A 57,241-nucleotide genomic window follows, 5' to 3' on the forward strand; every position below is an offset into this window, starting at 1 on the left:
GCAGCGGGCAGACGGGGTAGTGGCCGGGCTCGTAGGGGTCCACGCTCCCCACGTAGGCGAAGGCCCCGGCGACGGCCGCGAGCACGCCCGCCGGGGCGGCCAGGCGGAGGACCGCACCGCGCGGCTGGATGGTGCCGGCCCGGCCGCGTTTCCCGCTCTCGACGTCCACGCCCGCATTCTGCCCCTGGCGGCCCCCGCCCGCACGCGAGGGGCGGCCCAGGCACCCGTGTGCCGGTCCGCCCCTCAGGAGGTCCGTGTCCCGCCGCGCCCGGTCAGCCCTTGGCGCCGGCCTCGGCGCGCTCGCCCGCGACCTGGTGCACGGGGTGGTTCTGCTTCGGCTGGCCGAGGCCCATCATGCGCATGATGTAGCCGACGACACCACCGAGGAGCACGACCGCCATGCCGGCCCAGAAGCCCCACGGCTGGGCGGCCACCATGAACATGCCCGCGATGCAGAAACCGATGAAGGAGATGATGACACCGGTCCAGGCGGCCGGGGTGTGACCGTGGCTGCTGCCCGCCATTGCTTGCTCCTCGTTGCTGTGTGCCATGTCTGAGCAGGACGCTCGCACCCATTGTCCCGCACGGGGGCACGCGCCGTGAGCGGGGGTGCTCCGGCGGGTGAACGCGGGTCCTGACGCGGGTCAGGCGCCGGTGGGGTCCTCGCCTCGGTCGATGGCCTTCCACAGGTCCTCGGGGCGGTTCGGGTCCACGGTCTGCGGCCTGCGGCGCGGGCGCGGGGTGCCGTCGCGCTCGTAGCGTCCGGACATCGCGGGCCACTGGCGGCCGTAGCGCAGCGCGAGCAGCCCGGCGAGCAGGAGCAGCGCGCCGCCGACGGCGGCGACGTACGGCCACGCGGTGTGGGTGAGCGCGTCGACCGTGGCGGAGGTGTCGCCGGCCGCCTTCGCGGCCTGGTCGTCCAGCGCCGAGCTGTCGGTGGCGCCCACCAGGGCGGCGGCGACGGTGCCCGCACCGCTCAGCGCGAGCACCGCGGCGACGGCGAAGCGGCCGGCGCGGCGAACGGCGAAGACGGCGACGAGCGCGGCGAGGCCGACTATGGCGAGCGCCGCGGGTACACCCGTGACGTCGCTGCCCTTGGCGGTCAGCGAGAAGGCGCCGCCGGCCACCGTCGCGGTGCCCTCCGCCCACTCCTGCCGGGTGGCGAGCAGGGCGACGGCGGCGCCGAGCGCGCCGCACATCAGGGCGACGGCGAGGCTCCGGCGGCCGGCCCGGGCGGGTCCTGCGGCTGGGGTGCGGGGGTGAGGAACGGCTGTCACGTACTCCACTATCACCCGAACCCCGGGCGAACCGTCACCCGGGGTTCGGATTGGGAGGCGTGAGAATCGCCCCACCGGTCCGGCCGGCCGCCCCTATTGCGCCAGCCGGTTGGCCGTGTGCACGGCCCGCAGCACGGCCGCCGCCTTGTTGCGGCACTCGGTGTCCTCGGCGACCGGGTCGGAGTCGGCGACGACTCCGGCGCCCGCCTGGACGTAGGCGGTGCCGTCGCGCAGCAGCGCCGTGCGGATGGCGATGGCTGTGTCGGAGTCGCCCGCGAAGTCGAGGTAGCCGACGCAGCCGCCGTACAGGCCGCGCCGGGAGGGTTCGAGTTCGTCGATGATCTGCAGGGCGCGCGGCTTGGGCGCGCCGGAGAGGGTGCCGGCCGGGAAGCAGGCGGTGAGGACGTCGAAGGCGGTGCGGTCCGGGGCGACCCTGCCGGTGACCGTCGAGACGATGTGCATGACGTGCGAGTACCGCTCGACGGACATGAAGTCGACGACCTCGACGGAGCCGGGCTCGCAGACGCGTCCCAGGTCGTTTCGGCCGAGGTCGACGAGCATCAGGTGCTCGGCGCGCTCCTTGGGGTCGGCGAGCAGTTCCTCGGCGAGGGCCTGGTCCTCCTGCGGGGTGGCGCCGCGCGGGCGGGTGCCGGCGATGGGGTGCACCATAGCGCGCCCGTCCTCGACCTTGACCAGTGCCTCCGGGGACGAGCCGACGACGTCGAAGCCGTCCAGGCGGAGCAGGTACATGTACGGGGACGGGTTGGTGGCCCGCAGCACCCGGTACACGTCCAGGGCGCTCGCCGTGCAGGGCGTCTCGAACCGCTGCGAGGGGACGACCTGGAAGGCCTCGCCCGCGCGGATGCGCTCCTTGATGTCCTCGACGGCGTCCTGGAAGTCGGGGCCGCCCCACAGCGCGGTGTACTCGGGCAGCTCGGAGGGCGGCAGCGCGGCCGGGGGCTGGGCGACGGCGCGCGTGAGGTCGGCCTCCATGACGTCCAGGCGGGCGATCGCGTCGGCGTAGGCCTCGTCGACGCCGGTCTCCAGGTCGTTGTGGTTGATCGCGTTGGCGATCAGCAGGACCGAGCCCTCCCAGTGGTCCATGACGGCGAGGTCGCTGGTGAGCAGCATGGTCAGCTCGGGGAGCTTCAGGTCGTCGCGCTCCCCGGGGCCGACCTTCTCCAGACGGCGCACGATGTCGTAGCCGAGGTAGCCGACCATCCCGCCGGTGAAGGGCGGCAGGCCCAGGCCCTCGGCGAGGTCGCGCGGGGTGTGCAGGGCCTGGACGGTGGCGCGCAGGGCGGCGAGCGGGTCGCCGTCGGTGGGGACGCCGACGGGCGGGGTGCCCCGCCAGTGCGCCTGACCGTCCTTCTCGGTGAGGGTGGCGGCACTGCGGACGCCGACGAAGGAGTAACGGGACCAGGAACGTCCGTTCTCCGCGGACTCCAGCAGGAAGGTGCCGGGGCGCTCGGCGGCGAGCTTGCGGTACAGCGCGACCGGGGTGTCGCCGTCGGCCAGGAGCTTGCGGCTCACCGGGATCACCCGGCGGTCGGCGGCCAGCTTGCGGAAGGTCTCGAGGTCCATGTCATCCATGGCGGCAGACCCTACTGATCCGCGCCGGGCCTGTCGGCCCCCGCGCCGTCGTCGAGGAGCACATCGGCGTCGAAGCAGGTGCGCGTGCCGGTGTGGCAGGCGGCGCCCACCTGGTCGACCTTGACGAGCACGGTGTCGGCGTCGCAGTCCAGGGCGACCGACTTCACCCACTGGAAGTGGCCGGAAGTGTCTCCCTTGACCCAGTACTCCCGGCGGCTGCGCGACCAGTAGGTGCAACGCCCGGTCGTCAGCGTGCGGTGCAGTGCCTCGTCGTCCATCCAGCCGAGCATCAGCACCTCTCCGGTGTCGTACTGCTGGGCGATGGCGGGCAGCAGGCCGTCGGCGCTGCGCCTGAGGCGGTCGGCGATCTCCGGGGCGAGCGGACTGGGCCGTCTCGGGGAACTGCTGGCGGGTGAGCTGCTGGTCATGCGCCCATTGTGCCGCGCGGGACGGACACACCCGCGGGACGTCCATTGGGCGGACCCGGCCGACCGCCGTAGGCTGAGGCCATGTCGACTTTCGCCAAGCGTGAACGACTTCTGCTCGCGGACCTGTTGGAGACGGCGGGCCCGGACGCCCCGACCCTGTGCGAGGGCTGGCGGACCCGTGACCTGGCCGCGCACGTGGTGGTGCGCGAGCGGCGTCCGGACGCCGCCGGGGGCACCCTGATCAAGCCGCTGGCGTCCCGCCTCGACCGGGTGATGGAGGAGTACGGCGCGAAGCCGTACGAGGAGCTGCTCCAGCTGATCCGCACGGGTCCGCCGCGCTTCTCACCGTTCCAGCTCAAGCAGGTCGACGAGGCGGCGAACACGGTGGAGTTCTACGTCCACACCGAGGACGTCCGCCGCGCCCGGCCCGACTGGTCGCCGCGCGAGCTGGACCCGGTCTTCCAGGACGCCCTGTGGTCCCGCCTGGAGCGTGCGGCCCGTCTGATGGGCCGCGGCATCCCGACCGGTCTGGTGCTGCGCCGTCCCAACGGTCAGACGACGGTCGCCCACCGGGGTACGCCGGTGGTGACGGCGACGGGCGAGCCGTCCGAACTGCTGCTGTTCGCCTACGGCCGGCAGGGCGCCGCCAAGGTGGAGCTGGAGGGCGAGCAGGACGCGATCGCCAAGCTGCGCGAGACCAGGCAGCTCGGGATCTGACCACCCGGTCTCCGGGCCGGCCCTCACCTCGGCAGCTCGGCCCGCCGTACACCCGGTGCGCACAGGGCGACGACCCCGCCGAGGCCGCAGACCACGGCACTGACGGCGAAGACCGGGCCGGTGCCCCAGACGCCGATGGCGGCGGCCGACAGGGGCATGCTCAGCGGCGCGATCCCCAGGCTGACGATGCCGCCGACGGCGGTGACGCGGCCCAGGTACGCGGGGTCGGACTGGGTCTGCAGCAGGGCCCCGCACATGGCGCCGCTGAGCCCCGTGAGCAGCCCGACGAGCAGCGCCGTGCCGACGGCCGCGGGGAGGCCGGGCGCGTGGGCCAGGGCGGCGATCGCGGCCGAGCCGGGGATGATGGCGCCGGCGGCGACGCACCCGGCACGCGGCAGGCGTCCCCGTACGGTCAGCAGCAGGGCGGCGGCCCCGGCGCCCGCCCCGAACCCCGCGAGCACCCAGCCCATCCCCGAGGCGCCCCAGCCCCGCTCGTCCGCGAGCAGGGTGAGGCCCACGTTGAGGGGGCCGACGAAGCCGAGGTCGCCGAGGGCGATGGTCACCATGAGCGGACCGAGGACGCGGTGCCGGCGGACGTAGCGCAGTCCACCCACCAGGTCCCGCCAGGCGGTGGTCTCCCGGCGGGTGGTCGCGTCGTGGGGCGGCAGTTCACGCATCCGTACGGAGACCAGAAGCGGCACGGACACGGCGATCAGCAGCCCGGCGAACGCGAAGGCCGTGGCCGCGCCGCCGAGCGCCACGCCGAGTCCGCCGAGCGGTGCGCCCACGACGGCGGCGAAGCGCACGGCGAGACCGCGCATGCCCTGGACGCGGGCCAGCTGGTCCTTGGCGGTGATCCGCGCCGGCAGGGCCCCCACGGCGGGCATGAACACGGCGTCGACGGTGCCGAAGACGACGGCGAGCAGGGCGAGGAGCCACAGTCCGGGGTCGGTCGCGAAGAGCACGGCGGCGACCGCCAGGACGGTGACGCACCGCACGGTGTCACTGCCGATGACGACCCGGCGGGGCCCGAGCCGGTCGGCGACCACTCCCCCGCCGAGCATGAGCAGCGCCCGGGGCACCGCGCTGACGGCGGTGACGACACCGGCCTGCGCGGGGGTGCCGTTCTGCACGGCGGCCCAGGACAACGCGAGGAAGAACACCATGTCGCCGACCATGGACGCGGTGTAGGCGGCGACCCAGCGCAGGACGTTGGGGTCGCGGTGGGCGTGGACGGTGGCGCCGGCGGGTGTCCGTACGTCCGTCACGGACGTGGTCGCCTCAGACACGGAACGGGAATCCGTAGACGTGCAGCGCGACGTTCTCGCGCCCCTCGCTGTCGCCGGCGGCCTCCGCGGCCCGGCCCCGCTCGTCGTACTTCCTCGCCAGGGCGAGCAGTTCCTCGCCGAGTTCCTTCAGGTCGGCGGGGGTCAGTCGCAGCAGCGACTCGTTGTCGGGGGCGGCGGAGTTCCACTCGGGGCCCCAGGTGGGGCGTTCGTCGAGGTAGCGGCGGTACATGGCGGCGCGCTGCTCGTGGAAGAGCCGGGTGGCCGCGAGGTGGGCGGCGGCGCGCTCGGGCGCGTCGCGGAAGTTCTCGTCGCGCAGGCTCACACCGGCCGAGGAAGGCTGCCACCAGCGCTCCCGGCCGTCCGCGCTCTGCGGGTCGGCCTGCTCGACCAGCCCGTGCTCGGCCAGCTTGCGCAGGTGGTAGCTGACGAGGGAGACGGCCTCGTCTACCTGGTCGGCGAGCTGCGAGGCGGTCGCGGTGCGCGCGACGCAGAGGCCGCGGTAGAGCTGCATGCGCAGCGGGTGGGCGAGGGCTTTGAGGGTGCCCAGGTCGGTGATGGCGTGGTTCTCCTGGCTCGGCATGCACCCAGGCTAGATTGCGAAAGGAAAATTGCGCAATAGATGTTGCGCAACTTTCCTTTCGCATCTCGGTTCTTCTACCGGACGGGGTGCCCCGCCGCGCGCAGGGTGTCCTTCACCTCGCCGATCCGCAGGTCGCCGAAGTGGAAGACCGACGCCGCCAGCACCGCGTCCGCGCCCGCCTCGACCGCCGGGGCGAAGTGCGCGAGACTGCCCGCGCCGCCCGATGCGATGACCGGGACGCTCACGTGCTTGCGTACCGCCGCCAGCATCTCCAGGTCGTAGCCGTCCTTCGTGCCGTCCGCGTCCATCGAGTTCAGCAGGATCTCGCCCGCGCCCAGCTCGGCGGCCCGGTGCGCCCACTCGACCGCGTCGATGCCGGTGCCGCGCCGGCCGCCGTGGGTGGTCACCTCGAAGGTGCCGGCCTCGGTGCGGCGGGCGTCGACCGACAGCACGAGGACCTGGCGGCCGAAGCGCTCGGCGATCTCGCGGATCAGATCGGGACGGGCGATGGCGGCCGTGTTCACGCCCACCTTGTCCGCGCCGGCCCGCAGCAGCTTGTCCACGTCCTCGGTGGTGCGCACCCCGCCGCCGACGGTCAGCGGGATGAACACCTGCTCGGCGGTGCGGCGCACCACGTCATAGGTCGTCTCACGGTCGCCCGACGAGGCGGTGATGTCCAGGAACGTCAGCTCGTCGGCGCCCTCGGCGTCGTACACCTTGGCCATCTCGACGGGGTCGCCCGCGTCGCGCAGGTTCTGGAAGTTGACGCCCTTGACGACCCGGCCGTTGTCCACGTCCAGGCAGGGGATGACTCGGACCGCCAGGGTCATGAATCCACGGCTCCTCTATACGCTTCCACTTCGACCGACACCAGCACCCGCGAGTCGATGAAGCCCTGCACGACCAGCAGGGTCGTGACCGGGCGCACGGAGTCGAACAGCTCCTTGTGCGCGCGGCCCACCGCGTCGACGTCGCGGGAATGTGCCAGGCACACCCGGGTCCGGATCACGGACTCGATGCCGAGCCCGAACTCGGCGAGGGCCTCGACGGCGGTGCCGAAGGCCACCTTCGTCTGTTCGTACGGGTCGCCCTCGCCGTAGAGCATGTCGCCCTTGAAGGCGGTGGTGCCCGCCACGATGACACGATCACCCGCCGCCACGGCCCGTGCGAAACCGAAGGACTCTTCCCATGGACTTCCGCTCTGCACGCGCCGTACGGCTTCGGATGTCATGTCGACACAGCCTCCAGGGCCTCTTCCAGGGTGAACGACTTCGCGTAGAGGGCCTTCCCGACGATGGCCCCCTCGACACCGTCCGGGACGAGCCCGGCGATCGCGCGCAGGTCGTCCAGGGACGACACGCCGCCCGACGCCACGACCGGACGGTCGGTGGCGGCGCAGACGTTCTTCAGGAGCTCCAGGTTCGGGCCCTGGAGGGTGCCGTCCTTGGCGATGTCGGTGACCACGTACCGGGCGCAGCCCTCCTTGTTCAGGCGGTCCAGCGTCTCGTAGAGGTCGCCGCCGTCGCGGGTCCAGCCCCGGCCGCGGAGCGTGGTGCCCCGTACGTCCAGGCCCACCGCGATCCTGTCGCCGTGCTCGGCGATGACCTTGGCGACCCACTCGGGGGTCTCCAGGGCGGCCGTGCCGAGGTTGACGCGGGTGCAGCCGGTGGCGAGGGCGGCGGCGAGGGTGTCGTCGTCGCGGATGCCGCCGGACAGCTCGACCTTGATGTCCATGGCCCCCGCGACCTCGGCGATCAGCGCACGGTTGTCCCCGGTGCCGAACGCGGCGTCCAGGTCGACCAGGTGCAGCCACTCGGCGCCGGAGCGCTGCCAGGCGAGGGCTGCCTCCAGCGGGGAGCCGTAGGAGGTCTCGGTGCCGGACTCGCCGTGCACCAGGCGGACGGCCTGGCCGTCGCGGACGTCGACGGCGGGGAGGAGTTCGAGCTTGCTCATCTCTACCGGGCTCATCTCTAGAGGGTCTCGATCCAGTTGGTGAGGAGCTGGGCTCCGGCGTCGCCGGACTTCTCGGGGTGGAACTGGGTGGCCCACAGCGCGCCGTTCTCCACGGCGGCCACGAAGGGCTTGCCGTGCGTGGACCAGGTGACCCTGGGCTCGGCGATCAGCGGGTTGTGTGTCTCCTGGGTCCACTCGTGGACGGCGTAGGAGTGCACGAAGTAGAAGCGGGCGTCGGCGTCCAGGCCGGCGAAGAGCTGGGAGTCGGCCGGTGCCTCGACCGTGTTCCAGCCCATGTGGGGCACGACGTCGGCCTGGAGCGGTCCGACCGTGCCGGGCCACTCGTCGAGGCCCTCGGCCTCCACGTCGTGCTCGATGCCGCGCGAGAAGAGGATCTGCATGCCGACGCAGATGCCCATGACCGGGCGTCCGCCCGACAGCCGCCGGTCGACGATCCAGTCGCCGCGGGCGGCCTTGAGGCCGTCCATGCAGGCGGCGAAGGCGCCGACGCCGGGGACCAGCAGCCCGTCGGCGTTCATGGCCTTGTCGTAGTCGCGGGTGATCTCGACGTCGGCTCCCGCGCGCGCGAGGGCGCGCTCGGCGGAACGGACGTTGCCGAAGCCGTAGTCGAAGACGACGACCTTCTTGGCGGCGGCGGTCAACTCCACACCTCCAGCCTCAGGACGCCCGCGAGCAGGCACATGCCGGCGCCGATGGAGAGCAGCACGATCAGCCCCTTGGGCATCTGCTGCTTGGCGAAGGAGTAGATGCCGCCGAGGAGGAAGAGTCCGACGACGATCAGTGCGGTGGACGTACCGTTCATCGGTTACAGCGCGCCCTTCGTGGAAGGCAGGATGCCGGCCGCGCGGGGGTCGCGCTCCGAGGCGTAGCGCAGGGCCCTGGCCAGCGCCTTGAACTGGCACTCCACGATGTGGTGCGCGTTGCGCCCGTAGGGCACGTGCACGTGCAGGGCGATCTGGGCCTGGGCGACGAAGGACTCCAGGATGTGCCGGGTCATCGTCACGTCGTACTCGCCGATCATGGGCGCCATGTTCTCGGGCTCGGTGTGCACGAGGTAGGGGCGGCCGGAGAGGTCGACGGTGACCTGGGCGAGGGATTCGTCCAGCGGGACCGTGCAGTTGCCGAAGCGGTAGATGCCCACCTTGTCGCCGAGGGCCTGCTTGAAGGCGGCGCCCAGCGCGAGGGCGGTGTCCTCGATGGTGTGGTGGGAGTCGATGTGCAGGTCGCCGTCGGTCTTCACGGTCAGGTCGAACAGACCGTGCCGGCCGAGCTGGTCGAGCATGTGGTCGTAGAAGCCGACGCCGGTGGCGATGTCGGTCTTGCCGGTGCCGTCGAGGTCGATCTCGACGAGGACCGAGGTCTCCTTGGTCGTGCGCTCCACGCGTCCCACGCGGCTCATGTGTTCTGCTCCTTCTTGACTTCACGTACCGCGTCGAGGAACGCGTCGTTCTCCTCCGGGGTGCCGGCGGTGACCCGCAGCCATCCCGGCACGCCGTTGTCCCGGACCAGGACGCCCCGGTCGAGGATCTTCCGCCAGGTCGCGTGGGAGTCCGTGAACCGCCCGAACTGGACGAAGTTGGCGTCGGACTCGGTCACCTCGTAGCCGATGGCCCGCAGTTCGGCGACCAGCCGGTCCCGCTCGGTCTTCAGCTGCTCGACGTACTTCAGCAGCGTGTCCGTGTGCTCCAGGGCGGCCAGCGCGGTCGCCTGGGTGACGGCCGAGAGGTGGTACGGCAGCCGTACGAGCTGGACGGCGTCGACGACGGCCGGGTGCGCGGCGAGGTAGCCGAGGCGCAGGCCGGCCGCGCCGAACGCCTTCGACATGGTGCGCGAGACGACCAGGTTCGGCCGGCCCTCCAGCAGCGGCAGCAGCGAGGCGCCGTGGCTGAACTCGATGTACGCCTCGTCCACCACGACCATGGACGGCTTCGCCGCCTGGGCCGCCTCGTACAGGGCGAGGACCGTCTCGGCCGGGACCGCGTTGCCGGTGGGGTTGTTGGGGGTGGTGACGAAGACGACGTCCGGGCGGTGCTCGGCGATCGCCCGCTCGGCGGCGGGCAGGTCGATGGTGAAGTCCTCGTGGCGCGGCCCGGAGATCCAGCCGGTACCGGTGCCGCGCGCGATGAGGCCGTGCATCGAGTACGACGGCTCGAAGCCGATCGCGGTGCGGCCCGGGCCGCCGAAGGTCTGGAGCAGCTGCTGGATGACCTCGTTGGAGCCGTTGGCCGCCCAGACGTTGCTCACGTCCAGGGGGTGCCCCGAGGTCTTCGTCAGGTACTCGGCGAGCCTCGTGCGCAGCTCGACCGCGTCCCGGTCGGGGTAGCGGTTGAGGTCGCGGGCGGCCTCGCGGACCCGTTCGGCGATCCGCTCGACCAGCGCGTCGGGCAGCGGGTAGGGATTCTCGTTGGTGTTCAGCCGTACCGGCACGTCCAGCTGGGGCGCGCCGTAGGGGGACTTGCCGCGCAGCTCGTCCCGTACGGGGAGATCGTCGATGCCGAACGTCACTTGCTCTCCGGGACCTTCCACTCGCTGTGCCCGTCCGGTTCGCCTCCGGCAAAACGCGCCTTGACAGCCGCGCCGTGCGCGGGCAGGTCCTCCGCCTCCGCCAGCGTCACCACGTGCCGCGCGACCTCGGCGAGCGCGTCGCGCGTGTAGTCGACGATGTGGATGCCGCGCAGGAAGGACTGCACGGACAGGCCCGAGGAGTGGCAGGCGCAGCCGCCGGTGGGCAGGACATGGTTGGACCCGGCCGCGTAGTCACCGAGCGAGACGGGCGCCCAGGGGCCGACGAAGATCGCGCCGGCGTTCTTGACCCGGTCGGCGACGGCGGCGGCGTCGGCGGTCTGGATCTCCAGGTGCTCGGCGCCGTAGGCGTCGACCACGCGCAGTCCCTCGTCCAGGCCGTCGACGAGGACGATCGCGGACTGGCGGCCGGCCAGGGCCGGAAGGATCCGGTCCTCGATGTGCTTGGTCGCCTCGACCTGCGGCCGCAGTTCCTTCTCCACCGCGTCCGCCAGCTCCACCGAGTCGGTGACCAGGACGGCGGCGGCCAGCGGGTCGTGCTCGGCCTGGCTGATCAGGTCGGCGGCGACGTGCACCGGGTCGGCCGTGGAGTCCGCCAGGACGGCGATCTCGGTCGGACCCGCCTCGGCGTCGATGCCGATCTTCCCGGTGAAGAAGCGCTTGGCGGCGGCGACCCAGATGTTGCCGGGGCCGGTGACCATGTTGGCGGGCGGGCAGGACTCGGTGCCGTAGGCGAACATCGCGACGGCGGTGGCGCCGCCGGCCGCGTACACCTCGTCCACGCCGAGCAGGGCGCAGGCGGCCAGGATGGTGGGGTGCGGGATCCCGCCGAACTCGGCCTGCGCGGGCGAGGCGAGCGCGATCGAGCCGACGCCTGCCTCCTGCGCCGGCACCACGTTCATGACCACGGACGACGGGTAGACCGACCGACCGCCGGGCACGTAGAGCCCGACCCGCTCGACCGGCACCCACTTCTCGGTGACCGACCCGCCGGGCACCACCTGCGTGGTGTGGGTGCCGCGGCGCTGCTCGCGGTGGACGAGACGGGCGCGGCGGATGGACTCCTCGAGCGCGGCGCGCACGTCCGGGTCGAGACCCTCCAGCGCGCGGGTCAGCTCCTCGGCCGGGACGCGCACCCGCTCCAGCCGGACACCGTCGAACTGCTCGGTGAAGTCGATCAGCGCCGCGTCACCGCGATGATGCACGGCCTCGCAGATCGGACGCACCTTCTCCAGGGCGACCGAGACGTCGAAGTCGGCTCGGGGCAGCAGGTCGCGCAGGGCGGGGCCCTCGGGGAGGGCGTCGCCGCGCAGATCGATTCGGGAGATCACGGAACCAATTCTCTCAGACCCGCGTCCGGCACGGTCCGCGCGTATCAATGGCTGATACAGAACGCGACGGACCTCACGGCCCACGGTGAACTCACGCGATCCGTGCTCACTTTGAGTATTCGGATGGTAACGCAGTGGGCATGAACGGTTGTACGAAGGGTGAGCGACCGACGAGTAGGTGGGGAGGGAGTGAAGCACCATGACGGAGGGGGCAGGCCATCGTGACGGAGAGCTGCCGGACGACCTGACCATGGCCGAGGCCGGCATGTGGCAGGCGTTCCGCAACGGCACCGTGTACGACCTGAGCAGCGGCGACCCGCTCGTCGACGACCCGCACGGCGGGCGTCCGTGGGGGCCGGAGCGGACGGTGCGGGCCCGCGTCGTGTGCTGGCTGCTTCTCGACGGTCCGCCGGCGCTCGCGGGCCGGGTGTCCTCGCTGCAGCTGGTGGGCGTGCGGATCAGCGACACGATGGACCTGGCGGGCGGCACGGTGGTGCCCTACGTCGAGCTGCGGCGCTGCCGCTTCGAGCGGGAGGTGCTGCTGCCGGAGACCCGGTTCACGACGGTGCGGCTGGTGGACTGCGCGGTGCCGCGCCTGGAGGCGGCCCGGCTGCACACCGAGGGCGACCTGCATCTGCCGCGCTCCCGCTTCCCGGGCGGCATCCGGCTCACCGACGCGCAGATAGGCACCGACCTGCTGCTCAACCAGGCGATCGTGCACCGGGACCGCAGCGGGCGTTCCATCGCCGCGGACGGCATGACGGTCGGGCAGGACCTCCAGGCCGAGATGCTGGAGTCGCACGGCGAGGTGAGTCTGCGCAGCGCCCAGGTGGGCGTCTCGCTCAGCCTGCGCGGCGCCCGGCTCCTCAACCCGTACACGCGGCACGCGCTGAACGCTCCGCAGCTGACGGTGGAACGCACGCTGTACCTGACCCCGGCGGGCCTGGGCAGCCCGCTGCTGCGCGGCACCACCCCCGCGCAGGGCACCCGCATCCAGCGCTTCGAGTGCGAGGGCGGGGTGCGGCTCGACGACGGGCGGTTCGGCGACGCGCTGGACCTGGAGCACGCCCGGTTCACCTTCACCGACGACCAGGAGCTGTCGCTGCGCCGGGTGCAGACGCCCGAGCTGCGCTTCCTGGGCGAGCGTCCGGCGCGCGGGCGGGTGGTGCTGTCGGGGGCGCGGGTGGTCAACCTGATGGACCGGGCGGACAGCTGGCCGGGCCCCGGCCGGCTGCACATGGGCGGCTTCGCCTACGAGAACCTGGTGCCGCGCGGGCCGTTCCCGCTGGAGAAGCGGCTGCGCTGGGTGGGCGCCGCGACCGCCGAGTACCACCCGGAGCCGTACGAGCGCCTCGCCGCCGTGCTGCGGGCGGGCGGCGAGGACGAGGACGCCCGCGAGGTGCTGCTCGCCAAGCACCGCAGGCGTCGCGAGAGCCTGCCGGTCGCCGCGAAGCTGGTGGGCTACGCGCAGGACTGGACGGTCGCCTACGGCTACCGGCCGGGCCGGGCCGCGGTCTGGATGGCGGTGCTGTGGGCGGCAGGCTCCCTCGCCTTCGCCCGAGCGGAGCCGCCTCCGCTCAAGAGCGGCGAACACCCGGACTGGAATCCCGCCCTCTTCGCCCTCGACCTCCTCCTCCCGGTGATCGACCTGGGCCAGGCGGGCTTCTGGCAGCTCCACGACGGCTGGCAGTGGCTGTCGACGGCCCTGGTCCTGCTGGGCTGGGTCCTGGCGACCACAGTGGCAGCGGGCGCCACCCGCCTGCTCCGCCGCAACTGACCCGGCCGGGCGGACCCCCGGCTCGCCCCCATCGCAGGCCGGGCTCCCGGCTCCCGGCTCCCGGCTCCCGGCTCCCGGCTCCCGGCTCCCGGCTCCCGGCTCCCGGCTCCCGGGGAGACTCGCCCGCTCCGCCCGGGGCCGCCCCACCGACGGTGCGAGCCCCGGAGCCCGGTACGGCTCGGCGCCCGGCCGGAACGGCCCGAAACCCACACCGGACAGGCCCGGACTCCGGGCGGGAACGCCTGCCTGCGCCCCGCCAGGCTCGGGACCCCAGCCTTGAAGGCCCGTCCCACGCCCGCCAGGCTCACTCCCCGGTCCCCGAAGACCCGTCCCACGCCCTTACCGGCCCGGAGACCGCCACCGGAAGACCGGACCCGGGCTCCAGGAGGGCGACCCGACTCCGTACCCCCCGCCCCGCTCCGGGGCCACCCGGAGGCTCGTCCCCGGCCCCGCCGCGGCGCCGGGCCACCATGCACGGAGTGCTCGGCACAGTTCTCGGGCGCCCCCTCAGCCCGCCGCCGGAAAGCCGCCGACGGCGGGAGGTCCCGCGACGGCCGCCCGCACCCGGCGACGCGGGCCGCGCGGAGCGGTCCGGGCCGGAATCCACGATCGGCCGAAGGCGGAGCCGGGGCCGCACAACCATCCCGAACCCTCGGCCGTCGTACTGGCATGCTGCGCGCGTTCCTGCGGACCGCGGCTGCCCGGGCCCGGTCCCGGTCACCGCGACCTGCCCCCGACGACGACGTGCTCCTCGACGCCCCCGACGACCGCCTCGCCCCCGCCCTAGTCGCCGCGGCCCGGGGCGAGCACGGCCCCGCGGCCGGCCTCCTCGCCGGTACCCGCGAGAACGCCGAATGGGACCACCGCGACCGTTACGCGACCCGGCTCGCCGCCTTCGCCCGCTCCCGCTCCGGTTGGCTCGACACCTGGCGCGCCGCCGCCCCGGACGACCCCGACGCCCTGCTGGTCGCGGCCCGTCTGACGGTCCACCGTCACTACGACTCGCCGGCCCGCGCCGAACTGCTGCGCCAGGTGCTCCCCACGGTCGTCGCCGCCGCCGACGCCGCCGGTCCCGACGACCCGGTGCCGTGGCGGACCGCGCTGGACGCCGCGCGGGGCGCGCGTGCCGGGCACGCCGAGTTCGAGCGCCTGTGGGAGCAGGCGGTCCGGCGCTCCCCGCACCACTACGGCAGCCATGTCGCCGCCCTGGAGTACCTGGCCGCCGCCTCGCCGGACGCCCAGGGCGAGTGCCTGGACTTCGCGGAGACGGCCGCTCAGGACGCCCCCAAGGACGCGCTCGTACGGGCCCTGCCGCTGCACGCGGCCCTGACCTGCCCGACGCCCACCGCCGTACGCGCCCACCGCCCTCGCCTGGACGCGGCCGCGGACCGCGCGATCGCCCTCTCCGCCGCCCACCCCGCGGCCGATCCCTGGGCGGCGGAGCTGCGGAACCTGCTCGCCCACACCCTCGTACGCCTGGACCGCCACCGGGACGCGGCCGAGCAGCTGCGGCTGACCGGCCCGTACGTCACGTCCTTCCCGTGGGACCGGGACTCGGACGACCCGCTCGGCGGCTTCCTGCGGGTGCGCGCGGAGGTCCGTGCCCGCCTGGGCGGAGCGGCCGCCACGCCCGGTACGGCGGGCCCGGGACAGCCGCGAAGTGGGCACGGCGGTCGCGTCCGCCCCGGCGACCATTAGGCTTCTGCGTCGTGACCACCGTCCGGCTCCCCCTCTTCCCCCTGAACTCGGTCCTGTTCCCGGGGCTGGTGCTCCCGCTCAACATCTTCGAGGAGCGCTATCGCGCCATGATGCGCGAGTTGCTGAAGACTTCCGAGGACGAACCACGCCGGTTCGCCGTCGTGGCGATCCGCGACGGCCACGAGGTGGCCCAGACCGCCCCCGGCCTGCCCGACCCCACGGCCACCCTCGAACGCGGGCCGGCGGCCGGCTTCGGGACCGACCCGCTCAAGGCGTTCCACAAGGTGGGCTGCGTCGCCGACGCGGCGACGATCCGCGAGCGGGCCGACGGCACCTTCGAGGTGCTGGCGACCGGCACGACCCGGATGCGGCTGCTCTCGGTGGAGGCCTCGGGGCCGTTCCTGACGGCCGAGCTGGATCCGCTGCCCGAGGAGCCCGGCGACGAGGCGGGCGCCCTGGCGGAGGGGGTGCTGCGCTCCTTCCGGCAGTACCAGAAGCGGCTGGCCGGGGCGCGCGAGCGGTCGCTGGCGACCGGCGCCGACCTGCCGGACGAACCGGGTGTGGTCTCCTACCTGGTCGCCGCCGCGATGATGCTGGACACGCCCACGAAGCAGCGCCTGCTCCAGGCCCCGGACACCGCGTCGCGGCTGCGGGACGAGCTGAAACTCCTTCGCTCGGAGACCTCCATCATCCGTACGCTGCCGTCCCTGCCGGCGTCGGAACTGACGCGCTCCCCGACGAGTCTCAACTGAGGTACTGGCCCGCATGGCGAAGAACAAGCCGAGCAAGGCGAAGAAGCAGCAGCCGGGCGGCACGCCCGCGACGGTGGCGCTCACGGCGGCCGGAGTGACGTACACGGTCCACGCCTACGAGCACGACCCCGCCCACCCGTCGTACGGCGAGGAGGCGGCCGAGGCGATGGGCGTCTCGCCGGAGCGGGTGTTCAAGACACTGGTGGCGGACGTCGACGGCGCCCTGACGGTCGCGGTGGTGCCGGTGGCGGGCCAGCTGGACCTCAAGGCGCTGGCGGCCGCGGTGGGCGGCAAGCGCGCGGTGATGGCCGACCCGGCGCTGGCCGAGCGGACCACGGGGTATGTGCGCGGCGGCATCTCCCCGCTGGGCCAGCGCAAGCGGCTGGCGACGGTCCTGGACGCGTCGGCCGCGGAGCACGCCACGATCTGTGTCTCGGCGGGCCGCCGCGGCCTGGAGGTCGAGCTGTCCCCCGGCGACCTGGCCAGGCTCACGGACGCGGTCCTGGCCCCGGTCGGCCGCGCCTGACCTCTCGACAGGCCCCCTGTCATCGGCCGGCCGGACAGGCCCTAGGCCGACTTGTCCCCGTGCGGCGCCGACGGGTACTGCCCCGGCGCCGGCCAGGGGGCGGGCTCCGGGTCACGGGGCCCGAACAGGCCGGTCAGCCCCAGGTGGACCACCAGCGCCGCGAGCGACCAGGCCAGCAGCGCCCCCTTGGCGCCCAGCTTGAGCGGGGCGGAGAACGTCACCCCTTTGCCCACGTCCTTGGCGTGCGCGATCACGTCCTGCGTCGGCCCGAGCCAGACCCCGAGCCGCCAGGCCAGCAGCGAGCCGAGCAGCCCGCCGACGCCGAGGGCCACCACCAGCGGCACGCCCCCGCGCCGCCGCAGCAGGAAGACCACGACCGCGCTGAGCGCCCCGAACGCCAGCGCGAGCAGCGTGAACGTTCCGTCGACGCCGATCGCCTGCTCGCCCTCGGAGTCCTTGAGGTAGACGACCCAGCTGTCGTTGACCACCTCTCCCACCAGCGGCACGCTCGGTGCCAGCTTCCACCACAGCACGCCCAGCAGCGCACCGGAGAGCGCGACCGCCACCGCGGTCACGGCGGCCTGTCGCACTTCGGTCAGCATCCCGGGGCCGTCCTGTTCGCCGTGCGGGCCGTAAGGGTCGTGGGAACCGCCGGGCGCGGCTCCCACCGCGTGTGCGCCGACGGGCTGCGGCACCGGCCCGCCCTGGTACGACGGGCGTTCGTTCGGCGGCGGTGGCGGAGTCAAGGGTGCGGTCACCGTGCCATCGTGCCAAACCCGCCTGTGCGGCGCGTCACCGGACGGCGGCCCGGCGGTACGCCCAGGTCGCCACCGCCAGCGAGATCACCCCGACCGCGGCGCACACCGCGAGGTCGCCGAGGACGAAGCCCCAGTCGGGCCGCTCGCCGAAGGTGCGCGCGAAGGCCTCCACGCCGTAGGTGGAGGGCAGCAGGTCCCGGGCCAGGCGGACCACCTGCGGCATCCGCTCGGGCGGCAGCACGCCGAGGAGCAGGGCCGCCGACATGCCGAGCTGGCCGAGGAGCGTGGCGAACTCGGGCCGGGGGGCGAGCAGGCCCAGCGCCGCGCCCAGTCCGGCGAGGGCGGCGCCCGCGAGCGGGATCACGGCCACCAGCACCCACAGGTGGGTCATGGGCAGCCCGAACAGCAGGCACCCGAACACCGCCGTCACCACGGTCCCCGGCACGGTGAAGGACGCGTAGGCGCCCGCCGCGCCCAGCACCACCGCGGCGGGCGGCACCGGCAGGGTCGCGTAGTGGTCGAGGCCGCCGCTGGCGCGCAGCTGGCCGAAGTACTGGGCGAGGAGGTTCAGCGCGACGAAGGCCACGACGAGCACCGCGGACCCGGCGACCACGGCCCGTGCCTCGCCGCCGCCGTCCACGACGCCGCGCATCAGGATCATGATGCCGACCGACTGGAAGGTCGCCACGAACAGCAGCGGGATGCGCGCGACCCGTGCCCGGGACAGCTGCGCCCGGTACACGGCCACCAAGGAGGGCCACAGCCGTGCCCTGGGCCCCAGCTCGGCCGGGCCGGCCACACGCCGCCCCTCGGCTGCCGGGGCGGCACCCCGCAGGGCATCGGCGGGTACGACACTCACGTCGCGCAGCTCCCCTTCGCTCGGGTCGTTCGAAGCGGTCGCCCCGGCCGGGACGGTCGCCCCGACGGGTACGGATGCGGCGGCCGGTGTTCTCACCGCTCGCGTGCTCACGCCCTCACCAGCCCCTGTCGCGCGGCGCCACCCAGCGCCAGGTACACGTCCTCCAGGCTGGGCGTGGCCAGGGTGAAGTCGTCCAGGGCGGCGAAGGCGGCGCCGCCGGTGACGGTGGCGACGACCGCGCGGGCCTCCTCGGGGGCGAGCCGCAGGGTCCAGCGGCGCCCCGACTCGACGACGCGGTCGCGCAGGGCGGCGACCTCCGGGACGTTCAGCGGCGCGCTCTCGCGCCACACCAGGTCGACGCGGACCTCTCCGGCGACCTTCTCCTTGAGCCCCGAGGGCGTGTCGCAGGCGATGACGCGTCCCCGGTCGAGGACGGCGACCCGGTCCAGCACGGTCTCGGCCTCGATGACGTTGTGGGTGACGAGCAGCACGGTGGCGCCGTGTTCGGCGCGCCGCCGGTCGACGGCCGACCACACCGCGCGCCGGGCCACCGGGTCCATGCCGGTGGTGGGCTCGTCCAGCACGAGCAGTGGCCGCTCCCCCACCAGTGCGGCGGCGAAGCAGGCCAGGCGGCGCTGACCGCCGGAGAGCTTCTTGATCGGGCGGGCGGCGAGGCCGGTCAGGCCCAGCTCCTCGAGCACGGCGTCCCGCTCGGCGCGCGCCCGGCGCACCTCCAGGCCGCGCAGCCGCCCGGTGGTCTCGGCGGCGAGCGACACGGTCAGCTCGTCCAGGGCGCTGGACTCCTGTCCCAGGTAGGCGAGGATCCGGGCGGCCCGCTCGGGGTGGCGCACGATGTCGTGGCCGAGGATCTCCACGCTGCCGCTGTCGGGCCGCATCAGCCCGGTGAGCTGGCGCACCAGGGTGGACTTGCCGGCGCCGTTGGGTCCGAGCAGGCCGAAGATCTCACCGCGGCGGATGTCCAGGGTGACGTCGTCGGTGGCCCGCACCTCGGGAGTGGCGGGTACGCCGCGCCTGCCCCGCAGGGCCGGATAGGTCTTGGTCAGTGCGCGCACCACGCACACGGCATCGCCACCGGGTCCAGGTGCCTGTGCCGCGCGCGTACTCACAAGGGAGGAGACTACGGGGTCGGTCCCCCCGACCCGCTCCCGGGTCCGCCCATAAGTGTCGATTCAGCAGGTGTCGGTCCGGCCGGGGAGCACCCGGTCTCGCCGGGGAGCGCCGGGGCGTCTCACTCGGCGGCGGGAGTGCGTTCGGTCGCCGTGCGCACGTCGATCTCGCGCCAGAAACCGGCCCGGATGGCGTACCGGTCGTGCTCGTCGATCTGGTCGTCCTTGTGGGCGAGCAGCCCGAAGCGGGCCGCGTAGCGCAGCAGCTCCCCGTCGACGCGGTGCGGGATGCGCGGGTACATACCGGACAGTTTCTGCAGGTGGCCGTGGTCGCCGAGGCGTTCGAGCCAGCGCCGGGCGAAGACCTGTCCCACCTCGTACGGGTCGCCGCCGACCGTGGTGATGTCCTCCTCGCGGTCGGCCCAGCGCTGCTCGGCCGTGGTGAGCTGGGCCAGCGTCGGCAGCGAGGCGGCCTCGGACGGCTCGGCCGCGGGCCGGTCGACCCAGCCCTTGTCGGAGGACCAGCGCAGGGTGGCGTTGGCCGGCTGCGGGGCGGGGTGGGGGCCGGGGGCGCGCAGGGCGGCGAGGTCCTTGGGGGTGGGGACGCCCTTGGCGGGCGGCACCCGCTCGTCGGTGGTGCCGCCCTGCCCCGCGGCGGACGTGGTGGGGTGCTCGGGCGTCTCGGCGGGCCGCTGGGCGGCGGAGAGGGCGGACTCGGGCAGCGGCGCGGAGAGGATCGCGGCGATCTCGGGGCGGGGCACGGGCGGCGGCGCGCAGATGCCGCCCAGCTCCTTGGCGCGTACGGCCTTCGTGATCCACGTACGGTCCAGGACGCGGCGTTCGTCGGCCTCGGCGACCAGGTCCTCGGACTGGTTGTAGTCGCCGTCGGCGGCCTGAACGGCCCACAGGTGGACGGCGACGCCGTGCTCCTTGGCGGCCATCATGCCGGGCAGCAGGTCGCCGTCGCCGGTGACCAGGACGACGTCGGAGCAGGCGCGGTTGCGGGCCAGCTCGGTCAGCTCGGCGTGCATGGCGGCGTCCACGCCCTTCTGCGCCCAGCGGCCGTCACTGCGGGTGAGGGCACCGAGCCGGACGGTGACCCGGGGCATCACGCGCAGCCGCCGGTGTTCGGGCTGCGGGACGCGGTCGGGGGCACCGTCGAACCAGTAGATGCGCAGCAGGGGCTGCTGCGTGTCGGACTCGGCGCGGTCGCGCAACCCCTGGATGAGGGCGGCGTGGTCGACGGTGATGCGCGAGCGCGAGGGCTCTCCCGCCAGGAGACTCGCGGCGGCCCCCAGCAGATACCCGGCGTCCACCAGGACGATGCAGCGGTCCACGCGATCCACCCTCTTTCCGGGAGGTTTGCTTCGGGCTTGCTTCGAGTCTGCCCGACCGCGCGGAGGTTAACGGCCCGAACTCGATCTTCGGCGTGGCGTTTCGGCGCCCCGCGCTCCGTCGAGCCGCGTCACGGACGGTAATTGCCCGATATGCGTTCTTTGTTGGGCTATGTGAATCTGGTTCCGGCCCTGGCCCCTAGATCCCCCTCAGGAGGTAGATCACCATGGCCAAGAACAAGAACAACCGTGATCGTAAGCAGCCCCAGGCCGAGCGCTCCCCGCAGGCCGCCGAGTCGGCCGTACTGGACCGCGAGGAGCAGCACTCCCCGCAGCTGACGACGCCCGGTGACGCGGCGTCCCGCAAGCGGCAGAAGCGCTTCGGCCACAACTGACGTCCACGACGAGGGGCGCACCCGGCAACCGGGGGCGCCCCTCGCTCGTTTCTCCGCTCAGCCCGCCAGGCAGGACGGTCCGAGCAGCACCTTCAGGTCGCCGAACAGCGCCGGATCGGGCTTCACCCGGTGCCGGTCCAGGCGCAGCACCGTCGTCTTCGTCGGCCCCTGGAGCTTGATCCGCACCTCGCTGTCGCCGCGGTGGTGGGTGAGGATCTCCCCGAGCCTGCTGACCATCGGCGGGGTGACGCGGGTCGCCGGGATGGTGAGGACGACGGGCGCGTTGGTGCCCGCGTTGGACAGGTCGGGAACCATCAGCTCCATCGCGACCAGCCGGGGCACGTCCTCCCGCTTGTCGAGGCGTCCCTTGACGAACACCACGGCGTCCTCGACCAGTTGGGTGGACACCAGCTGGTACGTCGCCGGGAAGAACATGCACTCCAGCGAGCCGGCGAGGTCCTCGACGGTGGCGATGGCCCAGGCGTTGCCCTGCTTGGTCATCTTGCGCTGGAGACCGGAGATGATGCCGCCGATGGTGACGACCGCGCCGTCGCCGAAGTCACCGCCGGTGAGCTGGGAGATGCCCGCGTCCGCCTTGTCGGACAGCACGTGCTCCAGGCCGAAGAGCGGGTGGTCGGAGACGTAGAGGCCGAGCATCTCCCGCTCCTGGGCGAGGAGGTAGGTCTTGTCCCACTCGTCCTCGCCGAAGACGACGTCGAGTCCGAAGCCGGGCTCGTCGTTCTGCTCGTCGCCCATGCCGCCGAAGAGGTCGAACTGGCCCTCGGCCTCCTTGCGCTTGACCGCGACCACGTTGTCGATCATCGGCTCGTACTGCGCGGTGAGGCCCTTGCGGGTGTGCCCCATCTCGTCGAAGGCGCCGGCCTTGATCAGCGACTCCGTCGTCCGCTTGTTGCAGACGACCGCCTCCACCTTGTCCAGGTAGTCGGGGAAGGACGCGTACTTCCCCTTGGCCTTGCGGCACTTGATGATCGACTCGACGACGTTGGTGCCGACGTTGCGCACGGCGGAGAGGCCGAAGAGGATCACGTCGTCGCCCTGCGCGGCGAAGTTCGCCATGGACTCGTTGACGTTGGGCGGCAGCACCTTGATGCCCATGCGGCGGCACTCGTTCAGGTAGACGGCCGACTTGTCCTTGTCGTCCTTGACCGAGGTGAGCAGGGCGGCCATGTACTCGGCCGGGTAGTTCGCCTTCAGGTAGCCGGTCCAGTAGGAGACCAGCCCGTACGCGGCCGAGTGCGCCTTGTTGAAGGCGTAGCCGGCGAAGGGGACCAGCACGTCCCACAGGGCCTGGATGGCCTCGTCGCTGTAGCCGTTCTTCCTGGCTCCGGCCTGGAAGAGGACGAAGTTCTTCGCCAGTTCGTCCGGCTTCTTCTTGCCCATCACGCGGCGCAGGATGTCGGCCTCGCCGAGCGAGTAGCCCGCGATGATCTGGGCGGCCTTCTGCACCTGCTCCTGGTAGACGATCAGGCCGTAGGTGACCGCGAGGACCTCCTGGAGGGGCTCCTCCAGCTCCTTGTGGATCGGCGTGATCTCCTGGAGGCCGTTCTTGCGCAGCGCGTAGTTAGTGTGCGAGTCCATGCCCATGGGGCCGGGACGGTAGAGCGCGGAGACGGCGGAGATGTCTTCGAAGTTGTCGGGCTTCATCAGCCGCAGCAGGGAGCGCATCGGACCGCCGTCGAACTGGAAGACGCCGAGCGTGTCGCCGCGTTGCAGCAGTTCGAAGGTCTTGGGGTCGTCCAGCGGCAGCGACAGCAGGTCGAGGTCGATGCCCTTGTTGGACTTCACCATCTTGACGGCGTCGTCCATGATCGTGAGGTTGCGCAGGCCGAGGAAGTCCATCTTCAGCAGGCCGAGCGACTCGCACTGCGGGTAGTCCCACTGCGTGATGGTCACGCCGTCGGTGTGCCGCACCCAGATCGGGGCGTGGTCGACGATGGGCTCGCTGGACATGATCACGCCGGCCGCGTGCACGCCCATCTGCCTCACCAGGCCCTCGACGCCCTTGGCGGTGTCGATGACCTTCTTCACGTCCGGCTCGTTCTCGTACATCGAGCGGATCTCGCCGGCCTCGCTGTAGCGCGGGTGCGTCGGGTCCGTGATGCCGTTGAGGTCGATGCCCTTGCCGAGGACGTCGGCGGGCATGGCCTTGGTGAGCCGGTCGCCCATCGCGTACGGATAGCCCAGCACGCGCGCGGAGTCCTTGATGGCGTTCTTCGCCTTGATCTTGCCGTACGTGCCGATCATGGCGACCTTGTCGGCGCCGTACTTCTCGGTCACGTACCTGATCACCTCGACACGCCTGCGCTCGTCGAAGTCGATGTCGACGTCGGGCATGGAGACGCGCTCGGGGTTGAGGAACCGCTCGAAGATCAGGCCGTGCGGGATCGGGTCGAGGTCGGTGATGCCCATCGCGTACGCCACGATCGAACCGGCCGCCGAGCCTCGGCCGGGGCCGACCGCGATGCCCTGGTTCTTGGCCCACATGATGAAGTCGGCGACCACGAGGAAGTAGCCCGGGAACCCCATCTGGATGATGACGTCCATCTCGTACTCGGCCTGCTTCTGGCGGTCCTCGGGGACGCCGCCGGGGAAGCGGCGCGCCATGCCGCGGCGCACCTCCTCCTGGAACCAGGTGATCTCGGTGTAGCCCTCGGGGATGTCGAACTTCGGCATGAGGTCGCGCTTCTCGAACATGCCGGTCGTGTCGATCATCTCGGCGATCAGGCGCGTGTTGGCGCAGCCCTCCTGCCAGGCGTCGGAGGAGTCGATGGCGTACATCTCGTCCGTCGACTTCAGGTAGTAGCCGGTGCCGTCGAAGCGGAAGCGGTCCGGATCGGAGAGGTTCTTGCCGGTCTGGATGCACAGCAGCGCGTCGTGGGCGGTCGCCTCGTGCGCGTAGGTGTAGTGCGAGTCGTTGGTGACCAGCGGCGGGATGCCGAGCTTCTTGCCGATCTCCAGGAGTCCGTCGCGGACCCGGTGCTCGATCTCGATGCCGTGGTCCATCAGCTCCAGGAAGTAGCGGTCCTTGCCGAAGATGTCCTGGTAGTCGGCGGCGGCCTTCAGGGCCTCGTCGAAGTGGCCCAGGCGCAGCCGGGTCTGCACCTCGCCGGAGGGGCAGCCGGTGGAGGCGACGATGCCCTCGGACCACTGGCTGATGGTCTCCTTGTCCATCCGGGGCCACTTCTGCAGCCAGCCCTCGGCGTACGCGTCGGAGGAGAGGCGGAAGAGGTTGTGCAGTCCCGTGCTGTTCGTCGCCCACATGGTCTTGTGGGTGTAGCCGCCGGAACCGGACACGTCGTCCCGCTTCTGGTGCGGCTGACCCCACTGGATCTTGCGCTTGTTGCGCCGGGACTCGGGGGCGACATACGCCTCGATCCCGATGATCGGGGTGACTCCGGCCTTCTTCGCGGAGTGGAAGAAGTCGTACGCCCCGTGCAGGTTGCCGTGGTCGGACATGGCGATGTGCGTCATGCCCATCTCGTTGCAGGCGTCGAACATGTCCTTGAGCCGCGCGGCACCGTCCAGCAGCGAGTACTGGGTGTGGACGTGCAGGTGCGTGAACGGCGGCTTGGACACGTGCGGCCTCCTGGGAAAACTGGGGACGACTGACGGCGGTCGGTCCGGGGGGTCAGCGTCGAAGTCTATGCCTCGCCACTGACACTCCGAGGCCCACCACGCGTACCTTCTGGGGCGGGCACTCCCGCTCCGGCTCGAACGTTGGCCCGAGTGGAGATCCGCTCCATCCGTGAGGCACCACCCGCACCAGGAGGCACCAGGCATGTCGGTCCCGCAGCTCAACGAGGAGCACCGCGGCGAGGAGATCCTCGCCGTCTTCGACACCGCCTTCGGCCAGCTGCTGGCCGCGGATCCCGCGGCGTTCCGCGTGAAGTTCCGGAAGATGGCGGCCTCCGCCTTCGCGTTCTACCGCGGCACCGCCGGCCTCTTTTACCGCGATTTGACCGAGGATCCGGAGTTCGGTGATCAGCCGGGCGGCGCCTACCTGGACGAGCGGACCTCCCGGGTGTGGATCCACGGCGACCTCCACGCGGAGAACTTCGGCACGTACATGGACTCCACCGGCCGGCTGATCTTCAACGTCAACGACTTCGACGAGGCCTACGTCGGCCCCTTCACCTGGGACCTCAAGCGCTTCGCCGCCTCCGTGGCGCTGATCGGGTACGCCAAGGCGCTCAGCGACGAGCAGATCACCGAGCTGGTCCGGGTCTACGCGGGTGCGTACCGCGAGCGGATCCACGCCCTGGCCACCGGCGCCAAGAGCGACGAGGTGCCGCCGTTCACGCTGGACACCGCGGAGGGCCCGCTGCTGGGCGCGCTGCGGGTGGCCCGCTCGCTGACCCGCTTCGGGCTGCTGGACTCGATGACCGAGATCCGTGACTTCGAGCGCCGCTTCGCCCCCGGCGGCGGTTCCATCGAGCTGGACGCCGCCACGCGCTACAAGGTGCTCGCGGCCTTCGACGGGTACCTGGAGACGCTCCCCGAGTCCTCCCTGGCCCGCCCGGACTCCTACCGCGTGAAGGACGTCGTCGGCCGCCGGGGCATCGGCATCGGCTCGGCCGGCCTGCCCTCGTACAACATCCTGCTGGAGGGCAACAGCGACGCCCTGGAGAACGACGTCGTGATCTACATCAAGCAGGCCCAGACCCCGGCCGTCTCCCGGCACATCACCGACCAGTCCATCCGGGACTACTTCCAGCACGAGGGCCACCGCACGGTGATCTCCCAGCGCGCCCTCCAGGCGCACGCCGACCCGTGGCTGGGCTGGACCGAGCTGGACGGCGCCGGCCAGCTGGTCGCCGAGGTCTCGCCGTACGCCGTCGACCTGGACTGGGGCGACATCGACGACCCGGAGGAGATCGCCGAGGTCGTCGCCGACCTGGGCCGGGCCACCGCGACCATGCACGCGGCGGCCGACGACCAGTCCGGGGAGTCCCTGGTGCCGTTCTCGACCGAGCGGGCCATCGACGCGGCGATCGCGGCCGACGAGGAGGGCTTCGCGCCCCTGCTGGTCGACTTCGCACACCGCTACGGCGCACGCGCGCGTGCCGACCACCAGACCTTCGTCGACCTGTTCCGCAACGGCCGGATCCCGGGCCTGTAGCGGGCCCGGGCCTGTCGGTACTCTCACAGGAAGCCTTTAGGGGTCCCTTACCGGACCCCGTGACACACTCTTCTACTGCTATGGACATATCCGGAACCCCGCTCAGAGCCGTACGCGCGGCGCTGTTCACGGCACTCGCCGTGACCCTCAGCACCGCGTCGCACGTGCTGCTGTCCGGGGTTCCGCTGCCGCTGCCCACGGTGGCAGCGGTGGCCGCCGCCGTGTTCCTGATCGCGTACGCCCTGGCCGGGCGGCGCGAGCGCGGCTTCGGGCGGATCGCCGCCCTGCTGATCCCGCTGGAGCTGGCCGCCGACACGGTCTTCACCACCGGCCAGCACGTCTGCTACGGCCGGGCGGGCGGCCCGGTCGCGGGCCCGCTGCGCTCGGTCGGCTTCGACGTGCTGTGCGGCGACGGCACCGGCATCCACGCCGGGGTGACCGCGCCGCTGACCCGGGTGACCGGAGCCGAGACCGACCGGATGGCGTCGGTGCTGGCCCAGGCCGCCCCCGGCACCGCCTGGCTGCTGCTGGGCGCGCACGTCGGCGTCGGACTGCTCGCGGCGGCCTGGCTGCGGCGCGGCGAACGGGCGCTGGCCCAGCTGCTCGGCGCGGTGGCCGCGACCACCTTCCGGCCGCTGCTGCTCGCCGTCGCGGCCGTGGGCGTACGCCGGGCCCCGGCGATGCGCCGCCCCGCTCCCCCGGCCCGCCGCACCGCCGGCGCCCGCGAGCGGATCCTCACCCACTCCCTGGGACGTCGCGGACCGCCGTACCCGGTCGTCGCCCTCGTCTGACCCGGCACCGGCCGGGTCGCACGAGCACCACCGAGCACGGCAGTCCCCCGTACGTACTTCCGCACACCCCCGTGTGCGCGTCCCCGGAGAGATCACCAACATGAGCAAGCGGAACAGCCAGGCGGCGAAGACGGCGGCCCGTGAGCGCCTGCGCCAGGAGCGCGAGCGTCAGGCCAAGCGCGACAAGGTCAGGCGGCAGGTCATCGTGGCCGCCTCCATCGTCGGCGTGCTGGCGATAGCCGGCGGCATCAGCTACGCCGTCGTGCAGGGAAACAAGCCGAGCGGCTGGGACAAGGCCGCCGAGGCGAAGGTGGTGGCCCCGGCCAACACCTCCGGCAAGGACGGCACCACCGTCGTCATGGGCGAGTCGAAGTCCGACAACGTCATCCACCTCTACGAGGACCCGCGCTGCCCGGGCTGCGCGGCGATGGAGCAGAGCATCGGCGAGACCGTCAACAAGGGCATGGAGGACGGCGACTACAAGCTGTCCTTCACGATCGGCACCTTCCTCGACGGCAATCTGGGCGGCGAGGGCTCGAAGAACGCGCTGAGCGCGCTCGGCGCGGCGCTGAACGTCAGCCCCGAGGCGTTCGTCGACTACAAGACCGCGCTGTACTCCACCGAGTACCACCCGGAGGAGTCGACCGACGAGTTCGCCAAGGACGACTACCTGATCAAGGTGGCGAACACGGTCGACGCGCTGAAGAACAACAAGAAGTTCCAGGACGCCGTGGAGAAGGGCACCTACGACGCCTGGGCGATGCGGATGAGCAAGTCCTTCGACAAGGCCGAGGGCGTCCAGTCGACCCCGACCATCAAGATCAACGACAAGGTGATCGAGACCCCGAGCACGCCCGACGCGTGGCAGAAGGCGCTGAAGGACGCGGGCGTCACCAAGTGACCCGGTGATCGTCGTCTGACGAGTGGGCGGACTCTCGCGAGTTCACCCACTCGCGCGTGTGCCTCCGCACCCCGAGCCGCCGCACCGTCGTCGAGGCCGCGGCGGCCGGTGCCGTCCGGGCGCCCCGTCCGCCCGGGCCCGCTCCTACCGCACGCGCAGCGGGTCGAGCGCGTCTACGACCCGGCCTGAGCCTCCCGGAGGGACTCGAGGAAGCCGAGCGCCACCCGCCAGGTGGCCTCGGCCGCCTCGGCGTCGTAGTCGGGCAGCTCCGGATCGGTGTAGAGGTGACCGGCCCCGGGATATCTGTGCACCTCGACGTCGGCGCCGATGCGGCCCATCTGGAGGTACCAGGCGCTGAGCCAGTCGTCCGTCTCGAACGGGTCCGGCTCGGCCACGTGCAGCTGGACCGGCAGCTCGTCGACCGAGGCGTTGGGCGCGAGGTCCGAGGTGCCGTGCAGGAGCAGCAGTCCGCGCGCCCGGTGGTCACCGAGGGCGAGGGTCTGGGCGATGGAGGCGCCGAGCGAGAACCCGGCGTACACCAGCCCCCGCTCCGAGTAGGGCGCGGCGGCCAGCACGGCCCGCTTCAGCAGCTCCTCCCGGCCGATCCCGTCCTGATGGGCCATGCCCTCCTCGACCGAGTCGAAGGTCCGGCCCTCGAAGAGGTCCGGGGTCCACACCTGGTGCCCGGCGTCGCGCAGCCGGTCGGCGGCCTGCCGCACCGCGGGCCTCGGGCCGAGGGTCGAGTGAAAGAGCACGATGTTCATGAGGCCATGGTGCCAGCCGGGTGTGACAGGGCCGCCCACAGCCATACCCCGGACGGGACACAGGTCACAGGTTCACGACGCCGTGCGGCCGGTTACGTTCGAGGGATGGAGACGATACTCCGCCCGCTGATCGTGGTCGGCGGCTCCGTCCTGCTGACGCTGGTCATCGGCTGGGCCACCGACCTGTTGCTGCGCAAGGCCGACGGACGCCACCCCGAGACACCGCTGTGGGGGCTGCTGCGGCGCGCCCGCGTGCCCTACCAGATCCTGATCTGCGCGGCCCTGCTGAGAGGGTCGTACGTCGAGGCCGGGGTGTTCCCCGAGCACCGGACCGGGGTCGGCCGGACGCTGACACTGGCGCTGATCGGCTCGGCGGCCTGGCTGGTGGTCCGGATCGCCGCAGCGGTCGTCGAGACGTCCTACTCCCGTTACGCGCACGCCCACGCCGAGCGGGACCCCGCCCGGGTCCGGCGGGTGCGGACCCAGGTGTCGCTGATCATGCGGGTGGTCACGGCCATCGTCGGCGTGGTCGCCGTCTCGTCGATGCTGCTGACGTTCCCCGCGATGCGGGCGGCGGGCGCCTCGCTGCTGGCCTCGGCCGGCATCATCGGCATCGTCGCCGGTGTGGCGGCCCAGTCCACGCTGGGCAACCTGTTCGCCGGGTTCCAGATCGCCTTCGGCGACATGGTGCGCATGGGCGACACGGTCGTGGTGGACGGCGAGTGGGGCACCGTCGAGGAGATCACGCTGACGTACCTGTCCGTGCGCACCTGGGACGAGCGCCGGATCACGATGCCGGTGTCGTACTTCACCTCGAAGCCGTTCGAGAACTGGTCGCGCGGCACCCCGCAGATGACCGGGACCGTGTTCTGGCACCTCGACCACTCGGCGCCGCTGGACGCGATGCGGGAACGGCTGCGCGACCTGCTGCGCGAGTGCCCGGCCTGGGACGGGCGCAGCTACAACCTGACCGTCACGGACACCACGCCGACCACCATGGAGGTGCGGGCCCTGGTGACGGCGAAGGACGCCGACGACATCTGGACGGTGCGGGTCGCGGTCCGCGAGGGGATGATCCGCTGGCTCGCCGACGAACACCCCTACGCGCTGCCGCGGGTCAACACGGCGGACGCGGCCCTGCGCCCGCCCCGCACGGGCTTCCCGCACGCCCGCCGGTCCCCGGACGCGGACCCCCGCCGCTCCGCCGACGGGGACTCCCGCCGCTTCCCGGGCCGCCCGACCAAGAGTCTGTGACCGCGGGGCCGCGCACCCGGCTCAGCGCAGGCTGCGCACGTCCAGGTGGCGCAGGACCCGGTCGACGATCTCCGGGTCGGCGCCGGGTTCGCTGCGGGCGGCCAGCACCTCGTGCCGGGCGGCGCTGAGCATCTCGCCCTGGATGCGCCGCACGCGTTTGATCCGCCGGGCCCGCTGCTCCTGTGCCTCCCGGCGCTCCTCGTCGCCGAGGTCCGGGCTGATCCGTATGCCGATGTCGAAGGCGCGCCGCAGCATCTGCTCGGACAGCTCCTCCGGCAGTTCCTCCACCGCCTCGATCTCCTTGAGCCGCTGCTTGGCCGCTTTGGCGGCCCGCAGGGCCAGGTCCCGCTCGAACTCCTGCTCCCGCTCGGTGTCGGCCCGCACCCCCAGCCGGCCCACCAGCCAGGGCAGTGTCAGGCCCTGCAGCAGCAGCGTGCCCATGATCACCCCGAACGCGATGAAGACGATCTCCTCCCGGTGCGGGAAGGCCGCCCCGTCGTCCGTCTCCAGCGGGATCGCCAGGGCCAGCGCGACCGAGGCCACGCCCCGCATCCCCGCCCACCACATGACGACGGTCTCCCGCCAGCTGGTCGGGATGTCCTCGTCCTGGTCGCGCCTGGCGTGCAGCCGCTGGGTCAGCCAGGTGGCCGGCAGCAGCCAGAGCAGCCGGACCAGGACGACGACGCCGAGGATCGCCGCCGCCCAGCCGAGCAGTTCCGTCCACCGGCCGGAGGCGGTGCGGACGGCGTTGTGCAGTTCCAGTCCGATCAGTCCGAAGGCCACTCCGGTGACCAGGGTGTCGACCACGTCCCAGACGGTGTGACCGCCGAGCCGGGTCATCACGTCGTCGGCGTCCGAGGCGTACTCGGCGAGGAACATGGCGGTGGTGAGCACGGCGAGCACGCCCGAGCCGTGCAGTTCGTCGGCGGCGACGTAGCTGACGAACGGCACCAGCAGGGTCAGGCCGATCTGCAGCGTCGGGTCGCCCAGCACGTCCATGAGTTTGTTGGAGCCCCAGCCCAGGGCGAGCCCGATCACGACGGCGACGACGGCGGACAGCACCAGGTCGAACCCGGCCCGCCAGGGCGAGAAGGAGCCGCCGACCGCGGCGGCGATGGCCACGTGGTACAGGACGATGGCCGTCACGTCGTTGAAGAGTCCCTCGCCCTCCAGGATGGACACCAGGCGGCGCGGCAGCCCCAGTTGGCCGGCGACGGCGGTCGCGGCGACCGGGTCGGGCGGTGCCACCAGCGCGCCCAGCGCGAAGGCGGCCGCGAGCGGCAGCCCCGGCACGATCGCGTGGGCCACGGAGGCCACGCAGACCATGGTGACGAAGACCAGCGCGACTGCCAGCAGGAAGATCGGGCGCTTGTTGGCCGCGAACTGCCGCCAGGAGGTGCGCCGCACGGCGGCGTACAGCAGCGGCGGCAGCAGCGCGGGCAGGATCAGTTCGGGCGGGATGTCGACGTTGGGCACGAAGTCGAGCAGGGCCAGGACGATCCCGAGGAGCGTCATCAGCACCGGCGCCGGCAGCCCGAGCCGGGCACCGATCGGGACGCTCAGCAGGGCCCCGAGCAACAGCATGAACAACAGGGCCAGCTGATCCACGGTCACCGCTCCGGTGGGGTCTCGGCGTTACACGGCGGACCTCAAGCGTGCCACGCGACCGGTCTCACCAGCCCGTTCGCCGCCCCGGCTACAGGGCTCGCCGCATCGCGCGGTGCGGAATCCCGGCGTCCGGGAACTCGGGTCCGTAGGCCTGGTACCCCAGACGTTCGTAGAATCCCAGGGCGTGGGTCTGCGCGTGCAGGTCCACGGCGGTGAGTCCACGCGCGCGTGCCGCCTCCTCGACGGCCCGGACCAGCGCGGCCCCGACGCCCAGGCCGCGGGCCGCGGCGGTCACCGCGAGCCGGCCCAGGGAGCCCACGGCCGGGTCGCCGTCGCCGTTCTTCGCGGCGGCGGCCGCACCGTGCAGGAGCCGCCCGGTACCGAGCGGCACGCCGTCCTCCCGGACGGCCAGGACGTGCACGGCGTCGGCGTCGTAGGCGTCGTACTCGATGTCCTCGGGGACCTTCTGCTCGGCGACGAAGACGTCCTTGCGGACGGCGAAGCAGGCCTCGCGGTCGGCGGGGTCCTCGGCGACACGCACCTCGTAGGCGGCCGGGGCCGGGCTCGGGGTGCTCATCCGTAGGTCTCCTCGCGGACCAGGTCCAGGGCCTGCTGGAGGTCATCGGGGTAGTCGCTGGCGTACTCGACCCAGTCGCCGGTGCCGGGGTGCTCGAAGCCGAGCCGCACGGCGTGCAGCCACTGGCGGGTCAGGCGCAGCCGCTTGGCGAGGGTGGGGTCCGCGCCGTAGGTCAGGTCGCCGACGCAGGGGTGGCGGTGGGCGGCCATGTGGACGCGGATCTGGTGGGTGCGGCCGGTCTCCAGCTTCACGTCGAGCAGGGAGGCGGCGCGGAAGGCCTCGATGAGGTCGTAGTGCGTGACGGAGGGCTTGCCCTCGGCGGTGACGGCCCACTTGTAGTCGTGCTGCGGGTGGCGGCCGATGGGGGCGTCGATGGTGCCGCTGGTCGGGTCGGGGTGGCCCTGCACGAGCGTGTGGTACCGCTTGTCGACCGTGCGCTCCTTGAACTGGCGCTTGAGCGAGGTGTAGGCGCGCTCCGACTTGGCCACCGCCATCAGGCCGGAGGTGCCGACGTCGAGGCGGTGCACGATGCCCTGGCGCTCGGCGGCGCCGGAGGTGGAGATGCGGTACCCGGCGGCGGCCAGTCCGCCGATGACCGTCGGCCCGTTCCAGCCCGGGGACGGGTGGGCGGCGACGCCGACGGGCTTGACGATCACGACCACGTCCTCGTCGTCGTGCACGATCTCCATGCCCTCGACCGGCTCGGCGACCACCTGCACGGGCGCGGGCGCCTGCGGCATCTCGACCTCGAGCCAGGCGCCGCCGTGAACCCGCTCGGACTTGCCGACCACCGATCCGTCGACCTGCACCTTCCCCGCCGCCGCCAGCTCGGCGGCCTTGGTGCGGGAGAAGCCGAACATGCGGGAGATGGCGGCGTCGACGCGCTCGCCCTCCAGGCCGTCCGGCACGGGCAGGGTACGGATCTCGGGAATCGTGCTCACCCGTCGAGTATGCCGGACGGCCCGGACACTCCCGAACGCGCGCTCAGTCCCGGTGCCCGCTCAGTCCTTGTGGACGGTCCCGTCCGGGTCCAGGCCCCGGAAGGAGAGGATCACGATCAGGATGCCGCCGCAGACGATCGCCGAGTCGGCGAGGTTGAAGACGGCGAAGTGCTTGGGCGCGATGAAGTCCACGACCGCGCCCTCGAAGACGCCGGGGGCGCGGAAGATCCGGTCGGTGAGGTTGCCGAGGGCGCCGCCGAGCAGCAGGCCGAGCGCGATGGCCCAGGGCAGGCTGTGCAGCTTGCGCGCGAGGCGGGCGATCACCACGATCACGCCCGCGGCGATCACCGTGAAGATGATCGTGAAGGCCTCGCCGAAGCCGAAGGCCGCGCCCGCGTTGCGGATCGCGACGAACCGCAGCCAGTCGCCGATGATCTCGATCGGTTCATGGTGCTCCAGCTTGGCGACCACCAGCATCTTGCTGCCCAGGTCGAGCAGGTACGCGCACAGGGCGACCGCGAACAGCACGGCGACCCGCCGCTTGCCCCGGGGGCGCTCAGGAGCCTGCTCCTGCTTGTGCTCCTGTTCGGCGTCGGGCCGCTCCCGCCCGTCGCCCGCCGCGTCCGGGGTGTCCGGAGTACCGATGATGCGCTCCGCCTCTGCCACGTGAGTCCCTCAGCCTAGGTCCTTGACTGAGCACGAGGGTACGGCACACTTCCCGTCCCGGCTGCGGCTCAGTACCGGCGCTCCTGCTTCTGCTTGCACTCGACGCAGAGGGTGGCCCGCGGGAAGGCCTGCATCCGCGCCTTGCCGATCGGGTTGCCGCAGTTCTCGCACAGGCCGTAGGTGCCCGCGTCCAGGCGTTCCAGGGCGCGCTCGGTCTGGGTGAGCACCTCGCGCGCGGTGGCGGCCAGCGCCAGTTCGTGCTCGCGCGTGATGTTCTTGCTGCCGGTGTCCGCCTCGTCGTCGCCCGCGCCGTCGCCGGAGTCCCGCATCATGCCCTGCAGCGACCGCTCGGAGGAGTCGATCTCGGTACGCAGCCGGTCGGCCTCGGACTGGAGCTCGCCGCGCGCCTCCTCGACCTCCTGCGGGGTCCAGGGTTCCTCGCCGGGGCGGACCGCGAGGTCACCGGGGTCCGCGGCGGTGCCGCGGGCCTTGGGAACAGCGGTCTTGGCCGCCGTGGCCGTGCCAGGAGTCTTCTTCGCAACCACCGTCGTGGCTCCCGTCTGCTCCGCGGCCTCGGCCGCGCCCACTTTCTTGGCCGTGCTCTTCTGCGCCGTGCTCTTCGCCGTGCTCTTCTGCGCCGTGCTCTTCGCGGTGCTCTTCTTCGCGACGGCCTTCGCCGCGGTCTTCTTCGCCGGGCTCTTTCCTGCCGCCGCCTTCTTCGCGGGGTCCTGCTCCGCGGCGCCCTCCTCGGCGGCGCTCCGCTTCGCGGCCGTCGTCTTCTTCTTCGCCACCATGGCCGCGGCCCCTTCACATATTGTGATCTTGCGCGCGAATCGTGCTGGGACGATAAATCGACTCCGCCCTCGCGGCAACGGGGCACGCCGCCCGATTCGCCCGCCCACCGTGCGCCGCGCGGCGAGCATGCATGCGTTGTGCCCAGCTCCCCGCCCGGTAATCCGCCCGCGGCCCCCCGGCCGGGCCACCCGGGACCCTGATCCGGGACGGCGGCATTCGGGTCACTCCAAAACCGGTCGGCCGCTGTCCGCGCGGCGCCGTACACTGGGCGCAGCGAAAAGCGTGGATGGGGACGAGTAGCGGCGTCAGCAGCCCAGAGCGACCCGGGGACGGTGTGAGCCCGGGGGTCAGCGCGACGTGAAGATCACCCCGGAGCCGCCGGAAGAAAGCCGTGGCAGGACAGTCGCGGCGAGTAGAACCGGCTCGCGACCCCAATGAGGGGGCTCACCGGAGCACACGACGCGCCGGCGGGCCAAGGAGGGTGGTACCGCGGGAGCACGGCTCTCGTCCCTCCGACGGAAGGCAGCACGTCCGCCGGAGGAAGCTCGTTGAATACGCAGCCGCAGTACCGCCAGGTGCCCGCCCAGGTCGACCTGCCCGCGCTCGAACACGCGGTGCTCGACTTCTGGCGTGAGCAGAAGATCTTCGCCAAGAGCCTGGAGCAGTCCGAGGGCCGCCCCGAGTGGGTGTTCTACGAGGGCCCGCCCACCGCCAACGGCATGCCCGGCGCCCACCACATCGAGGCGCGCGTCTTCAAGGACGTCTTCCCCCGCTTCCGCACGATGCGCGGCTACCACGTGGGCCGCAAGGCCGGCTGGGACTGCCACGGCCTGCCGGTGGAGCTGGCGGTGGAGAAGGAGCTGGGCTTCTCCGGCAAGCAGGACATCGAAGCGTACGGCATCGCCGAGTTCAACGCGAAGTGCCGCGAGTCGGTGACCCGCCACACCGACGCCTTCGAAGAGCTCACGACGCGCATGGGGTACTGGGCCGACCTCCAGGACCCGTACCGCACGATGGACCCCGAGTACATCGAGTCCGTCTGGTGGTCGCTGAAGGAGATCTTCAACAAGGGCCTGCTGGTCCAGGACCACCGCGTCGCCCCCTGGTGCCCCCGCTGCGGCACCGGCCTGTCCGACCACGAGCTGGCCCAGGGCTACGAGACGGTCGTCGACCCGTCCGTCTACGTCCGCTTCCCGCTGACCTCGGGACCCCTGGCCGGCGAGGCCGCGCTGGTCGTCTGGACGACGACCCCGTGGACCCTGGTCTCCAACACCGCGGTCGCCGCGCACCCCGACGTCACCTACGTCGTCGCGACCGATGGCGAGGAGAAGCTGGTCGTCGCCGAGCCGCTGGTGGACAAGGCCCTCGGCGAGGGCTGGGAGACCACCGGGCAGTCCTTCACCGGCGCCGAGATGGAGCGCTGGACGTATCGGCGCCCGTTCGAGCTGGTGGAGTTCCCGGAGCCCGCGCACTACGTGGTGAACGCGGACTACGTCACCACCGAGGACGGCACCGGCCTCGTCCACCAGTCCCCCGCCTTCGGTGAGGACGACCTCAAGGTCTGCCGCGCCTACGGCCTGCCGGTGGTCAACCCGGTCCGCCCCGACGGCACCTTCGAGGAGGACGTCCCGCTGGTCGGCGGCGTCTTCTTCAAGAAGGCCGACGAGAAGCTGACCGAGGACCTGGACACCCGGGGCCTGCTCTTCAAGCACATCCCTTACGAGCACAGCTACCCGCACTGCTGGCGCTGCCACACGGCCCTGCTGTACTACGCGCAGCCGTCCTGGTACATCCGCACCACCGCCATCAAGGACCGCCTCCTCCAGGAGAACGAGAAGACCAACTGGTTCCCGGACGCGGTCAAGCACGGCCGGTACGGCGACTGGCTGAACAACAACATCGACTGGGCGCTCTCCCGCAACCGCTACTGGGGCACCCCGCTGCCGATCTGGCGCTGCGAGGAGGACCACCTCACGGTCGTCGGCTCCCGCGCGGAGCTGACCGAGCTGTCCGGCACCGACCAGTCGGCCCTGGACCCGCACCGCCCGTTCATCGACGACGTGACCTTCACCTGCACCCACGAGGGCTGCTCCCGCGAAGCGGTGCGCGTGCCGGAGGTCATCGACGCCTGGTACGACTCGGGTTCGATGCCGTTCGCGCAGTGGGGCTACCCGTACAAGAACAAGGAGCTGTTCGAGAGCCGCTACCCGGCGCAGTTCATCTCCGAGGCCATCGACCAAACCCGCGGCTGGTTCTACACGCTGATGGCGATCGGCACCCTGGTCTTCGACAAGTCGTCCTACGAGAACGTGGTCTGCCTCGGCCACATCCTCGCCGAGGACGGCCGCAAGATGTCCAAGCACCTGGGCAACATCCTGCAGCCGATCCCGCTGATGGACCAGCACGGCGCCGACGCCGTCCGCTGGTTCATGGCGGCCGGCGGTTCGCCCTGGGCGGCCCGCCGGGTGGGCCACGGCACCATCCAGGAGGTCGTCCGCAAGACTCTCCTCACCTACTGGAACACGGTCGCCTTCCAGGCCCTGTACGCCCGCACCTCGGGCTGGGCGCCGAGCGGGGCCGACCCGGCCCCGGCCGACCGCCCGGTCCTGGACCGCTGGCTGCTCTCCGAGCTGCACGCGCTGACCGACCAGGTGACGCAGGCGCTGGACGCGTACGACACCCAGCGGGCCGGCAGGCTGCTGTCCGCGTTCGTCGACGACCTGTCCAACTGGTACGTGCGCCGCTCCCGCCGCCGCTTCTGGCAGGGCGACAAGGCCGCGCTGCGCACGCTGCACGAGGTCGTCGAGACGGTCACCAAGCTCATGGCCCCGCTGACCCCGTTCATCACCGAGCGGGTCTGGCAGGACCTGGTCGTGCCGGTCACCCCGGGCGCGCCGGAGTCGGTGCACCTGTCCTCGTGGCCCGAGGCCGACCTGTCGGCCATCGACCCTCAGCTGTCGAAGCAGATGGTCCTGGTCCGCCGCCTGGTCGAGCTGGGCCGTGCCACGCGCGCGGAGTCGGGCGTCAAGACCCGGCAGCCGCTCAGCCGCGCGCTGATCGCGGTGGCAGGCTTCGACACGCTCTCCCCCGAGCTGCACACGCAGATCACGGAGGAGCTGAACGTCGCCTCCCTCGCGTCGCTGAGCGAGGTCGGCGGCTCCCTGGTCGACACGACCGCGAAGGCCAACTTCCGGGCGCTGGGCAAGCGGTTCGGCAAGCGCGTCCAGGACGTGGCCAAGGCCGTCGCCGCCGCGGACGCCGCCGCGCTGTCCCTCGCCCTGCGCGAGGGCACGGCCTCGGTGGAGGTCGACGGCGAGACCGTCACCCTCGCTCCCGACGAGGTGATCATCACCGAGACGCCGCGCGAGGGCTGGTCGGTCGCCTCCGACTCGGGCGCGACGGTGGCGCTCGACCTGGAGATCACCGAGGAGCTGCGCCGCGCGGGCCTCGCCCGGGACGCGATCCGCCTGATCCAGGAGGCCCGCAAGAACAGCGGCCTCGACGTCGCCGACCGGATCGCCCTGCGCTGGACCGCCACGGACCCGGCGACGATCGCCGCCCTGACCGACCACTCCGGCCTGATCGCCGACGAGGTCCTGGCGACGGACTTCGCCCAGGGCGAGGCGGACGACACGTACGGGGAGCCGTTCACGGACGAGGGCCTGTCCCTGGTGTTCCGCCTGCGCAAGCAGTAACCGGGAAGAGCGACGAGGGCCCGCATCCGGGGGGTGCGGGCCCTCTGCCACGACCGCGGGCAGCCGTGGCCCCGGCTGCTCCCGGCACCGACACCAACGCCCCGCACCCGGAGCCGCGCACGACAAAGGGCGGGCCCCGGGTCAGAAACCCGGGGCCCGCCCTGAACGCTGCCGACGGCTGCGCCGTACTACCTACCGGACGTCAGTCCGACACAGCTCAGTTGTCGTCCTCGTCGATCAGGAACCCGCGCATCGGCGAAGGCGCCTGCCCCATCGGCGACGGCCCCTGGGGCCGCACCGGTGCCATCGGCTGGGTCATCGCCGGCGACATCTGCTGCTGGCCGCCGTAGGACGGGCCGGACTGGCCAGGACCACTGCCCATCGACTGGTTGCCGCCGTAGGACGGGGCACTGGCGCCGGCCGGTGCCATCGAGGGCGCCGGGGACGGCGGCAGGGAGGCCGTCGCGGGCGTGCGCGGCGGGGCGAGCGAGTCGTCCGCCTGGGTCTCCAGCTGACGCAGCTGCGACTCCAGGTAGGACTTCAGCCGCGTGCGGTACTCGCGCTCGAAGCCGCGCAGGTCCTCGACCTTGCGCTCCAGCGTGGCGCGGGCGGACTCCAGGGAGCCCATCGCGACGCGGTGCTTCTCCTGCGCGTCCCGCTCCAGGGCGTCCGCCTTGGCACGGGCGTCCCGCTCCAGACCCTCGGCGCGCGAACGGGCCTCGCCGACGATCTTGTTGGCCTCGGAACGGGCCTCGGCGATCGCCTGGTCGGCGGTCTGCTGGGCCAGCGAGAGCACCCGGGCGGCGCTGTCGCCACCGGGGCCGCCCTGACCGGGCATGCCGGGCCCACCGGGACCCTGCGGGCCGCCCATGGGGCCGCCCATCGGACCGGGACCCATCTGGCCCTGCATCGGACCCGGGCCCTGGCCCATCGGCCCCGGACCCTGGCCCATCGGGCCGGGACCCTGCGGGCCACCCTGTCCGCCGGGGCCGGCGGGCAGCTGCGGGGCACCGCTCGGCAGCTGGGGCGGACCACCCATGGGGCCACCCATCTGCTGCTGCGGCGGGCCCGATATGCCGGCGGGCACCGGAGCGCCGGGACCTCGCATGCCCTGCTGCGGCATACCGCCCTGCTGCTGGGGATGCCCCTGCTGCTGGTGCTGCGGCGGCTGCTGCTGATCCTGCGGAGGTTCCGGAGGCTTGCGCATGTTCTGCTGGTTCTGCGCGGCCGCGCGCGTGGCCGCGGCCAGCTTGGCGCGCAGGTCCTCGTTCTCGCGGAGCAGCCGGGTCAGTTCGGCTTCGACCTCGTCGAGGAAGGCATCGACCTCGTCCTCGTCATAGCCTTCTCGGAGGCGGACGGTCGTGAACTGCTTGTTCCGCACGTCCTCGGGGGTCAACGGCATCTCTTCACCTCAACGTTGTCGTCGGCATTCGGCAAGCCCGTATCTCTCTCATCGATCACAGCCGGCTCACGATCGAGATCAGGATGTAGACGATGATCATCAGTACGAAGAAGGACAGGTCGAGCGCCACGCCCCCGAGACGCAGCGGCGGGATGAACCGCCGCAGAAGCTTCAACGGTGGATCGGTGACAGTGTAGGTGGCCTCCAGAACGACCACCATCGCCTTGCCGGGTTGCCACGAGCGGGCGAACTGGAAGACGTAGTCCATGACCAACCGGAAGATGAGCACGATGAGGAAGCACATCAGCGCGATGTAGACGACATCCAGGACCACGCTCATGACCTGTGCTTCCCTCTCCCCTGAACCATCTCTCGGACCCTGACTCGGGCCCGTGTTCTTGCTCTGTACCGGTGGTGCGTCTCAGCTCTGGTTGAAGAACCCGCCCTCTGCGATGCGGGCCTTGTCCTCCGCCGTGACATCGACGTTAGCAGGAGACAGCAGGAACACCTTCTGCGTCACCCGCTCGATACTGCCGTGAAGACCAAACACCAAACCGGCCGCAAAGTCGACAAGTCGCTTCGCATCTGTGTCATCCATCTCAGTGAGATTCATGATCACCGGCGTGCCCTCACGGAAGTGTTCCCCGATGGTACGGGCCTCGTTGTAGGTCCGGGGGTGAAGTGTGGTGATCCGGTAGGGCTCTCGTTCGGACACGACCTTGGGCATGATGACCGGTGCGCTCTTTTCCAGGCTTGCGCGTTCTTGTGTGATGGACGCCACGGGCGCGATCCGCGCCGGACGGCCGGATTCCGCCGCGAGCGAAGCGGAACGGGGCATCGGCTCGCGCTGCGCAGGGGGTTGTGCGACTCGTACCTCTTCGTCCCTTTGGGACTGATGCGCACCATGTGACTGGTGCGCTGGTTCGTGGCGCCGGTGATCCCGCTCGGGTTCCGGGTCCAGTTCGGGTTCGAAGTCGTCGTCGGGGTCGAACCCCCGGCCGTCGTACCCATCGTCCTCCACGAGGCCGAGGTAGACCGCCATCTTGCGCATCGCGCCGGCCATTCTCTGAGTCCTCCGCTCTGTGGTGGATCTGCTGACGACTCCAAGTGCCTGCGATCCACGAGGTCGTTACCTCCGCCTTTCGGCGGTAATGACCATATTTTCTGCTGTGGTCCGACTTCTTGGCGACGTTACCCGAGCCTGGGTCGGACTCCGAGTACCGCAGTGCCGACGCGTACATGTGTCGCTCCGGCGGCCACGGCCTGTTCGAGGTCCGCACTCATCCCCGCGGAGACCATGTTCGCAGCCGGATGGGTTCGGCGCACGTAGGTCGACAAATCCATGAGGTGCTCGAACGCCTCCTGTTGGCGTCCCGCGTACTCACCGGTGAGCGGGGCCACGGTCATCAGCCCGTCGAACCGCAGCCCGTCCGATCCGGCGACCAGGTCGGCCAACTCTTCGATTCCGGCGGGCGGGACACCGCCGCGCTCCCCGCGCCCGCTCTCCCCCGCGTCGAGCGCGACCTGGAGGAGACAGCCCACCTCGCGGCCGGTCCGTACGGCCTCCTTCGACAGGGCCGTGACCAGCTTCGCCCGGTCGACCGACTGCACGACGTCCGCGTAACCGACCACGGACCGCACCTTGTTGGTCTGCAACTGGCCGACGAAATGCCAGGAAAGCGGCAGATCCGAGCAGGCAGCGGCCTTGGGTGCCGCGTCCTGGTCGCGGTTCTCCGCGACGTGGCGCACCCCGAGTTCCGAGAGAATGCGCACATCGTCCGCCGGATAGGTCTTGGTGACCACGATGAGGGTCACGTCCTCACGCGGACGGCCGGCGGCCGCGCACGCGGCGGTGATGCGCTCTTCCACTTTCGCCAGGTTCGCGGCGAGTTCGTGCTTACGGTCCGTCATGCCCCATCAGTCCAGCCACACATAGCCCGCGAGCCGCCCTGTGGTGCGGTCGCGTCGGTACGAGAAGTGGTCCTTCGACTCCCGGGTGCACACCGGCGACTGCGCCCGGTCGCGCACCCCGAGTCGTTCGAGCTGCGCGTGCACCCCGGCGCTCACGTCGAGCGCCGCAGTGCCCCAGCTGGTGTCGGCGTACGCGGCCGGCTCGACGGCGGCCACCTCGGCGCGCATCTCCTCGGGCACCTCGTAGCACCGGCCGCACACGGCGGGTCCGGTGCGGGCGACGATCCTGGCGGGGTCCGCGCCGAGTCCGGTCATGGCCCGTACGACGGCGGGGACGACCCCGGCGACCAGCCCCTGCCGGCCCGCGTGGGCCGCGGCGGCGACGCCGGAGACCGGGTCGGCGAGCAGGACGGGCACGCAGTCGGCGGTGAGGACGGCGAGAGCGAGACCGCGTTCGGCGGTGACGACCGCGTCGACCCGCGGGACCGGGCGGTCTCCCCAGGGCCCGTCGACCACGGCGACGTCGGCGCCGTGCACCTGGTTCATCCAGACCACCCGGGCGGGATCGACGCCCAGCGACTTGGCCGCCAGCTCCCGGTTGGCCAAGACGGCGGCGGGGTCGTCACCGACCGCGCCGCCGAGGTTGAGCTCCTCGTACGGAACGGCGCTCACTCCGCCCCACCGGTCGGTGAAGCCGAAGTGCGCGCCGTTCACGGTGTCGCGCTGTCCTATCACTTCAGGAAGTCCGGCACGTCCAGTTCCTCGGCCGCGCTGTCCGAGTAGGTCCGCGACGGCGGAACCGGCGGCGGGGAGACCGGCGGAAGGTCGGCGACCGGCTCCGGCGCGGGCGCCTGCTCGGGCTCCTCCTTGGGCTTGACACTGCCGAGCGAGCCGAAGGACGGGCGGCTCTCGGACTGCCGGGCCGGGGTGGGCTCCTCGCGCTTGGCCGAGGAGGACCCGAGGACGTTGTCCCGCTTGGAGGGCGGCTGGCCCCCGTCGAAGCCGGCCGCGATCACGGTGACCCGCACCTCGTCGCCGAGGGCGTCGTCGATGACCGCGCCGAAGATGATGTTGGCCTCGGGGTGGGCCGCCTCGCTGACCAGCTGGGCGGCCTCGTTGATCTCGAACAGGCCGAGGTCGGAGCCGCCGGAGATGGAGAGCAGCACGCCCCGGGCGCCGTCGATGGACGCCTCGAGCAGCGGCGAGGAGATCGCCATCTCGGCGGCGGCCACCGCGCGGTCATCGCCGCGGGCCGAGCCGATGCCCATCAGCGCCGAACCGGCCTCGGACATGACCGACTTCACGTCGGCGAAGTCGAGGTTGATCAGGCCGGGGGTGGTGATGAGGTCGGTGATGCCCTGCACACCCGACAGCAGCACCTGGTCGGCGGACTTGAACGCGTCGAGCACGCTGACCTGGCGGTCCGAGATGGACAGCAGCCGGTCGTTGGGGATGACGATGAGGGTGTCGACCTCTTCGCGGAGCTCGGCGATGCCGTCCTCGGCCTGGTTGGCCCGGCGCCGCCCCTCGAAGGTGAACGGGCGGGTGACCACGCCGATGGTGAGGGCGCCCAGCGAGCGGGCGATGTTGGCCACGACGGGCGCGCCGCCGGTGCCGGTGCCGCCGCCTTCACCGGCTGTCACGAAGACCATGTCGGCCCCCTTGAGGACCTCCTCGATCTCCTCGCGGTGGTCCTCGGCGGCCTTGCGGCCGACGGCCGGGTTGGCTCCGGCGCCGAGTCCGCGGGTGAGTTCGCGGCCGACGTCGAGCTTGACGTCGGCGTCGCTCATCAACAGCGCCTGTGCGTCGGTGTTGATGGCGATGAACTCGACGCCCTTGAGACCGACCTCGATCATCCGGTTGATGGCATTGACACCACCGCCGCCGACACCGATGACTTTGATGACTGCGAGGTAGTTCTGCGGTGCTGCCACGTCGAAGGCCTCTCGCCTCGAGTTACGTGTCGCCGACCGCCGAAGCACTGATGCCCCCGCGACCCGACGACTGATGCCGATTGGGACGGTCCGTAGCGCCGACCCGAACCCTAACGCTGAAGTTTAGGGTTACCAGTGTGTCTGTTCCTTGGACTCTTCCGAACAGGACACTAAGTCGACAAGTGGCGCACGTTCAACGAACACGCCGAACCTCCCGTTTTTCTTTTCACCCTATGTGATCAGCCGTAGCGCCGCCCAACCAGGGTGCTGGCCTGCACGGATACCCGTCAACTCCCCGATGACGCGGGGGCGGTGGGAACACTCACGTCGAAGTGCCGCGCGTCGGGCGTCGCTTTCATGAGGGCGGTGAGCGCGCGGGCCTTGCGCACACCCTGCTCACCGCTCCCCCACGACACGGTCCGGTCGCCGCTCAACTCCAGCGAGATGTCGTCGTAGGAACGGACCTTGACGACCTGTGTGTCCCGGGCGACCCGGCCAGGAAGCCGGCCGGCCACCCGCACCGCCTCGCGCACCAGGCGGTCGTCGTCGAAGCGGCGCAGACTCGCGGCGGCGGAGCCGGAACGGGCGGGTTCCAATTCCAGCACGGGCACGCCTTTCGGTGCCTTGGAAACCGTGGCGAAACGGACGCCTTCATCGTCCACTTCCACGAAGTTTCGGCCCTTTTGGGTAATCAGGACCGGAGTGCGCTCAGTCACTTTCAGTCCGATTCCGTGCGGCCAGGAACGCTCCACCTCGACCTCGTCAATGCGGGGCATTTTCCGGCGCAGCCGGGCCTCGACCGCCTCCGTGTCGACCGAGACCAGCGGGTCCCCGACCGGCACGTCGGCGGCCTCGCGCACCTGCGCGGGCGTCAGGACACGTGTTCCCGACACCGACACCTGTTCCAGTCGCGTCCAGTTCGAGCCGTAGAGCACCCAGACGGTTCCGCCCGCGACGCACACGAGCGCGACGGCGAGAATGATGATCGTACGAAGGCGAGGCGGGCGGAACCGGCGGGTCCGGGGCGGGCCGGACGACTCCTGCTGGCGTGCACCCCGCTCGGCGGTGGTCGGTCCGGCCACGCTCCCCTGCCTTCCGTCAGCGTCTAGCGACGCGCACCCGCGGCGATCGCCTCGTACACCATGCCGACGAGGAGGTCATCGGCGTCCCGGCGCCCGAACTCGGCGGCGGCGCGGGACATCTCGTACAACCGGTGCGGGTCGGCGAGCACGGGCAGGACGTTCTGCTGGAGCCACTCGGGCGTGAGTTCCGCGTCGTCGACCAGCAGGCCGCCGCCGGCCTTGACCACCGGCTGGGCGTTGAGCCGCTGTTCGCCGTTGCCGATGGGCAGCGGGACGTAGGCGGCCGGGAGCCCGACGGCGGAGAGTTCGGCGACGGTCATCGCGCCCGCGCGGCAGAGCATCATGTCGGCGGCAGCGTACGCGAGGTCCATCCGGTCCAGATAACTTACCGGGATGTACGGGGGCATTCCCGGCATCTGGTGGACCTGCGGCAGTTCGTTCTTGGGGCCGACCGCGTGCAGGATCTGGATGCCGGCCTGCTGGAGCCAGGGCGCGACCTGCTGCACCACCTCGTTGAGGCGCCGGGCGCCCTGCGAGCCGCCGGAGACCAGCAGCGTCGGCAGGTTGGGGTCGAGCCCGAACATCGCGCGGGCCTCGGGACGCGCGGCGGCGCGGTCGAGGGTGGCGACGGAGCGGCGCAGCGGGATGCCGATGTAACGGGAGTTGCGCAGCTTGCTGTCGGGAGTGGAGACGGCGACCTGGGCGGCGTAGCGCGAGCCGATCTTGTTGGCCAGTCCGGGTCGGGCGTTGGCCTCGTGGACGACGATCGGCACACCGAGCCGCTTGGCCGCGAGGTAGGCGGGCAGCGCCACGTAGCCGCCGAAGCCGGCCACGGCATCCGCCTTGGTGCGCTCCAGGATCTGCTCGGTCGCCTTGATGGTGCCGCGCAGCCGGCCCGGGACGGTGATCAACTCGGGGGTGGGCTTGCGCGGCAGCGGTACGGCCGGGATCAGCGCCAGCTCGTAGCCCCGCTCGGGCACCAGGCGGGTCTCCAGGCCGCGTTCCGTGCCCAGGGCCGTGATCCCCACGGTCGGATCCTGCCTGCGCAGGGCGTCCGCGAGGGCGAGCGCGGGCTCGATGTGGCCCGCGGTTCCTCCGCCGGCGAGTACGACATGCACCGAAATTCACCGCTCTCCGGACGAGCGCGCCGCCGAGGCGCGCCGTCGCATCGTGTTCCAACTCCCAGGGCTCCGCTTGGCAGCGGGTCCCCCGGCTCCCCGCTTTCTACCAAAGCGAGGTTGCCGCAACGCAAGCGCCGCCCGCGCACCGGGTTCGTCACGCGCGAAGGCGATCAGCAGCCCGATGGCGAACATGGTCGGCAACAGGGCGGAACCCCCGTAGGAGAACAGCGGGAGCGGAACACCCGCGATCGGCAGCAGCCCGAGGACCGCACCGATGTTGATCACGGCCTGGGCCGTGATCCAGGTGGTCACGCCTCCCGCGGCATACCTCACGAAGGGGTCCTCCGTGCGTCCGGCCACGCGGATACCCGCATAGCCTAGAGCCGCGAAGAGGGCGAGCACCGACAGCGTCCCCGCCAGACCCAGTTCCTCACCGGTGACGGCGAAGATGAAGTCGGTGTGCGCTTCGGGGAGTTGGCCCCATTTCTCCACACTGGCACCGAGCCCGGATCCGAACAGTCCGCCCGAGGCGAGGGCGTAGATGCCGTGCACGGCCTGCCAGCAGGAGTCGCCCGGTCCCGGGTCGGTGGCACCGAGGCAGTTGAGCCTGGCCATGCGGTTGGCGCTGGTCTTGATGAGGATGAAGCCGAGCAGCAGGGCGATCGAGAGCACGCCCGCGAACATCCGGGTGGGCGCCCCGGCCAGCCACAGCAGGCCGAAGAGGATCGCCGTGAGGATGATGGCGGTACCCATGTCGCCGCCGATCATGATCAGCCCGAGCAGCATGAAGGCGGCCGGCACCAGCGGCACCAGCATGTGCTTCCACTGGGTCAGGAGCTTCTTGTCGTGCTTGCGGGCGAGCAGGTCCGCGCCCCACAGCACCAGGGCCAGCTTGCCGAACTCGCTGGGCTGGATCTGGAAGGAGCCGCCCAGCGAGATCCAGTTCTGGTTGCCGTTGACCGCGACCCCTATCCCCGGCACCTGGACCAGGATCATCAGGAACACGGCCCCCGCGAGGATCGGGTAGGCCAGCGCCCGGTGCAGTTTGACCGGCATCCTCATGGCGGCGACCAGGAGGCCGGCGCCGATGAGCGCCGCGAGCGCCTGCTTGCGGAAGAAGTACGAACCGGGCAGCGACAGCTGGAGCGCGGTGATCTGGGACGCCGAGTAGACCATCACCAGGCCGAGCACGGTGATCAGCAGACTGCCACCGAAGATCAAGTAGTACGCGGTCAGCGGCCGGTCCCAGGCACGGCGCAGCCGGTGGTAGAGGCGGAGCACGGGGTTCTCGTGCGGCGGCCCCGGTGTGACGGGCCGCTTGACGGACCGCTGTACGGGCGGACGTCCGGTGCGGCTCTGGGGACTACCGGGCATCGCGGCCTCCGCTGTACGTCGGCATGGACCGTCCCACGCGTCCTCCCGAGTTCACCCGGCGGCAGGAGACGGCCGGGTCAGGCGCCGAGTTCGCGAACGGCCTGCGCGAACGCGTCACCGCGCTGGTTGTAGTTGGTGAACATGTCCATGGAGGCACAGGCCGGTGCCAGCAGCACCGTGTCGCCGGGCCGGGCGAGCCGCCGCGCCTCCTGGACGGCCTGGAGCATCGCACCAGTGTCGGTCCGGTCGAGGTCGACCACCGGTACTTCGGGCGCGTGTCGCGCCAGGGCTTCGCGGATCAGGGCGCGGTCGGCGCCGATGAGGACGGCGCCGCGCAGCCGCTTCGCCGCCCCCGCGACCAGTTCGTCGAAGGTCGCGCCCTTGGCCAGTCCGCCGGCGATCCACACGATCGACTCGTACGCCGCCAAGGAGGCCTCGGTCGCGTGGGTGTTGGTGGCCTTGGAGTCGTCCACGTAGGCCACCTCGTCCACGTCGGCGACGTGCGCGATGCGGTGGGCGTCCGGTGTGAAGGCGCGCAGCCCGTCCCGTACGGCGGCGGCGGAGACGCCGAAGGCGCGGGCGAGGCCCGCGGCGGCGAGGGCGTTGGCGATGTTGTGCGGGGCCGGCGGGTTGACGTCGGAGACCTCGGCCAGCTCCTGGGCGTTCTTGTGCCGGTCCTCGACGAAGGCCCGGTCGACCAGGAGGCCCTCCACGACGCCGAGTTGGGAGGGGCCGGGTGTGCCGAGCGTGAAGCCGACCGCCCGGCAGCCCTCCTCGACGTCGGCGGCGCGGACCAGGTCCTCGGTCGCCTTGTCGGCCACGTTGTAGACACAGGCGACCTGGTTGCCCTCGTACACACGGCCCTTGTCGGCGGCGTAGGCCTCCATCGAGCCGTGCCAGTCGAGGTGGTCCGGGGCGAGGTTGAGCACGGCGGCGGAGTGGGCGCGCAGCGAGGGCGCCCAGTGGAGCTGGTAGCTGGACAGTTCCACGGCGAGGACGTCGTACTCCTCCTCGCCGGTGACCGCGTCCAGCAGGGAGACGCCGATGTTGCCGACGGCGGCGGTGCGCAGCCCGGCCGCCTTCAGGATCGACGCGAGCATCTGGACGGTCGTCGTCTTGCCGTTGGTGCCGGTGACGGCCAGCCAGGGCGCGGCGTCCGGGCCGCGCAGCCGCCAGGCCAGCTCCACGTCGCCCCAGACCGGGACGCCGGCCTGCTCGGCCGCCGTGAACAGGGGCTTGGTGGGCTTCCAGCCGGGTGCGGTGACGATCAGCTCGGTGCCTTCGGGCAGGGTGTCGCCGTCGCCCAGGCGCACGGTGACGCCGAGCGCCTCCAGCTCCGCCGCCTGCGCGCGTGCCCGCTCGTCGGCGCCGTCGTTGACGACGGTGACGTGCGCGCCGAGCCCGTGCAGCACCTTGGCCGCAGGGACGCCGGAGACGCCGAGCCCGGCGACGGTGATGTGCTTGCCGGTGAATTCCGAAGGCACCGAGGAGGTCACTTGTCCGTTGCCCATCCCGCGTAGAAGAGACCGAGTCCGACGATCACGCAGATGCCCTGGATGATCCAGAAGCGGACCACGACAAGGACCTCGGACCAGCCTTTGAGTTCGAAGTGGTGCTGGAGTGGCGCCATCCGGAAGACCCGCTTGCCGGTGAGGCGGAAGGATCCGACCTGGATGACCACCGACATGGTGATCAGGACGAACAGGCCGCCGAGGATGGCCATCAGCAGTTCGGTGCGCGAGCAGATCGCCAGACCCGCGAGCACACCGCCGAGCGCGAGCGAACCGGTGTCGCCCATGAAGATCTTGGCCGGCGAGGTGTTCCACCACAGGAAGCCGAGGCAGGAACCCATCAGCGCGGAGGCGACCACCGCGAGGTCGAGCGGGTCTCTCACCTCGTAGCAGGCACCCGGGTTGGTCAGGGTCAGCGCGTTGGCGCAGGACTCCTGGAACTGCCAGACGCCGATGAAGGTGTAGGCGCCGAAGACCAGGACGGAGGCGCCGGTGGCCAGGCCGTCCAGGCCGTCGGTGAGGTTCACGCCGTTCGACATCGCGAGGATCATGAACAGCGCCCAGATGACGAACAGCACCGGGCCGATGGTCCAGCCGAAGTCGGTGATGAACGACAGCTTCGTGGACGCCGGGGTGTTGCCCCGGTTGTCCGCGAACTGCAGCGCCAGCACGGCGAAGGCGATGCCGACGGTCAGCTGGCCGATCATCTTCGCCCTGGCCCGCAGGCCCAGCGAGCGCCGCTTGACGATCTTGATGTAGTCGTCGAGGAAGCCGACCAGGCCCATGCCCACCATCAGGCCGAGCACCAGCAGACCGGAGAAGGTCGGCCCCGCGTCGATGTCCGGGTCCAGATAGCTGGTGATGCCCTTGGCGAGGAAGTACGCGACGACCGTCGCCAGGATGAAGGCGATGCCACCCATGGTCGGCGTACCGCGCTTGCTGGCGTGCTCGCGCGGTCCGTCGTCGCGGATGTACTGGCCGTAGCCCTTGCGGGCCAGGAGCTTGATCAGCAGCGGGGTGCCGACCAGCGTCAGGAAGAGGCCAATGACTCCTGCGAACAGGATCTGCTTCATCATCGGGCGGCAACCTCACCCTCGGCGCCGGTCTCCAGCAGCGCCGTGGCGACGCTCTCCAGACCCACCGAACGGGACGCCTTCACGAGCACGACGTCCCCCGGGCGCAACTCGCTGCGCAACAGGTCGACCGCCGCCTGTGCGTCGGACACGTGCACCGACTCCTCACCCCACGAACCCTCGTTATATGCGCCCAGTTGCAGCCATTGGGCTTCCCTGCCCCCGACCGCGACGAGCTTGCTGACGTTGAGCCGGACGGCGAGCCGTCCGACCGCGTCGTGCTCGGCGAGCGCCTCGTCCCCGAGCTCGGCCATCTTGCCGAGCACCGCCCACGTACGACGCCCCTTTCCCATGGCCACCAGCGCACGCAGTGCGGCCTTCGTGGACTCGGGGTTCGCGTTGTAGGCGTCGTTGACGACCGTCACGCCGTCCGGGCGCTCGGTGACCTCCATCCGCCAGCGGGAGAGGGAGCCCGCCTCGGAGAGCGCGGTGGCGATCTCGTCTGCGGACATGCCCAACTCGTGGGCGACGGCGGCCGCGGCGAGCGCGTTCGACACGTGGTGCTCACCGTACAGGCGCATGGTCACATCGCTTGCACCGGAGGGTGTGTGAAGGCTGAAGGAAGGCTGTCCGGTGTCCGTGAGTCGCACGTTCTCGGCGCGAACGTCCGCTTCGCCGGACTCTCCGAAAAGGATCACCTTCGCCTTCGTTCGGGAGGCCATGGCCCGTACGAGCGGGTCGTCCGCGTTGAGGACCGCGGTGCCGCCCTCCTCGGCCGGCGGCAGCGCCTCGACGAGTTCGCCCTTGGCCTGGGCGATCTGTTCCCGGCCGCCGAACTCGCCGATGTGCGCGGAGCCGACGTTGAGGACGAGACCGATCCTCGGCGGGGTCAGCTCGCACAGGTACCGGATGTGGCCGATGCCGCGGGCGCCCATCTCCAGGACGAGGAACCTGGTCTCGTCGGTGGCGGTGAGCGCGGTGAGCGGCAGCCCGACCTCGTTGTTCATGGAACCGGGCGTGAAGACCGTGGGCGCCTTGCGGCGCAGCACCTGGGCGATCAGGTCCTTGGTGCTGGTCTTGCCCGCCGACCCGGTGAGGGCCACGAGGGTGGTGCCGAGGCGGCGTACGACGTGCCGGGCGAGGGCGCCGAGGGCGGTCTGGACGTCGTCCACGACGATCGCGGGCACGCCGACGGGGCGGGAGCCGAGGACGGCCACCGCACCCGCTTCGACGACCTGCGCGGCGTAGTCGTGGCCGTCCACCCGTTCGCCCACGAAGGCGACGAAGAGGCTGCCGGGCACCGCTTCCCGGGAGTCCCGGACGACCGGCCCGGTGATCTCGGCGGAGGCGTCCGGTATGTCGTGCATCCGCCCGCCGACGACTTCTGCGATCTCGGCGAGTGAGAGGGTGATCACAAGTTCGTCCCCTGGATCGGGATCAGGATCGGCTGGATCATTCGGGATCTCATCCCTGGTTCTTCTGGATGGCTTCGCGGAGCACCTGGCGGTCGTCGAAGGGACGAACGACCCCGGCGATGTCCTGGCCCTGCTCGTGGCCCTTGCCGGCCACCAGCACCGTGTCGCCGGGCTCCGCCCGGGCGACGGCGGCGGCGATCGCGGCGGCCCGGTCCTCGAAGACCTGCACCTCGCCGCGCTCGTGCGCGGGCACGGACGCGGCGCCCTGGAGCATGGTCGCGAGGATCGCGAGGGGGTCCTCGGAGCGGGGGTTGTCGGAGGTCAGTACGGCGGTGTCGGCGAACCGGGCCACGGCGGCGCCCATCGGCTCCCGCTTGGTGGTGTCCCGGTCGCCGCCGCAGCCGAGCACCACGTGCAGCCGGCCTTCGGTGACCTTGCGCAGGGCCCGCAGCACCGACTCGACGGCGTCGGTCTTGTGGGCGTAGTCGACCACCGCGAAGAAGGGCTGGCCCTCGTCCACGCGCTCCAGCCGGCCCGGCACGCCCGGTACGGCGGCGACACCGTCGGCGGCGCTCTGCGGATCGAGTCCGGCGGTGGCCAGGGCGACGATCGCGGCGAGGGTGTTCGCCACGTTGAACGGCCCGGCCAGCGGCGACTTGGCGGCGATCCGCTCGCCCTTGGGCCCGAGCACGGTGAACGTGGAGTCCAGCGGGCCGACCTCGACCTCGTCGGCGCGCCAGTCGGCGTCGGGGTGGCCCTCGGCGGAGTAGGTGACGACCGGGACGGTGGCCTCGCGCGCGAGCCGGCGGCCGTACTCGTCGTCGACGTTGACCACGCCGAGTCTGCTGCGCTCGGGGGTGAAGAGCTGCGCCTTCGCCTGGAAGTAGTCCTCCATGCCGGAGTGGAACTCCATGTGCTCCGGGCTGAGGTTGGTGAAGACCGCGATGTCGAAGACGCAGGCGTCGACGCGGCCGAGCACCAGGGCGTGGCTGGAGACCTCCATGGCGACCGCCTCGGTGCCGCGCTCGCGCATGACCGCGAACAGCGCCTGGAGGTCGGTGGCCTCGGGCGTGGTGCGCTCGGACTTGATGCGCTCGTCGCCGATGCGCATCTCGACCGTGCCGATCAGGCCGGTGGACTTCGCCGTGCGCAGCCCGCCCTCGACGAGGTAGGCGGTGGTGGTCTTGCCGGAGGTGCCGGTGATGCCGATCTGGAGCAGGTCGCGGCCCGGGTGGCCGTAGATCGTGGCCGCCAGTTCGCCCATCCGCGCGCGCGGGTCGTCGACGACGAGCGCCGGCAGGCCGGCGGCGGCCGCCCGCTCCGCGCCGGCCGGGTCGGTCAGCACGGCGGCCGCGCCGAGGCCGGCGGCCTGGGTGACGAAGTCGGCGCCGTGGAGGCGGGCTCCGGGAAGGGCGGCGTAGAGGTCACCGGGGCGGACGGCACGCGAGTCGTGGGTGATGCCCGTGATCTCCGCGGAGCCGTCCGGCGCGGGGACACCCAGCTGATCGGCGAGTTCCGCGAGGTGTGTGGCGGAGATCCGCACCGGCCGGGGCGGTCCCGGGTATGTCACGGGGTGGCCCTTCTGGGTGGTTTGGGACTGATCAGGGTGTGGCACGGCGGTGAGCGTACCGGGAGTACCCGCTTCCCGGCGAAGCGAGGGCTGGGAGGAGGCCTGGGAGGCGCTCCGGTTCCCGGGGTCGGGGGTGATCGTTGTCACGGGTGGTTCCTGGTGGCTCGGTACTGAAACGGCGCTGGCTCGGTACGGGCTCGGTGCGGGGCGGGGGTCACGGCTCAGGGTTCGAAGGTGACCGGGAGCCTCGCGGGGGCGGCCCCGGTGGGCGGGACCTGGAGGGTCTTCAGGGCGAACTCCATGACCTGCTTGTAGATGGGGCCGCAGATCTGGCCGCCGAAGTAGCTGCCCTCGGTGGCGTTCTGGATGGCGCAGTAGACGGTGACGCGGGGCTTGTCGGCGGGGGCGAACCCGGCGAACGACGAGGTGTAGCCGTGGTACTTGCCGGTGGCCGGATCCACCCGGTTGGCCGTGCCCGTCTTGCCCGCCACCCGGTAGCCGGGGATCCGGGCCTTGGTGCCGGTGCCCTCCTCGTCGTCGACCACGGACTCCAGCATCTGCGAGAGGGTCTTGGCGGTCTTCTCGCTGGTCACGCGAGTCTTCTTGGGTTCCGGGGCGGGGGTGAAGCGTCCGTCGTCGCCCTTGGTGCCGCGGACGAGCGTGGGTTCGATCCGGACGCCGCCGTTGGCGATGGTCGAGTAGATCGAGGCCGCCTGGAGCGCGTTCACGGAGACGCCCTGGCCGAAAGGAATCGTGTACTGCTGCGAGGTCGACCACTGGCCGGGCGGCGCCAGGATGCCCTTGGTCTCCCCGGGGAAGCCGAGCCCGCTGTAGCCGCCGAGGCCGAACTTGCGCAGGTAGGAGTAGAGCACCTGGTTGGCCTCGGCCTGGGTCTTGCCCAGTTCGCCGGTGGCCATGATCGTGCCGATGTTGCTGGACTTGGCGAGCACACCGTTGAGCGTGAGGTACCAGGTCGGGTGGTCGATGTCGTCCTTGAACAGCCGGTCGCCGCGCTTGAGCCGGTTGGGGACGGTGATGTGGGTGCCCGGGGTGGCGACGTTCTCCTCCAGCACGGCCGCCATCGACAGCACCTTGGCGGTGGAGCCCGGTTCGAAGGCGTCCTGGAGGGCGGCGTTGCCCAGCGCTTTCGGGTCGGCGTGGGCGAGGTCGCCCGGATCGAAGCCCGGCGAGTTGGCCATGGCGAGGATCTCGCCGGTCTGCGTGTCCTGGACGATGACGTAGCCGCCGTCCGCCTTGGACTTCTCCACCTGCTCGCTGATGGCGTGCTGCGCGGCCCACTGGATGTCGCGGTCGATGGTCAGCTCGACGTCGCTGCCGGGCACGGCCGGGGTCTCGGTGGAACCGGCGGTGGGCACCTGGCGCCCGCCGGACTGCGCGTAGCGGATCTTGCCGTCCTCGCCGGCCAGCGTCTTGTCCAGCTTCCGCTCCAGGCCGCCGCCGCCCTTGCCGTCGGCGCCGACCCAGCCGAGGATGCCGGCGGCGAGGTCGCCGCCCGGGTACACGCGCTTGCTGCTGGGGTCGGCGAAGACGCCCCCGAGTACGTTGACCGTCGACCTGTCTGTCTCCGCCTTCGTGGTGAGCGCGGTCTTCAGGTCCTTGATCTGGTTCCAGACCTGGGGGGTCTGCCGGCGCGCGAGGCGGACGTAGCGCAGGTCCTTGTTCTTCGGGCGGAGCACCTTGGCCAGCTGCTCCTGGTCCTGGCCGAGGATCGGTGCGAGGAGCGCCGCCGCCTGCTCGGGCCCGTCGTCGACCTTCAGCTGCTCGCGGGTGAACATCGTGGGGTCGGCGGTGATGTCGTAGGAGTCCACGGTGGTCGCGAGGGCGACGCCGTTGCGGTCGGTGATCCCGCCGCGCTCGGCGGGCAGGGTGTGCACCACGTAGCGGTTCTGCTCGGCCTTCGCGGAGTACGTGCCGGCGTCGACGGCCTGCACCTGGAGGAGCCGGACGACGAAGGCGGCCAGCACCAGGGTCAGCGCGAGGCCGATCATGCGCAGCCGGGGGCGCGGGCTGCCCGGCCGGAAGGCGCGGGGCGCCGGCCGGGGCGGTCCTGGCCTGCGGGCCGGCCGGGAGCCCAGACCCGGGCGGCGCCCGCCGCCGGGGCGGACGGGCCTCGCGGGTCCGGGCACCCGGCGGCGCGGCGGTTCCCTGTCGGACACTTCCGTCACCTGCCGGGAGTCGGGGTCGGGGTGGGCGTCGCCGCTGCGGTGGGGGTGGCGGCTGTGCTGGGTGTGGCCGCGGTGGTGGGCGTGGGGGCCGGTGCCGACGGCTCGGTGTAGGGCGAGGGCGTGCCGGTGGCCGCGCCGGCGGACGTCGAGGCGAGCGCCTCGGGGGCGAGCACGAGCGGGGTGGCGGCGGCGGGCGCCGGGCTGGGCGCGCCCTTGACGGTGCCGTCGGGGTCGAGGAAGGCGGGGTCGCCGCCGGGCACCATTCCCAGTTCGCGGGCGCGGCGCTGGAGGGCGCCGGGGGCGGAGTAGGCGTCGATGTCCCGTTGGAGCGCCTGTTCCTCGTCGGTCAGCTCCTTGGTGCCCTGCTTGAGGTCGTCCAGCTGGAAGGAGCCCTCGCTCAGGGCGGAGTTCAGCACGAGGAGCACGATGAGGCCGCCGCCGAGGAGGGCGACGACCAGGAGGACGAAGGGCGCCCGGGCCGCCTGGCCCCGGGTGCCGCCGGTGGGCAGGAGCCGGGCGAGCCGGGCCGCCCTGCCCTTCAGTTCGGGTTTCCTGCTCACGTGCCCTCCCCCCGGCCCGGGATGGGCCGTCCGCACCCGTGCCTGGCCTGCCTCGTTCGGTCCACCCGAGGGACTCCCATCACCCGAGGGACTCCCTGATGCGCTCGGCGCCGCGCAGCCGTGCCGGTGCCGCGCGCCGGTTCTCGGCGATCTCCTCCTCGGTGGGGAGTTCGGCACCGCGGGTGAGCAGCTTGAGCCGCGGTGCGTAGCGTTCGGGGACCACGGGCAGGCCGGGCGGCGCGGTGTTGGCGGCGCCGGCCGCGAACACCTGTTTGACCAGTCGGTCCTCCAGTGAGTGGTACGACAGCACGGCGATCCGTCCGCCAACCGCGAGGGACTCGACGGCCGCCGGGATCGCCCGTTCCAGGACCGACAGCTCGCCGTTCACCTCGATGCGCAGGGCCTGGAAGGTGCGCTTGGCCGGGTTGCCGCCGGTGCGCTTGGCGGCCTGCGGCAGCGCCGCGCGGATCAGCTCCACGAGGCGGGCACTGTTGGTGAACGGCTCCTTCTCGCGCTCGCGGACGACCGCGGACACGATCCGCTTGGCCTGCTTCTCCTCGCCGTACGCGCGCAGGATGCGGACGAGTTCGCCGGGCGGGTAGGTGTTGAGGACCTCGGCGGCGCTCATGCCGGTCGTCTGGTCCATCCGCATGTCGAGCGGGGCGTCCTGGGCGTAGGCGAAGCCGCGGTCGGCCTCGTCGAGCTGCATGGAGGAGACGCCGAGGTCGAACAGCACGCCCTGGACGCGGGGGACGCCGAGCCGGTCGAGCACGTCGGGCAGCTCGTCGTAGACGGCGTGCACGAGGGTGGCGCGCTCGCCGTACGGGGCGAGCCGCTCGCCGGACAGGCGCAGGGCCTCCTTGTCGCGGTCGAGCGCGACGAGCCGGGCCTCGGGGAAGCGTTCGAGGAGCGCCTCGCTGTGCCCGCCGAGCCCCAGCGTGCAGTCGACGACCACGGCTCCCGGCTCCTGAAGGGCGGGCGCCAGCAGGTCCAGACACCGCTGGAGCATCACCGGGACGTGTCGACTCTGGCTCAAGTGGGGCGGCCTCTCAGGTCCGGCGCGGCGTCACGCACTGCCGGGTCCCCTCCCGCTCGCATCTGAAGGGGAGGCCTGCCGGCGCCAAGAGCGTCGGCCGGCCGGGAGCGGGAGGAGGCCGAGCCGTACGTACGCGCCGCGCACGTGGGGAGATCTGGCGGGACGTCGCCCAGGTCTCCGGGGAATTCAGTCCAGCAGGGAGGACCTCGCCTCCCGCTTCGCGTCACTTTAGTCCACCGTGTCGCCCGGTCAATCAACCGGCCTGCGCGTCGCGGACCCCGGCGTCCGCAAACCGGCGTCGCGCCGCTTTTCACTCGTACGGCCGCGTCCGCTCCGCCCTGTGGGTTGGCTCACAACAAGCCTCGATGACGTTCTTTGTCCCGCTTCACAGCGGGCCACGGGCGGGGACGGCCAGTAACGTCATGGATATGACGACTTCTGCATCGGTACCCGCTGGCCCCGAATCCGCCATAGTGGCCGACCACACCGTCACCGACCGGCTCGTCGAGGCGAACGAGCGCTACGCCGCCGCGTTCACCGACCCCGGGATGGACGCCCGGCCCGTACAGCGCGTGGCGGTCGTCGCCTGCATGGATGCGCGCCTTGACCTGCACGCCGCGCTCGGTCTGAAGCTCGGCGACTGCCACACCATCCGCAACGCGGGCGGTGTCGTCACCGACGACGTGATCCGCTCCCTGACGATCAGCCAGCGGGCGCTCGGCACCCGCAGCGTGGTCCTCATCCACCACACGGGGTGCGGCATGGAGTCCATCACCGAGGAATTCCGGCACGATCTGGAGCTGGAGGTCGGCCAGCGTCCGGTGTGGGCGGTGGAGGCCTTCCGGGACGCCGACCAGGACGTGCGGCAGTCGATCGAACGGGTGCGCACCTCGCCGTTCCTGCTGCACACCGAGGACGTGCGCGGTTTCGTCTTCGACGTGAAGACCGGCCTGCTGCGCGAGGTCGCCCCGGCCTGATCCGGCGGCCCGCCCCGAC

At 71.8% G+C, this 57,241-nt stretch carries 54 protein-coding genes (1 of these 54 cut by a window edge); 12 read left to right on the forward strand and 42 right to left on the reverse strand.

Annotated elements, in window-relative coordinates; translation table 11 throughout:
- The 5 genes from ACZ6IM_RS26460 to hisI all read right to left on the reverse strand — a co-directional run.
- On the reverse strand, positions 1-169 hold the start of the coding sequence (locus ACZ6IM_RS26460) for a DUF2752 domain-containing protein (RefSeq protein ID WP_052841513.1). 278 nt of this gene lie to the left of the window's left edge; only the first 169 of its 447 coding nucleotides appear in the window; it begins with the start codon at positions 167-169; the stop codon falls past the left edge of the window.
- A 103-nt stretch (positions 170-272) separates the two neighbouring features.
- Positions 273-524: an HGxxPAAW family protein gene (locus ACZ6IM_RS26465; RefSeq protein ID WP_052841512.1), complete on the reverse strand. Its 252-nt coding sequence runs from the start codon at positions 522-524 to the stop codon at positions 273-275.
- Between the two features lie 120 nt (positions 525-644).
- Positions 645-1,286, reverse strand: a complete 642-nt coding sequence (locus tag ACZ6IM_RS26470) for a TIGR02234 family membrane protein (RefSeq protein ID WP_052841511.1) — start codon at positions 1,284-1,286, stop codon at positions 645-647.
- 84 nt (positions 1,287-1,370) lie between these two features.
- Complete coding sequence (locus ACZ6IM_RS26475) at positions 1,371-2,861, reverse strand: anthranilate synthase component I (protein ID WP_052841510.1); 1,491 nt, start codon at positions 2,859-2,861, stop codon at positions 1,371-1,373.
- A gap of 20 nt (positions 2,862-2,881) precedes the next feature.
- Entirely contained in the window at positions 2,882-3,298 is a 417-nt protein-coding gene (hisI, locus tag ACZ6IM_RS26480; protein ID WP_052841509.1) for a phosphoribosyl-AMP cyclohydrolase, read from the reverse strand.
- A gap of 81 nt (positions 3,299-3,379) precedes the next feature.
- On the opposite strand from hisI, the gene ACZ6IM_RS26485 reads away from it, so the two are divergent.
- On the forward strand, positions 3,380-4,015 hold the full coding sequence (locus tag ACZ6IM_RS26485) for a TIGR03085 family metal-binding protein (RefSeq protein ID WP_052841508.1): 636 nt from the start codon (positions 3,380-3,382) through the stop codon (positions 4,013-4,015).
- 23 nt (positions 4,016-4,038) lie between these two features.
- On the opposite strand, the gene ACZ6IM_RS26490 is transcribed toward ACZ6IM_RS26485, so the two are convergent.
- From ACZ6IM_RS26490 to hisD, 10 genes are all read right to left on the reverse strand, one after another.
- Complete coding sequence (locus ACZ6IM_RS26490; protein WP_469559633.1) at positions 4,039-5,304, reverse strand: MFS transporter; 1,266 nt, start codon at positions 5,302-5,304, stop codon at positions 4,039-4,041.
- Positions 5,297-5,884, reverse strand: coding sequence for a helix-turn-helix domain-containing protein (locus ACZ6IM_RS26495; protein WP_052841506.1), 588 nt, complete (start codon positions 5,882-5,884; stop codon positions 5,297-5,299). Before ACZ6IM_RS26495 ends, ACZ6IM_RS26490 begins: the two co-directional genes overlap by 8 nt.
- A 74-nt stretch (positions 5,885-5,958) precedes the next feature.
- Positions 5,959-6,714 carry an imidazole glycerol phosphate synthase subunit HisF gene (gene hisF / locus ACZ6IM_RS26500; RefSeq protein WP_052841505.1) on the reverse strand — a complete coding sequence of 252 codons (756 nt, stop codon included), beginning with the start codon at positions 6,712-6,714 and terminating at the stop codon, positions 5,959-5,961.
- Entirely contained in the window at positions 6,711-7,115 is a 405-nt protein-coding gene (locus tag ACZ6IM_RS26505; RefSeq protein WP_052841504.1) for a RidA family protein, read from the reverse strand. The genes hisF and ACZ6IM_RS26505 overlap by 4 nt, the downstream gene beginning before the upstream one ends.
- A complete protein-coding gene (gene priA, locus ACZ6IM_RS26510) occupies positions 7,112-7,837 on the reverse strand; it encodes a bifunctional 1-(5-phosphoribosyl)-5-((5-phosphoribosylamino)methylideneamino)imidazole-4-carboxamide isomerase/phosphoribosylanthranilate isomerase PriA (protein WP_052841503.1) in 726 nt (241 codons plus the stop codon). Before priA ends, ACZ6IM_RS26505 begins: the two co-directional genes overlap by 4 nt.
- A gap of 17 nt (positions 7,838-7,854) precedes the next feature.
- Positions 7,855-8,505, reverse strand: coding sequence for an imidazole glycerol phosphate synthase subunit HisH (gene hisH, locus ACZ6IM_RS26515; RefSeq protein ID WP_052841502.1), 651 nt, complete (start codon positions 8,503-8,505; stop codon positions 7,855-7,857).
- Positions 8,496-8,660: a hypothetical protein gene (locus ACZ6IM_RS26520; RefSeq protein ID WP_198601857.1), complete on the reverse strand. Its 165-nt coding sequence runs from the start codon at positions 8,658-8,660 to the stop codon at positions 8,496-8,498. The genes hisH and ACZ6IM_RS26520 overlap by 10 nt, the downstream gene beginning before the upstream one ends.
- Positions 8,661-8,663: 3 nt before the next feature.
- Complete coding sequence (gene hisB, locus ACZ6IM_RS26525; protein WP_007448566.1) at positions 8,664-9,257, reverse strand: imidazoleglycerol-phosphate dehydratase HisB; 594 nt, start codon at positions 9,255-9,257, stop codon at positions 8,664-8,666.
- Positions 9,254-10,363, reverse strand: a complete 1,110-nt coding sequence (locus ACZ6IM_RS26530) for a histidinol-phosphate transaminase (protein WP_052841500.1) — start codon at positions 10,361-10,363, stop codon at positions 9,254-9,256. The genes hisB and ACZ6IM_RS26530 overlap by 4 nt, the downstream gene beginning before the upstream one ends.
- Positions 10,360-11,712, reverse strand: coding sequence for a histidinol dehydrogenase (gene hisD / locus ACZ6IM_RS26535; RefSeq protein WP_052841499.1), 1,353 nt, complete (start codon positions 11,710-11,712; stop codon positions 10,360-10,362). Before hisD ends, ACZ6IM_RS26530 begins: the two co-directional genes overlap by 4 nt.
- 199 nt (positions 11,713-11,911) lie before the next feature.
- Here hisD and ACZ6IM_RS26540 point away from each other — a divergent pair, with 199 nt between their 5' ends.
- The 4 genes from ACZ6IM_RS26540 (at position 11,912) to ybaK (ending at position 16,465) form a co-directional block, all read left to right on the forward strand.
- Positions 11,912-13,489: an oxidoreductase gene (locus ACZ6IM_RS26540; RefSeq protein WP_469559641.1), complete on the forward strand. Its 1,578-nt coding sequence runs from the start codon at positions 11,912-11,914 to the stop codon at positions 13,487-13,489.
- 669 nt (positions 13,490-14,158) lie between these two features.
- Entirely contained in the window at positions 14,159-15,187 is a 1,029-nt protein-coding gene (locus tag ACZ6IM_RS26545) for a hypothetical protein (protein ID WP_469559644.1), read from the forward strand.
- An 11-nt stretch (positions 15,188-15,198) separates the two neighbouring features.
- A complete protein-coding gene (locus ACZ6IM_RS26550) occupies positions 15,199-15,939 on the forward strand; it encodes an LON peptidase substrate-binding domain-containing protein (RefSeq protein ID WP_052841496.1) in 741 nt (246 codons plus the stop codon).
- 13 nt (positions 15,940-15,952) lie between these two features.
- Positions 15,953-16,465, forward strand: coding sequence for a Cys-tRNA(Pro) deacylase (gene ybaK, locus ACZ6IM_RS26555; protein WP_469559648.1), 513 nt, complete (start codon positions 15,953-15,955; stop codon positions 16,463-16,465).
- A 41-nt stretch (positions 16,466-16,506) separates the two neighbouring features.
- Here the strand turns inward: ybaK and ACZ6IM_RS26560 are convergent, their stop codons facing one another.
- The 4 genes from ACZ6IM_RS26560 to ACZ6IM_RS26575 form a co-directional block, all read right to left on the reverse strand.
- On the reverse strand, positions 16,507-17,223 hold the full coding sequence (locus ACZ6IM_RS26560; RefSeq protein ID WP_469559650.1) for an AAA family ATPase: 717 nt from the start codon (positions 17,221-17,223) through the stop codon (positions 16,507-16,509).
- Positions 17,224-17,257: 34 nt separating this feature from the next.
- Positions 17,258-18,082 (reverse strand): ABC transporter permease, encoded by an 825-nt coding sequence (locus ACZ6IM_RS26565; RefSeq protein ID WP_052841493.1) that lies wholly within the window; start codon positions 18,080-18,082, stop codon positions 17,258-17,260.
- A gap of 107 nt (positions 18,083-18,189) precedes the next feature.
- Positions 18,190-19,164: an ABC transporter ATP-binding protein gene (locus ACZ6IM_RS26570; RefSeq protein ID WP_052841492.1), complete on the reverse strand. Its 975-nt coding sequence runs from the start codon at positions 19,162-19,164 to the stop codon at positions 18,190-18,192.
- A gap of 167 nt (positions 19,165-19,331) precedes the next feature.
- On the reverse strand, positions 19,332-20,546 hold the full coding sequence (locus tag ACZ6IM_RS26575; RefSeq protein ID WP_052841491.1) for an NYN domain-containing protein: 1,215 nt from the start codon (positions 20,544-20,546) through the stop codon (positions 19,332-19,334).
- Positions 20,547-20,770: 224 nt separating this feature from the next.
- On the opposite strand from ACZ6IM_RS26575, the gene ACZ6IM_RS26580 reads away from it, so the two are divergent.
- Positions 20,771-20,938 (forward strand): hypothetical protein, encoded by a 168-nt coding sequence (locus tag ACZ6IM_RS26580; protein WP_052841490.1) that lies wholly within the window; start codon positions 20,771-20,773, stop codon positions 20,936-20,938.
- 57 nt (positions 20,939-20,995) lie between these two features.
- Here ACZ6IM_RS26580 and dnaE read toward each other — a convergent pair whose 3' ends face one another.
- Entirely contained in the window at positions 20,996-24,535 is a 3,540-nt protein-coding gene (gene dnaE / locus ACZ6IM_RS26585; protein ID WP_052841489.1) for a DNA polymerase III subunit alpha, read from the reverse strand.
- 202 nt (positions 24,536-24,737) lie between these two features.
- On the opposite strand from dnaE, the gene ACZ6IM_RS26590 reads away from it, so the two are divergent.
- The 3 genes from ACZ6IM_RS26590 to ACZ6IM_RS26600 all read left to right on the forward strand — a co-directional run bounded on the left by ACZ6IM_RS26590 (position 24,738) and on the right by ACZ6IM_RS26600 (position 27,770).
- Positions 24,738-26,078, forward strand: coding sequence for a DUF2252 domain-containing protein (locus ACZ6IM_RS26590; protein ID WP_052841488.1), 1,341 nt, complete (start codon positions 24,738-24,740; stop codon positions 26,076-26,078).
- Positions 26,079-26,158: 80 nt separating this feature from the next.
- A complete protein-coding gene (locus tag ACZ6IM_RS26595; protein WP_052841487.1) occupies positions 26,159-26,869 on the forward strand; it encodes a hypothetical protein in 711 nt (236 codons plus the stop codon).
- Between the two features lie 100 nt (positions 26,870-26,969).
- Entirely contained in the window at positions 26,970-27,770 is an 801-nt protein-coding gene (locus ACZ6IM_RS26600; RefSeq protein ID WP_052841486.1) for a DsbA family protein, read from the forward strand.
- 173 nt (positions 27,771-27,943) lie between these two features.
- Here ACZ6IM_RS26600 and ACZ6IM_RS26605 read toward each other — a convergent pair whose 3' ends face one another.
- A complete protein-coding gene (locus ACZ6IM_RS26605; protein WP_052841485.1) occupies positions 27,944-28,534 on the reverse strand; it encodes a dienelactone hydrolase family protein in 591 nt (196 codons plus the stop codon).
- Between the two features lie 105 nt (positions 28,535-28,639).
- On the opposite strand from ACZ6IM_RS26605, the gene ACZ6IM_RS26610 reads away from it, so the two are divergent.
- Entirely contained in the window at positions 28,640-29,788 is a 1,149-nt protein-coding gene (locus ACZ6IM_RS26610) for a mechanosensitive ion channel family protein (RefSeq protein ID WP_052841484.1), read from the forward strand.
- Positions 29,789-29,809: 21 nt separating this feature from the next.
- Here the strand turns inward: ACZ6IM_RS26610 and ACZ6IM_RS26615 are convergent, their stop codons facing one another.
- From ACZ6IM_RS26615 to ACZ6IM_RS26635, 5 genes are all read right to left on the reverse strand, one after another.
- Positions 29,810-31,396, reverse strand: a complete 1,587-nt coding sequence (locus ACZ6IM_RS26615) for a Na+/H+ antiporter (RefSeq protein WP_052841606.1) — start codon at positions 31,394-31,396, stop codon at positions 29,810-29,812.
- Positions 31,397-31,484: 88 nt separating this feature from the next.
- Positions 31,485-31,973 carry a GNAT family N-acetyltransferase gene (locus tag ACZ6IM_RS26620; RefSeq protein WP_052841483.1) on the reverse strand — a complete coding sequence of 163 codons (489 nt, stop codon included), beginning with the start codon at positions 31,971-31,973 and terminating at the stop codon, positions 31,485-31,487.
- Positions 31,970-32,914, reverse strand: a complete 945-nt coding sequence (locus tag ACZ6IM_RS26625; RefSeq protein ID WP_052841482.1) for an RluA family pseudouridine synthase — start codon at positions 32,912-32,914, stop codon at positions 31,970-31,972. Before ACZ6IM_RS26625 ends, ACZ6IM_RS26620 begins: the two co-directional genes overlap by 4 nt.
- A 60-nt stretch (positions 32,915-32,974) precedes the next feature.
- Entirely contained in the window at positions 32,975-33,580 is a 606-nt protein-coding gene (gene lspA, locus ACZ6IM_RS26630; RefSeq protein ID WP_052841481.1) for a signal peptidase II, read from the reverse strand.
- A gap of 68 nt (positions 33,581-33,648) precedes the next feature.
- The gene (locus ACZ6IM_RS26635) at positions 33,649-34,374 is read right to left on the reverse strand and encodes a TraR/DksA family transcriptional regulator (protein ID WP_052841480.1); all 726 of its coding nucleotides are present in this window, start codon (positions 34,372-34,374) and stop codon (positions 33,649-33,651) included.
- 549 nt (positions 34,375-34,923) lie between these two features.
- Here ACZ6IM_RS26635 and ileS point away from each other — a divergent pair.
- On the forward strand, positions 34,924-38,070 hold the full coding sequence (gene ileS / locus ACZ6IM_RS26640) for an isoleucine--tRNA ligase (protein WP_469559662.1): 3,147 nt from the start codon (positions 34,924-34,926) through the stop codon (positions 38,068-38,070).
- Between the two features lie 217 nt (positions 38,071-38,287).
- Here ileS and divIVA read toward each other — a convergent pair whose 3' ends face one another.
- The 16 genes from divIVA to rsmH form a co-directional block, all read right to left on the reverse strand.
- A complete protein-coding gene (gene divIVA / locus ACZ6IM_RS26645; RefSeq protein WP_052841478.1) occupies positions 38,288-39,472 on the reverse strand; it encodes an apical growth/hyphal branching protein DivIVA in 1,185 nt (394 codons plus the stop codon).
- Positions 39,473-39,527: 55 nt separating this feature from the next.
- Complete coding sequence (locus tag ACZ6IM_RS26650) at positions 39,528-39,812, reverse strand: YggT family protein (RefSeq protein ID WP_007448661.1); 285 nt, start codon at positions 39,810-39,812, stop codon at positions 39,528-39,530.
- Positions 39,813-39,893: 81 nt separating this feature from the next.
- Entirely contained in the window at positions 39,894-40,535 is a 642-nt protein-coding gene (locus ACZ6IM_RS26655; RefSeq protein ID WP_052841477.1) for a cell division protein SepF, read from the reverse strand.
- Positions 40,536-40,663: 128 nt separating this feature from the next.
- Complete coding sequence (locus ACZ6IM_RS26660; RefSeq protein WP_052841476.1) at positions 40,664-41,383, reverse strand: YggS family pyridoxal phosphate-dependent enzyme; 720 nt, start codon at positions 41,381-41,383, stop codon at positions 40,664-40,666.
- Positions 41,384-41,389: 6 nt separating this feature from the next.
- Positions 41,390-42,118, reverse strand: a complete 729-nt coding sequence (gene pgeF / locus ACZ6IM_RS26665) for a peptidoglycan editing factor PgeF (RefSeq protein ID WP_469559665.1) — start codon at positions 42,116-42,118, stop codon at positions 41,390-41,392.
- On the reverse strand, positions 42,115-43,317 hold the full coding sequence (ftsZ, locus tag ACZ6IM_RS26670; RefSeq protein ID WP_030186508.1) for a cell division protein FtsZ: 1,203 nt from the start codon (positions 43,315-43,317) through the stop codon (positions 42,115-42,117). The genes pgeF and ftsZ overlap by 4 nt, the downstream gene beginning before the upstream one ends.
- A 287-nt stretch (positions 43,318-43,604) precedes the next feature.
- Positions 43,605-44,399, reverse strand: a complete 795-nt coding sequence (gene ftsQ / locus ACZ6IM_RS26675) for a cell division protein FtsQ (protein WP_052841474.1) — start codon at positions 44,397-44,399, stop codon at positions 43,605-43,607.
- 23 nt (positions 44,400-44,422) lie between these two features.
- Entirely contained in the window at positions 44,423-45,517 is a 1,095-nt protein-coding gene (gene murG / locus ACZ6IM_RS26680; RefSeq protein ID WP_052841473.1) for an undecaprenyldiphospho-muramoylpentapeptide beta-N-acetylglucosaminyltransferase, read from the reverse strand.
- Between the two features lie 6 nt (positions 45,518-45,523).
- Positions 45,524-46,894, reverse strand: a complete 1,371-nt coding sequence (ftsW, locus tag ACZ6IM_RS26685; protein ID WP_052841472.1) for a putative lipid II flippase FtsW — start codon at positions 46,892-46,894, stop codon at positions 45,524-45,526.
- Between the two features lie 77 nt (positions 46,895-46,971).
- Positions 46,972-48,378 carry a UDP-N-acetylmuramoyl-L-alanine--D-glutamate ligase gene (gene murD, locus ACZ6IM_RS26690; protein ID WP_469559671.1) on the reverse strand — a complete coding sequence of 469 codons (1,407 nt, stop codon included), beginning with the start codon at positions 48,376-48,378 and terminating at the stop codon, positions 46,972-46,974.
- 8 nt (positions 48,379-48,386) lie between these two features.
- Entirely contained in the window at positions 48,387-49,478 is a 1,092-nt protein-coding gene (mraY, locus tag ACZ6IM_RS26695) for a phospho-N-acetylmuramoyl-pentapeptide-transferase (protein WP_052841470.1), read from the reverse strand.
- On the reverse strand, positions 49,478-50,893 hold the full coding sequence (locus ACZ6IM_RS26700) for a UDP-N-acetylmuramoyl-tripeptide--D-alanyl-D-alanine ligase (RefSeq protein ID WP_052841469.1): 1,416 nt from the start codon (positions 50,891-50,893) through the stop codon (positions 49,478-49,480). Before ACZ6IM_RS26700 ends, mraY begins: the two co-directional genes overlap by 1 nt.
- 49 nt (positions 50,894-50,942) lie before the next feature.
- The gene (locus ACZ6IM_RS26705) at positions 50,943-52,463 is read right to left on the reverse strand and encodes a UDP-N-acetylmuramoyl-L-alanyl-D-glutamate--2,6-diaminopimelate ligase (protein WP_469559674.1); all 1,521 of its coding nucleotides are present in this window, start codon (positions 52,461-52,463) and stop codon (positions 50,943-50,945) included.
- 221 nt (positions 52,464-52,684) lie between these two features.
- Positions 52,685-54,649, reverse strand: a complete 1,965-nt coding sequence (gene ftsI / locus ACZ6IM_RS26710) for a cell division protein FtsI (RefSeq protein WP_469559677.1) — start codon at positions 54,647-54,649, stop codon at positions 52,685-52,687.
- A complete protein-coding gene (ftsL, locus tag ACZ6IM_RS26715; RefSeq protein ID WP_052841466.1) occupies positions 54,646-55,209 on the reverse strand; it encodes a cell division protein FtsL in 564 nt (187 codons plus the stop codon). Before ftsL ends, ftsI begins: the two co-directional genes overlap by 4 nt.
- 79 nt (positions 55,210-55,288) lie before the next feature.
- The gene (rsmH, locus tag ACZ6IM_RS26720) at positions 55,289-56,245 is read right to left on the reverse strand and encodes a 16S rRNA (cytosine(1402)-N(4))-methyltransferase RsmH (RefSeq protein ID WP_469559680.1); all 957 of its coding nucleotides are present in this window, start codon (positions 56,243-56,245) and stop codon (positions 55,289-55,291) included.
- A gap of 428 nt (positions 56,246-56,673) precedes the next feature.
- Here rsmH and ACZ6IM_RS26725 point away from each other — a divergent pair, with 428 nt between their 5' ends.
- Complete coding sequence (locus tag ACZ6IM_RS26725) at positions 56,674-57,222, forward strand: beta-class carbonic anhydrase (protein ID WP_052841464.1); 549 nt, start codon at positions 56,674-56,676, stop codon at positions 57,220-57,222.
- The last annotated feature ends 19 nt before the right edge of the window (positions 57,223-57,241 follow it).

The organism is Streptomyces sp. NPDC042336 (genome assembly GCF_055581985.1).

Coding starts and splice junctions, on each gene's coding strand:
- hisF (WP_052841505.1), bottom strand. CDS start 6,714: ATGACCCTGGCGGTCCGAGTCATCCCCTGCCTGGACGTGGACAACGGC.
- ACZ6IM_RS26660 (WP_052841476.1), bottom strand. CDS start 41,383: ATGACGGACCGTAAGCACGAACTCGCCGCGAACCTGGCGAAAGTGGAA.
- ACZ6IM_RS26475 (WP_052841510.1), bottom strand. CDS start 2,861: ATGGACCTCGAGACCTTCCGCAAGCTGGCCGCCGACCGCCGGGTGATC.
- ACZ6IM_RS26620 (WP_052841483.1), bottom strand. CDS start 31,973: ATGAGCACCCCGAGCCCGGCCCCGGCCGCCTACGAGGTGCGTGTCGCC.
- ACZ6IM_RS26605 (WP_052841485.1), bottom strand. CDS start 28,534: ATGAACATCGTGCTCTTTCACTCGACCCTCGGCCCGAGGCCCGCGGTG.
- ACZ6IM_RS26590 (WP_052841488.1), top strand. CDS start 24,738: ATGTCGGTCCCGCAGCTCAACGAGGAGCACCGCGGCGAGGAGATCCTC.
- ACZ6IM_RS26520 (WP_198601857.1), bottom strand. CDS start 8,660: ATGAACGGTACGTCCACCGCACTGATCGTCGTCGGACTCTTCCTCCTC.
- hisI (WP_052841509.1), bottom strand. CDS start 3,298: ATGACCAGCAGCTCACCCGCCAGCAGTTCCCCGAGACGGCCCAGTCCG.
- ACZ6IM_RS26465 (WP_052841512.1), bottom strand. CDS start 524: ATGGCGGGCAGCAGCCACGGTCACACCCCGGCCGCCTGGACCGGTGTC.
- ACZ6IM_RS26595 (WP_052841487.1), top strand. CDS start 26,159: ATGGACATATCCGGAACCCCGCTCAGAGCCGTACGCGCGGCGCTGTTC.
- priA (WP_052841503.1), bottom strand. CDS start 7,837: ATGAGCAAGCTCGAACTCCTCCCCGCCGTCGACGTCCGCGACGGCCAG.
- ACZ6IM_RS26650 (WP_007448661.1), bottom strand. CDS start 39,812: ATGAGCGTGGTCCTGGATGTCGTCTACATCGCGCTGATGTGCTTCCTC.
- ACZ6IM_RS26545 (WP_469559644.1), top strand. CDS start 14,159: ATGCTGCGCGCGTTCCTGCGGACCGCGGCTGCCCGGGCCCGGTCCCGG.
- ACZ6IM_RS26505 (WP_052841504.1), bottom strand. CDS start 7,115: ATGACATCCGAAGCCGTACGGCGCGTGCAGAGCGGAAGTCCATGGGAA.
- divIVA (WP_052841478.1), bottom strand. CDS start 39,472: ATGCCGTTGACCCCCGAGGACGTGCGGAACAAGCAGTTCACGACCGTC.
- ybaK (WP_469559648.1), top strand. CDS start 15,953: ATGGCGAAGAACAAGCCGAGCAAGGCGAAGAAGCAGCAGCCGGGCGGC.
- ACZ6IM_RS26540 (WP_469559641.1), top strand. CDS start 11,912: ATGACGGAGGGGGCAGGCCATCGTGACGGAGAGCTGCCGGACGACCTG.
- ACZ6IM_RS26725 (WP_052841464.1), top strand. CDS start 56,674: ATGACGACTTCTGCATCGGTACCCGCTGGCCCCGAATCCGCCATAGTG.
- ACZ6IM_RS26600 (WP_052841486.1), top strand. CDS start 26,970: ATGAGCAAGCGGAACAGCCAGGCGGCGAAGACGGCGGCCCGTGAGCGC.
- ACZ6IM_RS26635 (WP_052841480.1), bottom strand. CDS start 34,374: ATGGTGGCGAAGAAGAAGACGACGGCCGCGAAGCGGAGCGCCGCCGAG.
- mraY (WP_052841470.1), bottom strand. CDS start 49,478: ATGAAGCAGATCCTGTTCGCAGGAGTCATTGGCCTCTTCCTGACGCTG.
- ACZ6IM_RS26485 (WP_052841508.1), top strand. CDS start 3,380: ATGTCGACTTTCGCCAAGCGTGAACGACTTCTGCTCGCGGACCTGTTG.
- ACZ6IM_RS26655 (WP_052841477.1), bottom strand. CDS start 40,535: ATGGCCGGCGCGATGCGCAAGATGGCGGTCTACCTCGGCCTCGTGGAG.
- ftsW (WP_052841472.1), bottom strand. CDS start 46,894: ATGCCCGGTAGTCCCCAGAGCCGCACCGGACGTCCGCCCGTACAGCGG.
- ACZ6IM_RS26580 (WP_052841490.1), top strand. CDS start 20,771: ATGGCCAAGAACAAGAACAACCGTGATCGTAAGCAGCCCCAGGCCGAG.
- ACZ6IM_RS26610 (WP_052841484.1), top strand. CDS start 28,640: ATGGAGACGATACTCCGCCCGCTGATCGTGGTCGGCGGCTCCGTCCTG.
- ACZ6IM_RS26495 (WP_052841506.1), bottom strand. CDS start 5,884: ATGCCGAGCCAGGAGAACCACGCCATCACCGACCTGGGCACCCTCAAA.
- hisB (WP_007448566.1), bottom strand. CDS start 9,257: ATGAGCCGCGTGGGACGCGTGGAGCGCACGACCAAGGAGACCTCGGTC.